Raw genomic sequence first — 53717 nt, forward strand, 5'->3', positions numbered from 1 at the left:
TCGCTGGACATCTTCCTGGGCCCTTCCTACAACGGTGGCAGCATCGAAGTGAAGAGCACCAGCAACGGCAACGGCACGTTCGATGCCGGCCCGCTCACCGGCTTCGGCGTCCGCACCGGCATCACCTTCGGTCTGGCTTTCTAGACCCGGCCCCCGCTGCTTACCCCAGCAAAAAGCCCCGGCGCAGCATTGCGTCGGGGCTTTTTGCTCGTTACAAAAGCCTATTTGAGCAATTCCAGCACGAAATAACCGTAAGGCGCCGGGCTCCAGCCGGGCATGAGCTGAATCGGGGCGGCAGGCGTAGTGGGTTGGTCGGAGGCGGTGTAGGTGGGGCCACTATCGGTGCCGGCATCGTAGAAGCGGGCCGCGACGCGGCGGGTGCTGGCCCAGCCATCGGCAGAGAGTAATACTTCGGAGTCGAGAGCGGCAAACCAGTCGGGACTGGGCGCAATCATCGTCACGACCGACACGGCCGGCTGGTCGAGGCGCAAGCGGACAGTGTCGGTGAGCACGCCGGGGGAGCTGACGGCCGTGCGGCCATCGAGCAGTCGGAAGGCGTGACCCTGACTGATGAGGGCATTGATTTCGGCGCGTAGGGCCGCGTTGCTGCCGAGCTCCGCCATGTTTTTGATGCCCGGGCTAGCCAGGTTACCGACCTGAAAGAAGCGTCCGGGACCTGAAGCAGCGTGGCTGGCGCCAATAAGCGGGGAGAAGTGGGCACCCACCGGGTAGTCGCCGGGATGCGTGGCGGCACTCCAAGTGGCCTCAAACGTAACCCGGTACAGAGCCGTGGCGGATGGCTGGGGACGCACCCAGTCGACGTCGGTGGCAGTGCGGTGGCAGGCCAGCAGCGTCGGCAGCAGTAGCAGGGGGAGAAGTCGGTTCATGGCGGGGCCGGGCTGATTAGCAACACTAACGCCAGACCAGGGCCTGCGGATTGTGCCGGCCCCCGAAAAAAGAGCGGCTATTTTCAGGCCCGGAACCGGCCCGTGGAGCGGGGGCGGCCAGTGGTAATTTCCTCCTTGCTTTCACCCTCGGGAATTTCACGGGTTTCGATGCGCACGGCGTGGGCCTTGGGCTGCACGCGCTGCCCGAAGGCGTCGGCAAATTCCTGGGTGAACTCGGCTCCGAAGAAGATAATCAGGGACGAGTAGTTCACCCACAGCAGCAGTACGATGGCCGAGCCGGCGGCCCCGAAGGCCGAGCCGGGATTGGCATAGGTGATGTAGGCTGCAATGAGGTACTTGCCGAGCATAAACAGCAGGGCCGTAATAAAGGCGCCTACGCCCACGTCGCGCCAGCGGATGATGGCGTCGGGTAAAAACCGGTAAATCAGGGCAAACAGCAGGGTGGTGATGAAGAGCGAAAGCACAAAGTCGATGCCGTGGATGAGCAGCACCGTGACTTCGGGCAGCAGGCGCTGCAGATAATCGGTGAAGGCCGACAGCACGGCGCTGATGACAAACGAAATCAGCAGCAGCAGGGCTACGCTCAGGATCAGGCCGAACGACAAGAACCGGTCGTGCACAAACTGCCAGATGCCGTTGCGGGGCTTCACCTTCAGATTCCAGATGTCGTTGATGCTTTCCTGCAGGGTCACGAAAAACGTGGTGGCGGCAAAAATCAAGGTGCCGATGCCCAGCACCGCCGCGAAGCCGCTGCGTTCCTGCTGGTTGAATTCGTTGATATTATCCTGGATGAACTTGGCTGTGTCGGCGCCCACGAGGCCTTTCATCTGGGCGTACACTTCCCCCGTAATGGCCTCCGACCCAAACAGGGACCCGGCCACGGCAATGACGATGATAAGCAGGGGCGGCAGGGAAAAAACGGTGTAGTACGACAGCGCCGCCGCGTGGCGGAAGGAGTTGTTGTTCATAAACTCGCCCGCCGTCGTTTTCATGATGTCGACAACGTTGGAGAAAGAATAGTGCGTGGCCATGCCGGTGGGTCAGGTGAAGAGTTGCCTCCCTACTACGGGCCGGTTGCGCGGGGCGTTGGCAAAAAACCGGCGGCGGCCAGGTAATTTGCGTACACGTCCGCGGAGTCCCGGCCGCGTCGGCGGCGTCTACTGTTTAGCTTACTGCTCAGCTCGTCTGTTATGAAAAAAACTGTTTTTCGGCCTTGTTTTGCCGCTTTACTGGCAGCTGGCCTGCTGCTGTCGGCTTCCGCCGGCGCCCAGCAACCCACCGCATTCCGGGCCGCCAAAGTGAAGCCCTATCCGGCCGGCACCGGCTTCGATAAAGCTGGCTCCGACGCCAAAGCCCAGGCCCTGGCCGACCGGGTGATGGCGCAGATGGGCGGCTACGAAGCCTGGCAGAGTGCCCACTTCATCGGCTGGAACTTCTTCGGCGACCAGTACCAGGTCTGGGACAAGTACACCGGCGACTTTCACTGGCAGAAGGGCGACCTGGTGGCCAACTACAACCTGAACACCAAGGTGGGCCACGCCTACAAGGCCGGGCAGGACATCAGCACGACCGAGGAGGGCAAGAAGTTGCTCGACAAGATGTACCCGGTGTGGGTGAACAACTCCTGGTGGCTGGTAATGCCCTTCAAGCTCAAGGACTCGGGCGTGACGCTGACTTCGAAAGGCGCGGGCAAGCTGATGGACGGCACGGCCGCCGAGGTGCTCAACATGACGTTTAAGAACGTGGGCGTGACGCCCGACAACAAGTACGAGCTGCTGGTCAACCCCAAAACCAACCTCATTGAGGAGTGGGCCTACTTTCCCAAGGCCACCGACGCCCAGCCCGCCTTCCGCCGCCGTTGGAGCGAGTACAAGCCCTACGGCCCCATCCTGCTCGCCGCCGACCGCACCGACGGCAAGGACGGCCGCCGCCTCGACCATCTGGCCGTCGTCAATTCTGTCCCCGCCGGCCTCATGCAAAGCCCCACGCCGGTGGAGAAATTGTGAGGTGGTGAACTGGTGCGTTGTCGTTCGGGTGATGGGCCGGTCATGGTGAGGCGCCAGCTGAAGCAAAGCGTCTTCTGATGTGTAAGCAGCTCCTTTCCTGCAAAAAGCCCCGGCGTATGCATACGCCGGGGCTTTTCAGTTTACGGGGTTCAGCGTGTTGTCCAGAACGAATTGCTTCGCGTTGCTCGCCATGACAGAAGGCACAACCGGAACCGCGCCGGTCGGACGACAACGCGCCAGCTCACCACCTCACCCTTTCACAGTTTTGCTACTTCCCAGTTCAGCGTTTCGATGGGGGCTTCGCGCAGGGCGGCAGCTAGTTCGGTGTCGTCTTTGAACTGGAGCTGGGCGAGCAGGCTGGCTTCGACGCTCAGGGTAAACTGCTGGGCTTTGAACGGCCAGGGCGTGACGGTGAGGGGGCCGTCGGGGGCGGGGCGGCGCACGTCGTAGCGCTGGCCGTCGGCGCCGGTGTAGATTTCTAGGGCCCGGCTCATTTCGGGTAGCTCCTGCCGACACAGAATCAGGCTGAGCCGGTCGCACCAGTGCATCAGGTCGTAGGCGCGCTGGGCTTCCGGCTTGCTCACTTTCAGCTGCCGCCGCCAAGCCTGCTGGCTGGCGCGCTGCTCATCCAGGAAGGCGTCGGTAGCCGGGTTCTGCCCGCGCAGGGGTTCGTAGAGCGTGCTCAGGTGCAGGCTGGTCAGCAGGCAGCGCCACCGGCCCTGAAACCGCGCGGCTTTCATGACGCCCCGGGCTTGTTCGAGCGAAAATTCCTGGAGCGAAAAGTCGGCGGGAGCCCCGGCGGGCGTCAGGCCGTAGTGTCCGTCCCAGGTGGGCTGCTCGTCGTCGTGCTGGGCAATGGCGGCCAGGATGCTCACCCACCGGTCGGCGGGCCCAAACGGCTCCCAGTGCCAGGCCAGCTGGGCCGCCAGCAGGGCGTGGGCCTGCTGGTAGATGATTTGCCAGCCGGCATTGGTCAGGTTTACAATCATATGCTAAAGGCGTTCAGACTCAAAAACGTGACCGACGACCGGAGGTTTGCTGTCAATCAAGGAAAACAAAAACGCCCCACCAAAGAAGGCGGGGCGGGTAAGTGGCCGTGATGACCAAGCATCAGGAAGTGACGGAAGTAGTGGCGGCTATATGCTGGAGCAATTGTTCGGCCCAATAGGCCGGGAGCTCAATGTTGACGCCCCCAACCCGAAACCGGCCGGGCGTGTACTCCGTGTCGCTAAAGCTTGTAACCTGGAATGGGGCCGGCGTCTGTAGGATTTCGATGTCGGTATAAGGAATCTGGACTACCAGGCCCGATAAATCCATATTCTGAAGTATCCAGCACTGGGCTTCAAATCTGAACCTAAGTCCGTTGTTATACTGGACGGGGCCTACTACACCCGACAGGTATTCAGTGGGACGGATGACTTGTGCTATTCCGTACTGCTGGTGTAGCTGCTGCCAGCCCGGTTGAAACGGGTTGAAAAAGCGAACCAAGCCCCGGCGTGTCAGCGTCCTAAAGAAAAACCGGATACACAGGAAGGCCAGGCCAAGTTGGATGACAGTCCCACCAATCGATACCAAAGCAGTTCCCAGGTTCAACAACATGCGCTTCTACTTCAGCACCAAGGCTTCCTTCAAATGCAGCAGCATGTCGGCCGTCATCTTGTCGAGGTCGAAGTCGGGCTGCCAGCCCCAGTCCTGGCGGGCGCGGGAGTCGTCGATGCTGGCGGGCCAGGAGTCGGCAATCTGCTGGCGCGAATCGGGCTGGTAAGTAACCTGGAAGTCGGGGATATGGCGCTGGATGCTGGCCGTAATTTCCCGGGGGCTGAAGCTCATGGCGCCTAGGTTGTACGACGAGCGAATCTTGATCTGCTCGGCCGGCGCGTGCATCAGGTCGAGCGTCGCCTTCAGTGCGTCGGGCATGTACATCATCGGCAGGTAGGTGTCTTCGGAGAGGAAGCACTCATAATTCTGTCCGGCCACGGCCTTGTGGTAGATGTCGACGGCGTAGTCGGTGGTGCCGCCGCCGGGCAGGCTCTTGTAGCCAATCAGGCCGGGGTAGCGCAGGCTGCGCACGTCCAGGCCGTGCTTACGGAAGTACCACTCGCACCACTGTTCCCCGGCCAGCTTGCTGATGCCGTACACCGTGTTGGGGTTCATGATGGTGAGCTGGGGCGTATTGTCGCGGGGCGTATCGGGGCCAAACACGGCAATGGAGCTGGGCCAGTACACCTGCTGCACGCCCAAATCCACGGAGGCGTCGAGCACGTTGAACAGGCCGTCCATGTTGAGCTGCCAGCCAAACTTGGGGTTTTTCTCCGCCGTGGCCGACAGTAGCGCCGCCAAGTGGTACACCTGCTTGGGCTTGTACTGGCGCATCACGTCTTCCAGGCGGTTTTTATCGAGCACGTCGAGCAGCTCGAAGGGGCCGGCCTGCTGGGTTTCAACGTCTTTGGGGGCGCGCACGTCGGCGGCTACCACGTTGGAGGCGCCGTAGCGCTGCCGCAGCTCCTGGGTGAGCTCGAGGCCCAGCTGGCCGCCGGCGCCGATAACGAGGATGGTGTCGCCGGGAGTGGCGGAAGGGCTGGATGTGCTCATTCGGAAGAGTTGGGGGAAAAGGGTGGGGAAGGAATGCAAAGATACGGTGCGGCCCGGCTTTGGGTGGCATCCGGTGGGCGCGTCTGCTGCTCGCAACCCTCCGCCGGCGTTTGGTATCCTTGCCTTATCTTAATCGGCTCCTATGCGCTACTCTCTTCTTTTTGCCGGACTGCTGAGTCTGCCCCAGGCCGCCGCGGCCCAGGCGCTACTGCCCGCCGCCCGCCCCGCCTACCGCAACCTCGTGATGGAAGGCGGGGGCATCCGGGGCATTGCCTACGGTGGCGCCCTGGCGGAGCTCGAAACCAAGGGCGTGCTGGCCGGGATTCAGCGGGTCGGCGGCACCTCGGCGGGCGCCATTCAGGCGGCCCTGCTGGCGGTGGGCTACACGCCGGCCGAAATTATCCGCGTCGTCAACGAGATGCCGGTGCAGCGGCTCAACGACGGGCGCCTGATTTTCTTCGGAGGCAGCACCCGCCTGATTACGCAGTACGGCTGGTACCGCGGCGACCAGTTTACGCGCTTCATGGGCGAGCTGGTGGCCCGCAAAACCGGTTCGGCCGACCTCACCCTGGGCCAGCTCCACGACTTAGCAAAGCAGGGCAAAGGCCGCGACCTGTACGTGACGGGCACCAACCTGACCCGCCAGCAGGTGCAGGTGTTCAGCTACGAAACCCACCCCGACCTGCGCGTGGCCGACGCCGTGCGCATCAGCATGAGCATCCCGCTGTATTTCCGCGCCGTGCTCCTCGACCAGCAGGGCCACGTGGTGCGGCAGCCCGCCCGCAATCAGGCGGTGGAAGTATTGGTCGATGGAGGACTGCTGGCCAACTACCCCCTGGATTTATTTGACCAACCCCGCTACCTGCCCGCCGGCGCTACGGGCGGTGTGAATCCCGAAACCCTGGGTTTGCGCCTCGACCGGCCCGAGCAACTTGCCTACGACACCACGGCCACCGGGCGGCAGCAGCTGGCCCCGTACACTATCAACAGCTTCGGCTCCTACGTCGGGGCTCTCTACAACGTGGCCATCGAAAACCTGAACCCGCCCCACGCCACCGACTGGGCCCGCACCGTCAGCATCAGCACGGCGGGCTTCAATCCCAAGATCAAGCGCATTGCGCCGGCCCAGAAGCAGCAGCTCATGGATAGTGGCCGGGCCGGCGTGCGCGCCTTTCTGGCCCGCCGCCCGTAAGCTCCAGACCCGGGCAGCCCGCAAGGGATGGCGCCAACGGTTACCTTTGCCGTACCCCACTCACAAGTTCACCATTTCACCACTTCACCCATGTACCGCACCCTCCAGCCCGACCTTCAGCAGCAGCTCCAGGAAATCAAAGACAACGGCCTCTACAAACAGGAGCGCGTGATTACCTCGCCCCAGGGCGCCGAAATTGAAACGGCCGAAGCAGGAGAGGTGCTGAACTTCTGCGCCAACAACTACCTGGGCCTCTCGTCCCACCCCGAGGTTATCAAGGCGGCCAAGCACGCCATCGACACCCACGGCTACGGCATGTCGTCGGTGCGCTTTATCTGCGGCACCCAGGACATTCACAAGGAGCTGGAAGCCAAGCTGGCCGAGTTTCTGGGCACCGAGGATACCATCCTCTACGCCGCCGCCTTCGACGCCAACGGCGGGGTGTTCGAGCCCCTGTTCAACGAGCAGGATGCCATTATCAGTGATGCCCTGAACCACGCTTCCATCATCGACGGCGTGCGCCTGTGCAAGGCCCAGCGCTACCGCTACACCCACAACGACATGGCCGACCTGGAAGCCCAGCTCCAGGACGCGGTGGCCAAGGGCACCCGCCACCGCATCATCGTCACCGACGGCTCGTTCAGCATGGACGGCACCATTGCCCAGCTCGACAAAATCTGCGACCTGGCCGACAAGTACCAGGCCCTGGTCATGATTGACGAGTGCCACTCGATGGGCTTCCTGGGCAAAACCGGCCGCGGCACCCACGAGTACCGCAATGTGCTGGGCCGCGTCGACATTATCACCGGCACGCTGGGTAAGGCGTTGGGCGGGGCCATGGGCGGCTTCACCTCGGGCCGCAAGGAAATCATCGACATGCTGCGTCAGCGCAGCCGCCCGTACTTGTTTTCCAACACCCTGGCCCCGGCCATCGTGGGCGCCTCGCTGCGGGTGCTGGAGCTGCTCACCGAAAGCACCCAGCTCCGCGACCAGCTCGAGGAAAACACCAAGTACTTCCGCGAGAAAATGACGGCCGCCGGCTTCGACATCAAACCCGGCGAGCATCCTATCGTGCCCGTCATGCTCTACGACGCCAAGCTCAGCCAGGAATTCGCGGCTAAAATGCTGGAAAAGGGCATTTATGTAGTCGGTTTCTACTTCCCCGTGGTGCCCAAGGGCCAGGCCCGCATCCGGGTGCAGCTCTCGGCCGCCCACACCCGCGCCCACCTCGACAAGGCCATTGCCGCGTTCATCGAAGTCGGTAAGGAGCTGGGCACGCTCAAGGACCGCTCGGCCCAGCAGCCCGAAGCCGGGCAAATCGTGACCAACACGCCGTAAACAAGCTATTTGGACGTAGAAATAGGGCTGACTATCCTGTTGATAGTCAGCCCTCTTTTTTGATTGCGGAGGTAAAGGCCGCCGCTGTTTATGCCGCTACTTCGGCCGCCGTGGACGCCGAGGCGCTGGCGGCTTTGGCCTGCACGTCGAAGAGGAACTCGTTGAGGCGGGCGCGCAGGTCCGACGACGACAGGTTGCGGAACACTTCCCCGCCGCGCACGAGCGAAATCTGCCCGGTTTCCTCGCTCACCACCAGCACCACCGCGTCCGTGACTTCGGTCAAGCCGATGGCGGCGCGGTGGCGCAACCCCACAGAGGCGGGCACGTCGGGGTTTTCGCTCACCGGCAGAATGCAGCGGGCCGCCTTGATGCGGTTGTCGGCAATGATGACGGCGCCGTCGTGCAGGGGGCTGGTTTTGTTGAAGATGGACATCAGCAGGCGCTTGCTCACGGCCGCGTCAATCAGGTCGCCGGAGTCGGCGAAAAACTTCAGGTCGGAGGCCATCTGGAAGGCAATCAGGGCCCCGGTATTTTTACCGGCCAGGCTCTTGGCCGCTTCTACGAAGGGCGTCACGCTGATGCGCTCCGCGGGTTCTTCGCGCCGCCAGGGAAAGGTCAGCATCCGGTCAAAGGCCGTGGCCTTGCCGATGGTGAGCAGGAAGCGGCGGATTTCCTGCTGAAACAAGATGATGCTGGCCAGCACGCCCACGCTCATAAACTGCCCCAGGATGCTGGTCAGCAGCTCCATGCCGGCGGCTTTCACCACCAGATACAGCAGGTACACCGACATCAGGCCCAGGAAAACCTTCAGCGCAACGCTTCCCGTCAGCAGCTTGTAGAGCTGATAAAACAGCGCCGTGACCAGCACCACGTCCACGACGTCGATCCAGCCAATGCGCAGAAAGCCGATGCTGAAGGAGCCTGTCACGGAGAAGTTGAAGAGTAAGTGTTGGCCACGAGCCGGATGGTTTGCACAGCTTCCGGTACGTCGTGTACGCGCAGCAGGCTAACGCCGTTGAGCAGCGCCATGGTATTGACGGCCACCGTGCCGGGCAGCGCGGCCTCGGGCGTCAGGCCCAGGGGCCGGTAGAGCATGGCCTTGCGGGAGAGGCCCGCCAGCATGGGCAGCCCGAACAGCTCCAGCTCCCGCAGCCGCCCCAGCAGTTCGTGGTTCTGCTCAGCGTTCTTGGCGAAGCCGAAGCCCGGGTCGAGTACCACGTCGGCCACGCCGGCGGCGCGCAGGGCGGCCAGCTTGTCGCGGAAGTAGCGCACCAGCTCGGGCACGAGGCCGTCGGGGTAGTCGGTGAGCGTGGTCATGGTCTGGGGCGTGCCGCGCATGTGCATCAGCACGTAGGGCACCTGCAGGCGGCCGGCGGTGGCAAACATATCCGCGTCGAGCTCCCCGCCGCTGATATCGTTGAGAATGTCGGCGCCCGCCGCCACGGCTGCCGCCGCCACGCTGCTGCGGAAGGTGTCGACGGAAATAAAGGCCTCGGGAAAAGCACGGCGCACGGCTTCCACGGCGGGTAGCAGGCGCTGCATTTCTTCCTCCTCCGTCACGTGTTCGGCGCCGGGGCGGGAAGAATAGCCCCCCAGGTCCAGCACCGCGGCGCCGGCCTGCAGCATGGCCTCGGCCCGGCCCAGCAAGTCGGTGTGGTCGGGCGTGGCGGCACTGACGCGGCTGGCGGCGAAGAACGAGTCGGGGGTCAGATTGAGGATGCCCATCACCTGCGGCCGCCGCAAATCCAGCACGCGCCCCCCCGGACAACGCAGGGTTTGCCTCAGGGAAAAACACGTATCTTTCGCAGCCTGGAGCATGATTTTGGGCGTTTCTGTTCGTTGGGCCGCGGTGGGGGCCACTAGCCGCGGCATCGGGCTCGGCCCGCGCGGCTGCCCCACCTGGCCGCCGTGCTGCCGGCTTGGGCAACGGACGCACAGCACAAACGGTACCTTCTCAAACGACGGCGCTTTTCACAAACGGTGTCGTTTCTCAACAAAATAGGCTGAAAATTTTGAGTAACCAAACCCAGCACGAGTACGACCGGGTAATCGGGCAGTGCCGGACGTTGTTTCTGGCCAAAGCCCACGACTACGGCACCGCCTGGCGCATCATGCGCCTGCCCAGCATCACCGACCAGATTTACATCAAGGCCCAGCGCATCCGCTCGATTCAGGAGAAGGGCATGCAGCTCGTGGCCGACGGCGTGGACGAGGAGTTCGTGGCCATCGTCAACTACTGCCTCATTGCCCTGATGCAGTTGAGTCTGCCCGAGGATGCGCCCCTGGATCTGGACCCGGCCGAGGTAGCCCGGGCCTACGACGAGCAGGTGGAGGAAAATCGTCGGCTGCTGTTTGCCAAAAACCACGACTATGGTGAGGCTTGGCGGCAGATGCGGGTAGAAAGCATCACCGACATTATCCTGATGAAGCTGCACCGTACCAAGCAGATTGAGGATCTGGCCGGGGCTACCCGGGTGTCGGAGGGCGTGGAGGCCAACTACCGGGACATGCTCAACTACGCCGCGTTTGTGTTGATCAAAAAAGGCCTGGGAGCCTAGGAATTCGGGGGTTTAGGGTGTTGGCTTTTGGTTAACTACCTTCGAATCCTCGTATGCTGGTCGGATCGGCGGCGCCGCCAAGAGCCCGGCCCGTTGGCTTTCCCAGACCTCAAGACCCTAAGTCCTTACGTCCTCATGAAACTCATTACCCGCATCTGCTGGCTGCTGCTCGGCGTTATCTTCGTTTTCTCGGGCCTGATCAAGCTCAATGACCCGGTTGGCACGGCCCTGAAGCTGGAGGAGTATTTCGAGGTGTTTGCCCAGGATTTCGGCAAGTTCTTCCTGGTTTTTAAGAGCAGCGCCCGCACCATTTCCATCATGCTGAGCTCGTTGGAAGTGATTCTGGGCGTGGCCGTGCTGCTGCGCTGGCACCTGCGCCTCACCCTGAAAGTGCTGCTGGCGCTGCTGATTTTCTTCGCCTTCCTGACGTTCTACTCGGCCGCCTTCAACAAGGTCACGGACTGCGGCTGCTTCGGCGACTTTATCAAGCTCACGCCCTGGGCCTCGTTTGCCAAGGACATGTTCCTGCTCGGGCTCTGGCTGGTGGTGTTCTTCAACTTCCGCTACCTGCGCCGGGTGTTTGCCCACGGGCAGCTGGGCGTGATGTACATGACCATTGCCTCGGCCGTGGCCATCGGCATCGGGGTGCGCGCCCTGGGCCACTTGCCCTACTTCGATTTTCTGCCCTACAAGGTCGGCAACGACATCGGCAAGCTCATGAAGCCCTCCGAGCCCATGCGCTACAAATACATCATGGAGCGCAACGGCGAAACCAAGGAGTTCACCGAGTACCCCACCGACTCGACCTGGAAGTACAAGCAGATGGTGAGTATGAATCCTGAGGCGGCGCCCAAAATCACCGACTTCCGGGTCTGGAACGACGCCGGCGACTACACCCAGGAGCTGCTCAAGGGCAACAAGCTGGTGCTCATCGTGCAGGGCACCGACAAGGCCGACCGGGACCGGTTTCTGCAGATCAATCAGCTGATTTTGTCGGCCGACTCGTCGAAGAAGAAAATCACGCCCCTGATTCTGACCAGCAGCAGCCCTTCGGACTTCGACGCCTTCCGCCACGACGTGAACCTGTCGGCCCCGTTCTACTACGCCGACGCCACGGTGCTTAAGTCCATGATTCGCTCCAACCCCGGCTTTATCCTGCTCCAAGACGGCGTGGTGAAAGGCAAGTTCCACTACCACGACATTCCCACCCGCGCCAAGCTGGAGGAGCTGCTTTAAGTCTTTGGTTGTCAGTTGCTAGTTGTCAGTTGTTAGGTCGTTCAAGAACTGAAAACTGACAACTAACAACTAGCAACTGACAACTAACAGTTGACAACGGATATGATTTCCTTTCTGCTGCGTCGTTTGGGCCAAGGGGTGCTGGTGCTGCTGGGCGTGGCCCTGACGGTGTTCTTCCTGTTTGCGGTGCTGCCCGGCGACCCGGTGGCGCTGCTGGCCGGCCAACGCTCGGACCCCGCCACCCGCGCCGCCATTGCCGCCGACCTGGGCCTCGACCAGCCCTTGCCCGTGCAGCTGGGCAGCTACCTCAACGACGTGTCGCCGCTGGGCCTGCACCCGCGCGACTCGGCCGGGGTGGCCAAGTACGGCGGCGTGGCCCTGCTGCCGCTGGGCCAGAAAAGCCTGGTGCTCAAAACGCCCTACCTGCGCCGCTCTTTCCAGAGCAACAAGGACGTGCTGGCCATCCTGCTCGACCACTTCACCGGTACGCTCTGGCTGGCGCTGGCGGCCATGCTGCTGGCGGCGGTGCTGGGCATCGGCTTCGGCGTGGTAGCGGCCCTGAAGCCCCATTCCTGGCTCGACCGGGCCCTGATTACGACGTCGGTGCTGGGCATCTCGGTGCCTTCGTTCGTAGCCGGCATCCTCATTGCCATGACCTTCGGCTTCTACTGGAGCCACTGGACCGGCCTTAACCTGACCGGGCAACTCTACGAAACCGACCCGTTCAGCGGCCGCCACTTGGTGCTGCGCAACCTCGTGCTGCCAGCCTTTGCCCTGGGCATCCGGCCCCTGGCCGTCATCACCCAGCTCACCCGCAGCTCCATGCTCGACGTGATGAGCCAGGACTACATCCGTACGGCCCGGGCCAAGGGGCTTTCCGGCTACCAAACCGTGGTGGGCCACGCCCTGAAAAATGCGCGGAACCCGGTTATCACGGCCGTGTCGGGCTGGCTGGCTTCGCTGATGGCGGGGGCGTTTTTCATCGAGTACATCTTCAACTGGAAAGGCCTGGGCACCGTCACGCTCCAGGCCGTGCAGAACCTGGACTTTCCCATTGTGATGGGCGCCACCATCTTTATTGCCTTCCTGTTCGTGGTGGTCAATATCGTTGTGGACGTGCTCTACGCCGTGCTGGACCCGCGGGTGAAGCTGGGGTAGAGCAGGGGCCGCCGCCAAACGTTACCTTGCTGCTGATGAACAACCGTATTCGCGCTGCTCTTACCGGCCTGGAGGCCACTCACGGCATTCGGGTGCTGTACGCCTGCGAGTCGGGCAGCCGGGCCTGGGGCTTTCCCTCCCCCGATTCCGACTTCGATGTGCGCTTTATCTACTGCCACCCCGCGGCCTGGTACCTCACCCTCGACGACGGCCCGGATACGCTCAATTTTCCCGTGGATGAGCTGCTGGACCTGGGTGGCTGGGAGCTGCGCAAGGCCCTGAGGCTGCTGCGCGCTTCCAACGCCGCCCCGTTTGAGTGGCTGCAGTCCCCCGTCGTTTACCACCAGGCCCTGGATTTTGCGCCGCGCCTGCGGCCTCTGCTGCCGCGCGCGTTCAACCTGCGGGCCGGGCTGCACCACTACCTGGGCCTCGTGCGCCGGGGCCTGGAAACCGATCTGACGGCTGAGTCGGTGCGGCTGAAGCGGCTATTTTACGCCCTGCGTTCAGCACTGGCGGCCCACTGGATTCGGCTCAGGCAGAGCGTACCGCCCATGGACTTTGGGTCTCTGGCGGCGGTGCTGCCCGCGGAACTGCGCGCTGAGGTGCAGTTGCTGCTGGCGCAGAAAGCCCAGGCCGTGGACAAGGCAACCGTTGCCCTGACGCCCGGGCTGCGCGCCTTTCTGGAGCAGGAATACGCCGCCGGCCAGGCCGTGCGTACCGCGCTGCCCGTGCCCACCGACTTCGCAGTGGCCGCCGAGCTGAATGCGTTGTTTCCGGCGCTGCTGGCCGCGGCCTTTCCGCAGTAGCCCGGCCGAAAGCAGCCCTCCGGGTCCGTATCTTTCGCCTTATGCTGGATATCGACTACCTGCGGCAACACAACCTGATTCTGTTCGAAGCCATCAGCGGCAGCCGGGCTTACGGCACCGACCTGCCCCACTCCGATACCGACCTAAAGGGCGTGTTTGTGCTGCCTGAGGCGGACTTCTTCGGGCTGGACTATGTGCCCCAGGTCGCCAATGCCACCAACGACGAGGTGTTCTACGAGCTGCGCCGCTTCGTGGAGCTGCTGCTCAAAAACAACCCCACCGCCCTGGAAATCCTGGGTACGCCGCCCGACTGCGTGGTGTATCAGCACCCGCTGTTCTCGGCGTTCCGGCCCGAGAATTTTCTGTCCCGGCTCTGCCGCCAAACCTTCGCCGAGTACGCCGTGGCGCAGATTCGCAAGGCCCGGGGGCTCAACAAGAAAATCAACAACCCCGAACCCCCGGCCCGCAAGTCGGTGCTAGACTTCTGCTACGTGACGGTGGGGGCAGGAGCCATGCCGGCCGAGAAGTGGCTACTGCGCCGGGGCGTGGCGGCCGCGCAGTGCGGGCTGGCCAACGTGCCCCACCTCGTGGACCTGTACGCCCTGTTTGTAGCGCCCGACCCGGCCAGCTCGCTGGGCTACCGGGGCCTCGTGCGCGACCCGGAAACCTCCAACGACGTGCTGCTGTCGGCCGTGCCCAAGGGCGAGGTGCCGGAGGCCTACCTGTCGTTCAACCGCAACGGCTACTCCACCTACTGCCGCGTGTACAAGGAATACTGGGACTGGGTGGGCCGGCGCAACGCGGAGCGGTACGAAAACACGGTGCAGCACGGCAAGAACTACGACGCCAAAAACATGCTGCACGTGTTCCGGCTGCTGCGCACGGCCCTGGAAATTGCCGCGACCGGCGAGCTGCGCGTGCGCCGGCCCGACCGGGACTTTCTGCTCCGGGTGCGCCGGGGCGAGTTTGAGTACGAAGCCCTGGTGGCCGAAGCCGAAGAGTTGGTAGAGCAGGTGGAGGCGGCCTACGCGCAGTCGGCGCTGCCGGAGGCGCCCGACCGGGCGGCGGCGGAGGAGCTGCTGCGGCGCGTGCGGCGGCAGTTTTACGCCGATTACAACGCTTCAACTTAGGTCCGGATAGGGCTTGCTACCTTTGCCCGACACGTCCGCTATGACCCTTTCCCGCCTTTACCTCATCGGCATGCCCGGCGCCGGCAAAACCACGCTGGGGCGCGCCCTGGCCACGGCCTTCGAGTTGCCCTTCCGCGACCTGGACGAGGAAATCGTGCGGGCCGAAGGGCGCAGCGTGGCCGACATGTTTCGCGCGGAAGGAGAGGCGTACTTCCGCCAGCGCGAGGCCGCCGTGCTGCGGGAGCTGGTGACGCAGCACCCGCGGCTGGTGCTGGCCACCGGCGGGGGCACCCCCTGCTTTCACGACAACCTGCGGGTGCTGCTCGAAACCGGCCTGACGCTGTATCTGGCCGTGGCGGTGCCCGAACTGGTGCAGCGCCTGCAGCACGCGGCCCAGGCCCGGCCCCTGCTGGCCCAGCTGCCCGACCCGGCCGCGCTGGAGGCTCGCCTGAGCGAAACCTTAGCCGCCCGGGAGGGGTTTTACGACCAAGCACCGCTGCGGTGCGCGGCGCCCACCTGCACCGTGGAGGCCGTTCAGCACCTGTTGGCTACGTATCAGGCCAGCGCCTAAGCTGAGCGGGCAGGGGTTGGCGCAGCATTTGCGCGGTGCTGCGTACTTTTGCACCTTCAATCAGCCTGCTCATTCCTATGAATTCCGCTCCTGCTGCTCCCGACACCGATCTGCAACCAACTCCGGTCAAAGCTCCGGCCGCGGTGAAGCCCAAGCATAAGGGCTCGGCCGTGTTGTTTAAGAATCCGGTGCTGGAGCGCCTCTCGCACACGCACATTGCGCTGCCCGTTTCCATCTTCCTCATTACGGCTCTGGTGAGCCTGTACTACGGCTTCTCCAACGGCTTTATCAGCGGGGCATCCGCCTTTGGGCTGTTTCTGGCCGGCTGGTTTTTGTTCTCCTTTGTGGAGTACGCCATGCACCGCTACCTCTACCACATTCCGGCCACCACGCCCGGCCGCATCAAGTTTCAGTACACCATGCACGGCGTGCACCACGAGTTTCCCAAAGACAAGACGCGCTTGGCCATGCCGCCCATCATCACGGTATTCGTCGCCTCGCTGCTGTTCTTTATTTTCCGCTTTATGTTCGGCAGCAACGTCTTTGGCGTGCTGGCCGGCTTCACGTTCGGCTACGCCCTGTACCTGTTTGTGCACTACGCCATCCACATGTACGCCCCGCCCAAGAACTTTCTGAAAGTGTGGTGGACCCACCACGCCCAGCACCACTACCGCCAGGACGAAATTGCCTTCGGTGTATCGTCCACGCTCTGGGACCACATCATCGGGACCATGCCCAGCAAGCAGCGCGCGGGGGAGTAGGCTACCGTATCAGGCAGAAAAAAGGGCGTTTCCGCGAGGAAACGCCCTTTTTTCTTTGGCAAAACGCTAAGGCTTAGCCCCGCATCTTGCGAATGATAAAGCCCACGAGCAGCACGACTAGGAAGATGCCGATAACGGCCGACCAGGCGCCGGCTTTGAAAATGTCACCGGCCAGCTCGCAGCTGCTGAGCGAAAAGGTGAGTAGGATCAGGCAAAGGGCGAAAAAGGAAGAGAAGCGGGTCATAGGTGGAGGGCTCGAAAGTGTGGAAGGGAGAAAATTCCGCAAGTGGAATATAGGATTGATACTTGCCCGGCCCCGAAAAGGTTGACCTCCGCCGGCTGTACCCCCGTTCCTGGCCCCGTTGCCGCGCCCACCGGCGGGCCGGCTACGGGGTGGGCAGCGCGTCGACGGAGTGGCCCAGGTCGCCCAGGGCGGGGTGCTGGCCGAAAAACTCGTCGCACCAGCGGCACACGTTCAGCAGCTCGGCCGTGCGGGCGTGGGCTGCCGCTTCCGGTACGCCCACCGACTCGCCCATCTTCCACGGCTCCCCTTGGTTGAGGCGCTGCATGATTTCGGACTTCGAAGCCCGCAGCAGCACGTCGGCCACCTTTTCCCGGCGGGCGTCGCCGAGCGGAAAGCGGGTGCCGGGGCAGCAGGGGTTGATTTTCCAGAGCTGAATGCTGATTTCCTGGGGCAGCTCGGTGCCGCCCAGAAAGCCCCGGGCCCCGGACAGAATGCTGCAGAAGTTGTGGGTGGGGTCTTTGAGCCAGATGTTTTTTTCCAGGGCCCGCCCCCGGGCCCAGTTGCCGCCCAGCCACATGTCCTCGGTCGCGCCCCAGTACCCCCAGCTCAGCCGGTGGCCTTCGGTCACGTAGCTTTCCTTGTCGATGAGCGGGTCGTGGTCGTCGCCGTTGACGCCCCGGCTTTCGAAGAGGTCGGCCAAAGTCATCAGCCGGGAGCCGGCCAGCTTGTGGTACCGGTCGATGCTGGCAATGTCGAAGCGGGTGACGCCCTTGGCGAGGAGAAAGTCCAGGATTTCGGGCGTGAGCAGGTCGCCGTTGGTTTGGAGCATTACCTGGGTGCGCCCCTGGTATTTTTCCCGCACGGCATCCAGAATAAGGTAGAGCTTGGCCCGGTCGGCCAGGGGCTCCCCGCCGGAAAGAATGAGCCGGTCGACCTGGTCGGGCAGATTCCGCACGATGCGCAGGCAGTCCTGGGCGCTGATGCGGGTGCCCTGGGGCCCGGAGCTGTTGTAGCAATGGTCGCACTTGTCGTTGCAGAGCTGGGTAAACACCCAGTACACGGACTCGCAGTGGTTGAAATCGGTTTTCATGAGGTCAGGGCCTGGAAACCCAGGTAGTAAAAGCCAATGCCGGGTGGTGCTACCGCTGCGCTTCCACGCTGCGCCAGAAGGCCAGCTCCGAGGTGATGCCGGTGCGCGGGTCCTGCACGAAGTCGGCCCGCGCGGCAAAGCTGGTGAGCTGCCCGGCCTCGAGGTAGGCGAAGCGCGAGCCCACGGTGAGGGCCTCGCGGCTGTCGTGGGTAACAAAGATGGAGCTGATCTGGTGCTGACGGCTGACGTGCAGAAATAACTGCTGCATGTCGGCCCGGGTTTGGGCGTCGAGGTTGCCGAAGGGCTCGTCGAGCAGCAGCAGGCGGGGCCGGATGATGAGGGCCCGCCCAAACGCGACGCGCTGGCGCTGTCCGCCCGAAAGCTGGTGCGGGGCTTTGCGGGCATGGTCGAGCAGGTCCAGCTCGGCGAGCATGGCTGTCACCTGGGCCTGCACTTCCGGCTCCGGCACGCGGCGGATGCGCAGCCCGAAGGCCACGTTTTCAAACACCGATAAGTGAGGAAACAGCAGCGGCTCCTGGTAGAGGTACACCACCTGCCGCTCGTTGGGCGGCAGTGGCCGCAGGTCTTGGCCGAGCAGGTAAAGCTGACCATCATCGGGCGCTTCCAGGCCGGCCAGAATCTTAAGCAGAGTCGTTTTGCCCCCGCCCGAGCGGCCCAGCACGGCCAACACCTGCCCGCTCCCTAGCTCCAACGACACGTTCAGCAGCACCGGCTGGGAACCGAAGCGCTTGGTAAGGCTTGTAACGGTCAGCAGCGCACTCACGGGCGCACCCCGGCGCCGGCGGCGGGGAGTACGGCAGCAGGTGGCAGACCGGCGGGTCCGGGAAAAGGAAGCGGGATGGGCGGCAGGAGAGGTGGAGTTGGGGCCGAAAATACGCTACTCGGGCCGGCGCAGCAACGCCGGGCGGTTGAGCCAGAGCAGCAGGGCCGGGGGCAATAGCAGCAGCAGGGAAGCCACGGCCGCTAGTTGGCTGTTGGCTTCGCCCACGTAGGCAAACACCTGCACGGTGAGTGTGCGGACCTTGCCCACGCTGAGCACGTTGGTCAGGCCAAAATCAAACCAGGCCAGCAGGAAGGTCTGAAACAGGGCGGTGCGCAGCCGGGGCCAGGCCAGGGGCAGCAGTACCCGCCGGAATGCCTGCGCGGACGTGCAGCCCAGGGTGCGGGCCAGGCTTTCGTACTCGGCCACCTGGGGCGTCCAGAAGCTGCGCAGCAGCAGCGTGGCATAGGGCAGCGCCACGAGCAGCAGCCCTAGCAGCACCCCGACCCCCGAGCCCGAGAGGTGCAGGCGAATGATAAACGGCTGAATGAGCGTGGCCAGCAACACCGGAGGCAGGGCGTAGGGCAGGTAGCTGGCCGCTTCCCAGCGGGCCGACCGGGTGGAGCGCGCCAGGGCCCGGGCCACCGCCAAGCCCCCGCCCGTGGCCAGCACCGCCACCGTGCCCGCCAGCAGCAGACTGCGGCCCAGGCCCGCGAGCAGGTCGTTGTCGGTGGCCCCGAGCAGGCTGCGCACCGCCGTCAGGGAGTACGCCGGGGGCAGGGCCGCGGGCCAGCGCCACTGCTCGGCCAGGGCCAGCAGCCCCAGCAGCACGAAGGGCAGGGCTAGTAGCAGGCCCAGCAGCGCGGGAAGCAGCCTAGAGCGCATGACGACGGTGTAAGCGCACCAGCAGCCCGATCAGAGCCAGCAAACCCAGGGCCACCAGGAAGCCGGCCAGGTAGCCCGCGGGCAACTCCCGCAGGTCGAAGCGCTGCAGGCGGGTAGCAATGTAAACCGAGAGCATCTGCGGGTAGGGGCGGCCCAGCAGCAGGGGAATGTCGTAGGCACCGAGCGTGGCAATAAAGCTGAGCAGCAGGGTAGGTGCCGCCCGGCCCAGCAGCACTGGCGCGGCCACCCGCCGCCGAAACTGCCCGCCGCTGGCCCCCAGCGTCAGGGTCAGCTGCCGAAACTCGTCGAGGCGGCTTTCCTCGTAGATGGCCTGGAGCAGCAGGGTCAGCAGCGGAAACGTGAGCAGCACGTGGGCCAGAATAATGCCCACCCCGGCCGCATCCTGCACCAGCTCCGGAAAGCCTTCGATGCTGGTGGTAAGCCCGCTTTGGTAGCTCAGGCGGGAAAGCCAGCCCGACCGACTCAGCAGCTGAAACAGGTAGAAGGCCACCACCAGCGCGGGCATCAGCAGGGGCAGGTGCAGCAAGAGCCGCAGGGGCCCGCGGCGCAGGGCTTCCTGGGCGCCCAGCACCAGCCAGAGCGCCAGCGCAGCCGCAACACCTACGGCGGCCAGGGCAATCCAGGCGCTGTAGAGCACCGCCCCCAACAGGCCGGTTTGCGCGCCCAGACCCCGCCAGTAGTGCAGGGTAAAGCCCCCGGCCAGGGGCCCGGCCACCCCCAGACTGCCCGCCAGCGCGTAGCCCAGCCCGGCCAGCGGCAGGCCCACCACCAGCAGGCCGTAGGCTGGCAGCAGGGTGCGGGAAAAGAAGGAGGATGAAGCAGCCATGCGAAAGTTGGAAGCGGGAAAGGTGTTTACATCGGGAAAGTACCATTTCTGGCCGGGTTACGACCAGGGTGGCGCCGGCCTCTTGAGCGAAGGCAGAGCGAACCTACCCCGAACGCAGCCCGAAACGAGCTTCGCGGGGAAGTACAACTTCGCCGCCGCTCCGGCAGCATTATTTCTCGATCACCTGGGTGCGGAAATCCTGGAACAGGCGGGTCATGTACTCCGGGTCGGGCTCGGGCAGGGCCAGGTTCTGGATGGCTTCGCGCCGGGGCGCGTACCGGCGCGAAGGCAGCTGCTCGAACTGCCGGCGCTGGGCCGCGGGCAGGGTCGAGAGCTTGAGCACGGTATGGTCGCCCCAGACGTTGGGGTCCATCTTCTGGAGCTGGGCCTCGGGTGAAATCAGGAAGTTGACGACCAGCAGGGCGGCCTCGGGGTGGCGGGCGTGCTGCACGATGCCCAGGTAGTGGGAGTTCTGGATGGTGCCCGGGGCCGGCACGTAGGCCCGGGCCGAGGCCGGGAACACCCGCTGATTGACTTTATTATCGACCTCGGCGTCGTTGTTGGAGAAGGTGAAAGCCACCTCGCCGTTGGCAAAGAGCTGGTGCAGGGGAGCCAGCTGCTCAGGGAAGGTTTGGCCCTGCTTCCAGAAGTAGCGCTTGTTCTCGTTAATCACCCGCCACAGCTCGCCCGACCATTTCCGGTACAGGGCCTCGTTGAACTTGCCCCGGAACAGCGCCGGGTTGCCCGACAAGGCCATCATCCAGGACTTGAGCAGGGTCATGCCCGTAAACTCGTTGGGGATGGTGAACTGCCCGGGGTGGGCTTTCAGGAAGGCGGGCAGCTCGGCAAAGGAGCGGGGCGGGGCCGCCACCCGGCTCGAATCGTAGATGAAGGTGAACTGCACGTTGCCCCAGGGGCACTCCATCCCATTCACCGGCTGCTGAAAGTCGGTGTTGATAAACGGATTTTGCAGGTCGAGCAGGTGGGCGTTGGGCAGCTTGTCCACGAAGGGCCCCAGCAGGGCATCCACCTGCCGCAGCTGGTAGAAGGTTTCGCCGTTGATCCAGAGCAGGTCGGCCTCGCTGGGCTGGTCGGCGGCCTGCTCGGCGGCCAAGGTTTGCACGAGGCCCGCACCCTGCCCGGCCGAAATCTGCAGGTCCACGTTGTAGCGGCGCTTCACCTCGGGCTTCACGTAGGTGGTCATGTAGCGGTTGATGAGCGGGTCGCCCTGCCACATCACCATGCTCACCATTTGCCCCCGGCCCGCGGCTTCAATTTGCGGCCAGCTTTGGGCTAGCACCTGCGCCGCCTCCCGGGGCTTATCGGCGGAGTTGCAACCGCCTAGCAAAGCCAGGGTGGCGAGGTAGAGAAGAAGTCGTTGTTTCATGTAAAAGAGAAATGCGCTTAACCAGAACGTCATGCAGAGGCGGAGCCGAAGCATCTCGCGTGCAATGCTAAGCAGATTACCGTGGCAACGTCAGCACGCGAGATGCCTCGCGTGGCTCAACATGACGTTCGGTTATTATTGCGGCAATTACAGCGCGTAGCGCAGGCCAAACTGGAACTGGCGGGGGGCGCTGGCGTTGCGCTTCACGATGCCGGCGCTGGGCGGCCCCACCTGAATCTGGTTGCTCTGGGTGGCATTGTTGGCGTAGCCGCTCAGATTCTGGGTGTTGAGCACATTAAACACGTCGGCGGTCAGCTCCAGACGGCTGGTTTTCTCCCCGAAGTGCAGCGAGTACTGGGCGCCCACGTCGAAGGTGCGGGCCCAGGGCAGCCGGTCGGAGTTGCGGCCCTGGCCGGGAAACCGGTCGGCGTTGCCCAAGTAGGCGGTGCTGAAGGAGCTGCCGTCGCCGTTGAGGTCATTGGTGAAAACGGTGGTGCCGGGCACGAGGTAAACGCCCGTCACGCGGTTGACGGGCTGCCCGCTTTGCAGCAGCGCGGCCACGGTCAGGCGCAGGCTGCGGACCGGGTAGTAACTGCCAATGGCGTTGATGACGTGGGTCCGGTCGTTGATGGAGTTGGCAAACTCGGGGGCGTAGTTGTTGGCGTCAGCGGCCCGGAAATTCACGTCCTCGGTGTCGTTTTTCAGGTTCGACAGCGTGTACGACACCCGGTAGCCGACCTTATCCTCGGCCGCATCCTTTTGCAGGTTGAAGGAGGCGGCCACGTAGCGGGAGCGGCCCGCCGACTCAGTCATCACCACGTTGCGGGCCACGCCGGTTACGGTCTGCCCGTTGATAATTGCGCTGCCGTCGGGGCGGATGGGCACCGGGCGGGTGGCGTCGGCCTGGGCCGGGGTGCGCACCACCACGTTGTTGGGGTCGTTCTGGGCGTACTCCGACACGGCATTCACGTTGCGCAGCCGGAACAGGTCGTAGCTGCGGTTGTACATGGCGTCCACGTAAAACAGCGTCTTGCTGCTGACCTGGTACTGGTAGCCCAGCGTGCTCTGGTGCGAATACGGGTTGGCGTAGCCGTTGGGGTTCAGGATGCGCCGCTCGTAGCTGCCCACAGTGGCCCGCTGGCCCTGCAGGCTGGCCGCCGACGGGCCCTGCAAATACGCCACATTGCTCACGCTGCCGCTCAGATTGCCGTCGAAAGTGATGCGGTCCACGTTGGTGTTGGCGGGCAGCGCGCCCACGCGCACCAGCTCCCGGAGCTGGGTTTTGTAGTCGGCGGAGGTGGTGTTCTGCTGGAGCGCGTCGCTGTAGACGGTGTAGAGAATCTTGTCGTAAAACAGGCCATAGCCCCCGCGCAGGCTGCTGCGCTCGGTCAGGCGCAGGTTGAAGTTAGCCCGCGGGGCCACGTTGTTCCGGTCGCCGTGGGCGGCGCCGCCCCTGGAGAGGTTGTCGTAGTCGTAGCGCAGGCCCAGGGTCAGGTTCAGGCGGTCCGTCACGGCGTACTGGTCTTCGAGGTAGATATTATACAGGTTCTGGGTGGTGCCGAAGGAGGCCGGGCGCAGCTCCACGTTGTAGTTGAGCACCTGGGCGTCGGCCGGAATGTCGGTGATGCTCAGCCCGGCGCCCAGATTGCGGGCCCGTAGCGCAGCCAGCTGGGCCGGGGAAAGCTGCACGCTGTAGCTGCCGTTGGGGTTGCCCCCGCCAAACAGCCGGTGCTCGGTGCTGATGACGCCGAAGCCGCCCTTGAAGGTGCTGCGGCCGCGGAGCAGGGAGAACTTCTGCTGGGCCTGCCAGGTGCTCTGGTGGGAGTCGAACAAATAGCCGGGGTGGCCCAGCACGGCCACGGTCTGCCCGCCGCTGTTCACCGTCACGTCCGGGCTGTTGGGGTTGTCGGCGCGGGCGTAGTTCCAGCGGAAGCGGGCGTACTGCAGGTCGGTTTCCGCGGTGAAGCGGCCCCCCACGTACACGTTCTGAGAAGCAACGTTAATCGAGTTGCGGTCCTGGCGGTTGCCGGTCGAGGGGAAGGCCACGCCGCCGTCGAGGCCGCCGCCCTGTCGCTCAATGTTCACGATGCCCACGTTGGCCCGCAGCGAGGAGCGCAGCCGCTCGGTCCAGCGCTGGTCGAGTTTGCCGGAGAGGTAGGTGAAGCGGTTTTGCCCGCGCACGGTGGCGTTGATACCCAGCGCGGGCGAGGTCAGCACGTTGTCCTTGAAGTCGAAGGTCTGCTCGGCGTTCAGGTAGAAGAAGGTCTTGTCCTTCACCAGGGCGCCGCCCACGCCGAAGCCGAACTGCTGGCGCTGGAAGCCGCCCTTCACCTGGTTACCCGACAGGTCGCGCTGGGCGAAGTCGGTTTTGCCGTCGATGCCGGGGCCGGGGCGGGTGAGGTAGAAGGCCTCGGCGCTCAGGTCGTTGGCGCCCGACTTGGTAGTCACGTTCACGATGCCGTTGGCCGAGTTGCCGAACTCGGTGCTGAAGTTGTTGGTCAGCACGTTCACGTTTTGGGCAAAGCCCACCGGAATGGCGAAGCGCTGTCCGCCCAGGAAGTTCTCGTTGTTGTCGAGCCCGTCGATGAGGTAGTTGGTGTAGAGGCCGTTGGCGCCGTTGATGCTCACGTTGGGCGCTTCCGAGAAAAAGCCGGTGGCCAGCGTCACGTTGGGCAGCCGGTACAGGGCCCGGGTCACGTCGCGGGCCTCAATGGGCAACTCCCGCAGCTCCCGCGCCGACAGTTCGGCGGCCACCTCGGCGTTTTGGGTGTTGATACTCGTGCCGTTGTTGGGTGCCCGTACCGTCACGCCGGCCAGGGTCTGGCTGCTCACGGTGGGCAATACCAGCGTCACGCTCGGGGCGGAGTTGGCGCGCAGGGTGAGGCCGGCTTCCCGCACGGCTGGGTAGACGGCGGTGGCGGTGGTGCTCACGGCGTATTGCCCGGCCGTGCTCAGGCCCCGAAACCGCGCCTGGCCCTGGGCGTTGGTGGGCTGCTCGGCGGTGAAGCCGATTGCGGCGTTGTCGAGGTGTACGGGCAGGCCCGCTACGGGCTTGCGGGCATTGTCGAGCACTGAAACTACTAAATCAACCTGGGCCCAGACGCGGGACAGGGGCAAAAAGAACAGGCACAGAAAAGCACTAAAAGCGAAAAGCTTTTGCATAAAAAAAGAAGAGAGCAGGCAAACTGAAACAACAACCCAGCGCCGAGCAGGCCGCCCACAGCGCGCCTACCCCGGCAGGGGACCGACAAAGCAGATGTTTCAGCTGGCCGGCGGTCCGCGCCGCGGAAGGGCCCGCCGGGCTGAGTCGAGCGGGACGGACAGGCGGCGCGGGCGCAGCTGCGGGGCCACGGGGCGCAGGCGCCGCAGCCGCCGTTGCAAAAGCCGCGGCAGCGGTTGGCGCAGGGCCCGGGCCAGGTCCTGCTCGTTGTCGACGTCGGCCAGCGGGGGCAGCAGCTCCACCGCCGCCCCCGCATGGCGCAGCTGCTGGCGCAGGGCGGCGCCCAGCTGGGCGGTCCGCCAGGGCAGGGCCTGCCAGGCGGCGGCCTCAAACTGTTGCCGGGTTACGCCCAGCAGGTACACGCCCCCGTCGGTGGCCGGGCCCAGCACAGCCTGACCCTGCTGCAGGGTGGCCACGGCCCGCCGGAGCAGGCTTTCGTCGAGTTGAGGGCAGTCGTTGCCGATGACCAGCAGCTGCTCGTAGCCCTGCTCGAACACCTGCTGCATAGCCCCGGTCAGCCGTTCGCCAAACGTGGCCCCGCGCTGCCGGTTCGAATCGAGGCACACCACCGTGGTGCCGGTCCGGGCCGCCGTAGCCTGGGCGTGCCGGATCAGCTGAGCCGCCACGGCCGCGTTGCGGTCCGGTGTGCCGCCCACAAACTGCTTGTGCTGCGCCTCGTCCCCGGCCGAGCGGGTAAAGAGCAGGATAGCAACGGTAGGGGAGGGGTGCGTCAAGGCCGGGGGCGTGGGGCCGCCGGGCAAAACCGAGGGGCCGGAATCAGAAAGGCGCTAATGTACGAGTTGCCCCCCAAACCGGATTGAGCAGGACGGAGCTGCGCGGTGCCGGTCCAGCTTTCGCGCGCCGGGGAGTTCTAACCCTGAATCCTACTATTCTCCCGCATGTCGCAAATATACGTCATAGTATGTCGTATATTTGCGACATAGATTTTCCTCTTCCCATGACCCACGCCAAAACAGCCCCTTTCACCGACGAGCAACGGCAACTGGCCCGGGTAGCCAAAGCCCTGGCCCATCCGGCCCGGGTGGCCATTATCCAGCTCCTGGCCAGTAAGACTACCTGCATTTCCGGCGACATTGCTGCCGAGCTGCCGTTGTCGCGCACCACCGTCACCCAGCATTTGCAGGAGCTGAAAGCGCTGGACTTGATTCGGGGCGAGGTTGAGGGCCTGACCGTGTGCTATTGCCTCAACACGACCTTGCTCCGGCAGGTGCAGCAGCAATTCACCGCTTTCTTTGACCAGGCTACGGCTCCGTCGCCCTGCGCTCCGGATGCCGCCTGCGCCTGCTGATTTCGTTATTTCCACCCTTACCCGTTACGCCCATGGAAACCTCCGTATTTCCCCGAATGCACGTTTCGCTGTACGTGGCTGACCTAGCCGCTACGGTCAGCTTCTACAACACCATTTTCGGGCAGCCCGCCGCCAAAATCCGGCCGGGCTACGCCAAGTACGTGCTCGACCAGCCGTCCCTGATTATTTCCTTCGTCGAGAATCCCCAGCGGGTAGCCAGCAACTTCGGGCACCTGGGCTTTCAGGTCGAGACGGTGCAGGAGCTGGACGAGCGGTTGGCCCGGGCCCGGGCCGCGGGTTTAGTACAGCGGGAGGAAGTGGGCACCAGTTGCTGCTACGCCAAGCAGGATAAGTTTTGGGTGAATGACCCGGACGGGGTGGAATGGGAGGTGTACTACTTCCACGAGGATGCCGAGTTCAACGACCCGCGCTACCAAGCCGAATACGACCAGGCAGCAAGCTCCCAGTGCTGCATTGCGCCCGCCGCGCAGGCCCCGGAAGAGGCTGTCCTAGTCACGGAGCCAATGGCGTTTCCCCTCACGCTTGCTGGGCCCGCCGCGCAGACGAGCTGTGAGAGTACCGCTTCGGCGGCTTCCCCGGCGGCGTCGGCCTGCTGCTAGCTGCCGGCGCCGCCTCGGCGTTGCGTAATGCTTAGGCTGCTACTGTTCACCTTTTCGCTTTTTTCAGCATGAATTTGCTTCCTCTTAGCGTCGCGCACTGGGACCAGGTGCGGGCTATTTATGAGCAGGGCCTGGCTACGGGCAATGCTACGTTTCAAACCGCTGCTCCGACTTGGCAAGACTGGGACGAGGGGCATCTGACGCATAGCCGCTTGGTGGCCGTCGATGACGCTGGTCGGGTACTAGGTTGGGCCGCCCTGTCGCCGGTATCGGGCCGCTGCGTGTACGGGGGCGTGGGTGAAGTGAGCGTGTACGTCGCCGCCGAGGCGCGGGGGCAGGGAGTCGGCCAGCGCCTGTTGGGGGCCCTGGTGGCGGAGTCGGAAAGACAGGGCATGTGGACGCTCCAAGCCGGGATTTTCCCGGAAAATAAGGCCAGCGTCCGACTGCATGAGACCCAGGGCTTTCGGCTGGTGGGCCGGCGGGAGCGTATCGGCCAGCTGCACGGCGTATGGCGCGACACGGTGCTGTTGGAGCGCCGGAGTGAGGTTGTAGGAGCCGTCTAGCCCCTGCCTTCATTCACTGACCATACAGAACAAAAATCTCCCGATGCCACTATTTAACCAGTCCATTCCTGGGAGCCCGCCGTCTGTAGCGGTGGTGGCTCAAAAGAAGCTTTCTCGGCTAGACCGGGGCCTTACCCTCTGGATTTTCCTAGCTATGGCCTTGGGGGTGGCCCTGGGGTATTTCATGCCCGGTATCAATGACGCGGTGAACTACTTCTCAGTAGGCACCGTGAACGTGCCGCTGGCGGTGGGCCTGATCCTGATGATGTACCCGCCGCTGGCCAAGGTTAAGTACGAGCAGCTCCCAACGGTCTTCAAAAATACGCGCATCATTGGGCTCTCTCTGTTCCTGAACTGGGTACTGGGGCCGCTGCTCATGTTCTTGCTGGCTATCTGGCTGCTGCCTGACAAGCCCGAGTACATGATAGGCCTTATCCTTATTGGCATCGCGCGCTGCATTGCGATGGTGCTGGTGTGGAACGACCTAGCCAACGGTAGCCGTGAGTATGCCGCCGGGCTGGTGGCGCTCAATTCCATCTTTCAAATGCTCTTTTACTCGGTACTGGCGTGGCTGTTCATCACCGTGCTGCCGCCCCACTTTGGGCTAAAGGGCTACACCGTGAACGTCGGCATCGGTGCCATTGCGCAGAGCGTACTCGTGTACCTGGGCATTCCATTCGCGGCGGGTTTTGTCTCCCGTACGGTCTTGCGGCGGTTAAAAGGTGATGCGTGGTACGAGCAGTTCTTCCTCCCCGCCATCAGCCCGATTACGCTCATTGCCCTCCTGCTCACCATCGTGGTGATGTTCAGCTTAAAGGGGGAAGCCATTGTGCAGGTGCCGCTGGACGTGCTACGTATTGCGCTGCCGCTGGCCCTGTACTTCGGCATCATGTTCGTGCTCAGCTTCGCGGCGGGCAAGTACCTGGGCGCTAACTACGCCGAGAATGCCAGTATTGCCTTCACGGCCACGGGCAACAACTTCGAACTGGCTATTGCCGTGGCCATCGGGGTATTCGGACTGAACTCGGGGCAGGCGTTTGCGGGCGTCGTTGGGCCGCTGATTGAGGTTCCGGCGCTCATTGCCCTGGTGAACGTGGCCTTCTGGTTTCGGCGACGCTGGTACGCGGACCAAAAGGCAGACCCTCAAGTCTAGACTCACTTCCTTTTCGAATCCCTGCTTATGACCCAGAAAAATGTGCTGGTGCTCTGCACCGGCAACTCCTGCCGCAGTCAGCTCATGCATGGCTACCTAACCCAACTGCTGGGGGAGAAGGCGACGGTGTATAGTGCGGGCATCGAAACCCACGGCGTCAATCCTAAAACCGTGCAGGTGATGCAGGAAGATGGAATAGACATTGCCCACCACACCAGCAACCATGTGGACGAGTATGGCGCTGTGCCTTTCGACTATGTGATTACTGTGTGCGACAATGCCCGCGAGGCATGCCCGGTGTTTCCGTCCTCAGCCATCTTATTCCATCACAATTTCCCCGACCCAGCCAAGGCAACGGGCACCACCGAGGGCGTTATGGAGCAGTTTCGTGCGGTTCGAGACGAAATCAAGGCCTATGCCCGCGACTTTGCGCGCCAGTATTTCAACTTGTAAACTGATTCAGCGGCTCAGCAGAGGGGTTTTCAGGAGCAGTCAGCCAGGGATGCCCTGTGAGCTGTACCGCCAACAAAGAGAAAGCCCGCCAACAAACCGAATTTCAGTCTATTGGCGGGCTTCTTAGCGCTCCCTCCTGGGCTCGAACCAGGGACCCTCTGATTAACAGTCAGATGCTCTAACCGGCTGAGCTAAGGAAGCGGTTATGGCGGCGTTTTTTGCCGTTGCTGGTGCAATATTAGTCGAAAAGGAAACTTTGTGCAAACAATGACTTGAAAAAAACTTTGCCAAAAAGCCTAATTCGTGATTGTCAGGATGGTACCGGAGAGCGAAGTGCTGTACTGACGCAAGGGCCGACCCGCCGGGCCCGACTGCACCCGTCCCTGCAGGTCGAACTGCGACTGGCAGCAGGCATCTTTCAGAAACAGCCGCGACGGGTCGATGCTGACGCGGGCGCAGGTGTCGGCGGCGCGGTAGGGGCAGTTGCGCTCGAAGGCGTAATAGGTGCTGGCGTTCTGGCGCACCACAATCAGCCCGCGCACCCCGCCCTTCACGTAGGCCGCCCCATTGTCGGCTCGCAATGCCACGTATTCCTGGTTCGTCAGGTTGATGGGCGTATTAAAGGATGCCAGCGGAATCTGCGGGTCGTTGTCGGTCGAGTTGGAGCCGCAGGCGGCCAGGACCAGCTGGGAAGCAAAGAGGGCTACCACTGCTACGGCACGCAGGTTGGGAAGAAAAGTCATGAGCAAGGCGTAGGGCGTTGGAAAGAGAAAAACAAGACGGCAGACCGATAACCAACGCCCGCCGAATTAAGCTCCCTCGAACTGCCGCAGGAAGCGCTGGTCGTTTTCGGTGAACAAACGCAAATCCTTGATCTGATATTTCAGCATCGTGATGCGCTCAATGCCCATGCCCCAAGCGTAGCCCGAATAGGTCTCCGAGTCGATGCCCGACTGCTCCAGCACGTTGGGGTCAACCATGCCGCAGCCCCCGATTTCCACCCAGCCGGAGTATTTGCAGATGTTGCAGCCCGCGCCCTTGCAGATCAGGCAGGTGATGTCGATTTCGGCGCTGGGCTCGGTGAAGGGAAAGAAAGAGGGGCGGAACCGAATCTGGATGTCGGCCCCGAACATTTCCTGCACGAAGTAATAGACCGTCTGCTTCAAATCGGCAAAGCTCACGCCCTCGTCGATGAAGATGCCCTCAATCTGGTGGAACATCATGTGGGCCCGGGCCGAAATGGCCTCGTTGCGGTACACCCGGCCAGGCATGATGCTGCGAATCGGGGGCTTCTGCGACTCCATCACCCGCACCTGCACCGTGCTGGTGTGGGTGCGCAACAGAAAGTCACTACTTGGGTTGGCCGGGTCGCGCCGCACGAAGAACGTATCCTGCATGTCGCGGGCCGGGTGGTTTTCGGGGAAGTTGAGGGCCGTGAAGTTGTGCCAGTCGTCCTCGATTTCGGGCCCTTCCGACACGTTGAAGCCAATGCGCGAGAAGATGCGCACCATTTCCTCCCGCACCAGGCTCAGCGGGTGGCGGGTGCCCAGGGCGTTGGGCACGGTGGGCAGGGTGTAATCGAAGGTCGGGTCGGCGGGGGCGTTGTGGCTGGCTTCCTCAAGCTCCTGCTTGCGCTGGTCGAACCGCTCCTGGGCGGCCTGCTTAAGCTGGTTGAGTTCCTGGCCCACGGCCCGGCGCTGGTCGGGCGCCACAGTTTTGAGCAGGTCAAACAAATCGGCCAGTTGGCCTTTCCGGCCGGTGAAGGCCAGGCGGAATTGCTCCAGCTGCTCGGGAGCGGTGAGGTCGTAAGCGGCTATTTCGGCGCGGAGGCGGTTGATTTGGTCCTGCATCCTGCAAAGGTACGCTTCCGCCGGAAACCCGCCACCACCAAAAAAAGCCCGATTGCAGCCCGCAAGGCACGTTTTTGAATATTGGTACGATTGCTGCAAAAGCCGCTCCGACACTGGCTGCAGGAAGTGAGTACGGGGCGCCACCGACTCAGACCGCAGCTCCCGGGGCGTGCCGCCCGCCGCATTTCTTCCCATCCTTCCGCCTTCCTGACTTCGCCGTTATGAACCGTTTGCTGCTTCCCGTTGTCCTGTTTGCCGCCCTGCTCAGCGCCCCGGCTTCCTCCTTCGCCGCCGATGGCCCCAAAAAGCCCCGGACTACCAAAGCCCAAAAGAAAAAGCTGGCCACCATGCCCAAGCCGACCTCGGCCGCCAACTGGGGCTCCACCGCCGATGACGACGCCCTGTGGGCCACGCCTGCCGCGGCAGTGCCGGCCGTTGCGGCTGCCCCCGCCGTTGCGGCTGCCCCCGCCGTTGCCGAACCCGAACTGAACGATGATCCGGCCATGCACTCCTCGGGCGTGATGATTGCCCCGGGCATGAACACGGCGCCTTATCGCGGCGTGAGTACCGACTACAACGGCCGCCCGATCAGCAAGCCCACCAAGAAAGCTAAAGCGCTGGCCACGGCTCCGGCCGAACTGCCGGTGGAAGACGAGGATCCGATGATGCATTCCTCAGGCGTAATGATTGCTCCCGGCATGAATACGGCCCCCTACCGCGGCGTGAGCACTGATTACAACGGTCGGCCACTGAAAAAGAAAGCCAGCAAAGCCTCGACGGTAGCGGCCAAGGTGGCCGCGCAGGAGCCAGTGGCTACGGTTGAGGTACCGCAGTGGTAGACATCCAGTTAGCGAGCTAGTGCGTATGCTGGGAAGCGTTGGCTTCTCACCTTATTCCTTGTTTCGCATGTGGTACCGCTACTCGTTTTTGCTGCTGATAGTGGGGTTGAGCCTGCTCCCCGAACTTTCTGCCCGGGCCCAGACCCGCACGTCGAAAGTGAAGCCCAACCGGGCCCGCTCCGGTGCCTACGCCCGCTACGACCGCTCGGGCCGGCGCAACGAGGAAAACATGCGGCTGGCGCCGGGAATGCGCATCAACATGCCCAGCCCACCCACCACTGACTACATGGGCCGGCCGTTGAAGAAGAAAGCTCCCAAACCCGCTTCGGCCAACTCGACGCTGAACTCGGGCAAGGCCGCACCCGCGGCAGCCCCCAAACCGGCGGTGCGCGCTGCCAGGCGCAAAAATTAAATCAACACACGCTCAGTTAGAACCGTAATTGGCTCAGCGGGCACAGATATTTTTTGTCGTTCGGGCACAAACCGCCCTAGATTTGTGTATCCAAGTTCTCAGAGTCGAAAATTCCATTCACCCTTCGCGCATTTTATCTATGCTACGTTCTGCCTTTTCAAGCCTGCTGTTGGTTTCTGTGTTGAGCGCTCCGGCTGCTTTTGCCCAGCAGACTAGCAAGAAATCAACCAAGCCTGCCGCTAAGGCTCAGCCGGCCCCGATGGAGGAGCCCGCCGCGGCTCCCGCGCCCGCCCCTGCCAACGACGGCTTCGGTGTGCCAGCCGCCGGCCGCGCCGTGGATGCCCCAGCTCCGCAGTCGGAAGGCTTTTCTATTGCCCCGGGCTTCACGGCCGCGCCTTCGCGCCGGGTAAATACTGACTACCGCGGCCGCACTCTGGCTCCCTATGTGCGCCGCAACGTGCGTGAGGCCACGCCGGTAGCTGCCCCGATGCCTGCTCCGGCCCCCGAGCCAGTAGCCGTAGCCCCAGCACCTACGCCGGTTGAGGAGACCGTAACGGCCTCGGCTACCAAGAAATCATCGGGCGCCACGGCCACCAAGAAAGCGGCGGCCCCCGCAGCCAAGAAGGCTCCCGCCAAGAAGGCTCCCGCCAACGACGGCTGGGGTTCGGGCGGCAGCGGCTGGTAAGTCGCGGCTCTTCACAAGTACCAACAAAAAGGCCCGAACGATTGTCGTTCGGGCCTTTTTGCGCATCGGGGGCTGCCGTTATTCCTCCTCTTCGCCAGCGGCAACCAATGCCCCGGCGCCGGCGGGGGCAGCGTGGTAATACAGCGTGCTGCAATTGTCGGGACGCAGAATTTCCTGGGCGGCGGCCAGCACGGCGGCCGGCGTGACGGCCTGCACCTTGGCGCTTTCCTGATTTACTAAGTTGGCGTCGCCGAGCAGCTTGTTGAAAGCCAGGTTCATGGCGCGGTTCAGCAGCTCAATCTCGCTGAAGACAATGCTGGCTTCGGCCTGGTTCTTCACTTTTTCCAGCTCGATGGGCGTCACCTCGGCCTGACTTAACTCCCGCAACACTTCCTCCACGGCCGCGTCGGCTTCTTCCATGGTCACGCCCGCGTTCAGGCGCCCACTGACGACCAGCAGGCCCGGCTCGAAGGAGCCGGTGCAGGACGCAGAAATCGAGTTGAACAGGGGCCGGTCCTTCACCAGGCGTTGGTAGAGCCGCGACGACTTACCTCGGCCCAGTACGTCGCTGAGCAAGTCGGCGGCGTAGTAGCTGGGGTCGGGGCGGCCGGGCATGTGGAAAACCTTGTAGAGGGCGTTGACGGGCACTTCGGCCGTCACGTCGAGGTGGCGGGGCGCGGTTTGCCGGGGCTCGGCGGGCAGATTCCGCTCGTATTTTTCCCCGCCCGGAATGGGGCCAAACCACTTTTCCGCCAGGCGCCGGGCTTCGGCCACCGTCACGGCCCCGGCCACGACCAGGATGGCATTGGCGGGGGAGTAGTGCTTCCGGAAAAATGCCCGCACGTCGTCCATGACAGCATTCTCGATGTGGCTTACCTCTTTACCGATGGTGGGCCACTGATAAGGGTGCTGCTGGTAGGCCAGGGGGCGCAGCTTCAGCCAGACGTCGCCGTAGGGCTGGTTGAGGTAGTTCTGCTTGAATTCCTCGACCACCACCTTGCGCTGCACCTCGAGCCCGTTTTCAGAGAAGGCCAGCCCCAGCATCCGGTCCGACTCCAGCCAGAACCCGGTTTCGATGTTGTTGGCGGGCAGCGTGAGGTAGTAGTTGGTGATGTCGGGGGAGGTAAAGGCGTTGTTTTCGCCGCCCACGTACTGCAGGGGCTCGTCGTAGCTGGGAATGTTGACCGAGCCCGAAAACATGAGGTGCTCAAACAGGTGGGCAAAGCCCGTATGGGCCGGATCCTCGTCGCGGGAGCCCACGTTGTAGAGCACGTTGACCACGGCAATGGGCGTGGTGTGGTCTTCGTGCACGATGCAGCGCAGGCCGTTGGCGAGGGTAAATTCTTCGAAATGAATCATGGAAAGGTCGGGAGGGAAGGCGGCCGGAGTGGTCAAAGGTAGAATACCCGGCGCAGTTACGGTACGGCTTAAACAACGCAGGGCAGAGGAAAAGTTTTGCCTGAAGTCCTAGCGCAGCAGCCGGGCCTACTGCTCCGCTAGGGCAGCTGACGGCTTTGAAAAGTATGCCGGCTCAGTACCAGTACGGCGTGAGCGCCACGCCCAGCAGCAGGTGGTGGCGAGTGCTGGACTCATAGAGCATGCCGCCCGGCGAGCCTGCCCGTTGGCGCACGGCGGGGGTAAGGCCCACCCGCACCAAGGCTGAAAGAGCCACGGCGCGGGAGTCGAGTTGCAGAAAGTCGCTTTCGAGCGCCGCCTGGATAAAAGCTTCCCGCTTGGCATAGCGCTGGTAGGCATCAGCAACCGGCAAGCGGGACAACGGCAGGGCCAGCCCGCCGCCCAGCCCGGCGTGCACCCGGCCGCGGCCCCCGCCCAGCCGCACCGACACGGGCAGCACCAGGTAGGACACGGCCGGTGACCCTGCCGGGTGGCGCCGCTCATAAACGGCCTCGGCCAGCAGGGCCAGCCGCAACTGCTGGGAATAGTAGCCGCCCAGGATGCCGGCCGTGGGCGTGACGTAAAAAGTGCCGCTGTTGCCCTCCAGATGAATAGAGGAGCCCACGCCCACCCGCCCGCCGTACAGCCAGCCGGGCGGGGGAGAGGTCGTTGCGGGGGAGGTCTGGGCCACGGCCCGGCCGTACGTCGGCAGCAGCGCGGCCAACAAGAGTAGTCGATACATAACGGGTAAGAATAGGCTTCCTGGAAGGAAGATAACGAGCAGAACAGCAATCCGCGGCCGACGGTACGGCCCTTCCGCCCAAACCCGTACTTTTGGCCCCGCTACACCCACCCACTCCCTTATGAACTTCGACCGGAAAGACTACCCCAACGACGTTTTGCTCCACCTCTACCAGGGCCTGCTCAAGCCGCGTCTGATTGAGGAGAAAATGCTGATTCTGCTCCGGCAGGGCAAAGTAAGCAAGTGGTTTTCGGGCATCGGGCAGGAAGCCATTTCGGTGGGCAGCACCCTGGCCCTGAATCCAGACGAGTACATTCTGCCCCTGCACCGCAACCTGGGCGTCTTCACGGGCCGCAATATCCCCCTGGACCGCCTCTTCGCGCAGTGGCAGGGCAAAACTACCGGCTTCACCAAGGGCCGGGACCGGAGCTTCCACTTCGGCACCAACGAGCACCACATTGTGGGCATGATCAGTCACCTCGGGCCCCAGCTGGCCGTGGCCGACGGCATTGCCCTGGCCGACGTGCTGGATAAAAAGCCGGCCATTACCGTGACCTACAGCGGCGACGGCGGCGCTTCCGAGGGCGACTTCCACGAGGCCCTGAACGTGGCCGCCGTGTGGCAGCTGCCGGTTATCTTCATCATCGAAAACAATGGCTACGGCCTGAGTACGCCTTCCAACGAGCAGTTTCGCTTCAAGTGCTTCATCGACAAGGGCCCCGCCTACGGCATGGAAGCCGTGCAGGTCGACGGCAACAACGTGCTGGAAGTTTACGACACGGTGAAGCGCCTGGCCGAGGATATGCGCCAGAACCCGCGCCCGGTGCTACTCGAAGCCCTCACCTTCCGGATGCGGGGCCACGAGGAAGCCAGCGGCACCAAGTACGTGCCTCAGGAGCTGTTTGAAGAATGGGCCCAGAAAGACCCGGTGGAGAACTACGAGAAGTGGCTCCTCCAGGAAGGAATCCTCGACGAGGAAGCCCGCATGCGCTTCCGCGAAACCATCAAGCGCGAAATCGAGGAGGGCCTGAAGGTCGCTGACGCCGTGCCGATGCCCACGGCCAGCCTGGAGGAGGAAGTAGCCGACATGTACCGCCCTTTCGAGCCCGATGCTTCCCTGCAACTGGCAATGGGCAACGGGCAACCGGCAACTGACAAGCGCTACGTCGACGCCATCAGCGACGCGCTGCGCCAGAGCATGGAAAAGTATCCCGAGCTGGTGCTCATGGGCCAGGACATTGCCGACTACGGCGGGGTGTTCAAGGTGACCGAGGGCTTTGTGGCCCAGTTTGGCAAGGGACGGGTGCGCAACACGCCCCTGTGCGAGTCGGCCATCGTGGGCGCGGCGCTCGGGCTGAGCATCAAGGGCAAGAAGGCCATGATGGAAATGCAGTTTGCCGACTTCGTGACCTGCGGCTTCAACCAGATTGTGAATAACCTCGCCAAGAGCCACTACCGCTGGGGCCAGAACGCCGACGTGGTGGTGCGCATGCCCACCGGGGCCGGCTCGGCCGCGGGCCCGTTCCACTCCCAGTCTAACGAAGCCTGGTTTACCCACACCCCGGGCCTGAAAGTGGTGTTCCCTTCGAACCCCCACGACGCCAAGGGCCTGCTCAACGCCGCCATTGAAGATCCGAACCCGGTGATTTTCTTCGAGCACAAGATGCTCTACCGCAGCATCAGCGCCCCGGTGCCCGACGCCTACTACACCACGCCCATCGGCAAAGCGGCCCTGGCCCGGGAAGGCTCGGATATGAGCATTATCACCTACGGCATGGGCGTGCACTGGGCCACCCAGCTGGCCGAGGAGCTCAGCCTCGACTGCGACATCCTGGATTTGCGCACCCTGCTGCCCTGGGACGAGGAAGCGGTGCGGGCCACGGTGAAGAAGACCGGCCGGGTTATCCTGTTCCACGAAGACACGCTCACGGGCGGCATCGGCGGCGAACTAGCGGCCTGGATTGCCGAGCACTGCTTCGAGCACCTCGACGGCCCGGTGCAGCGCGTGGCTTCCCTGGATACGGCTATTCCCTTCGCGCCCCCGCTCGAAAAGCAGTTTTTGCCCGTGCAGCGCCTGCGCGAGCGGGTCGAAAAGCTGATGGCTTACTAGCCCGGCGCGGCGGAATCCGGCCGCGGAAAAGGCTGGAGTCCGCCGCGCTATTTATCTTGCGGACTTACCGCCGGACTGGGGCCGGCTTATTGCTGACTTATGAGGTTTTTTGTTTTTCGGAGTTGGGGCCGGATGCTGGTGCTGGTCGTGTTCAGCGGCCTGCTGCTGGGCAGTTGCCGGCCTTACCGCATGCCCAGCCCCACGGGTCCGCCCCGGCCTAAGGTCAGCAAGGCCAAGAAGGCCGACACCGAAAACGCGGCCGGCAACAGTGAGCCCGCCCTCACGGAAGCCAAGCCCATTAAAAACAGCTACGACAAAAACGGCCTCATCAAAAAGCCCAAGTACGAGCGTCGCCGCCTCAAGCACAAGGTGGGGCAGCGCACGTTCCTGGGAATTAACTTGCCCTTCTAAGCCCGTCAGCACCAATTGCTTCCGCGCTGCGTATAGGTGGTCAGCTTCCCTCGTTGCCGCCCGCTCTATCCTGCTTCTCCCACCGCTATTTCCTCCCTAGTTATGCGCGTATTTCTGCTAGCTGTCCTTCTCGTGGGGCTTACTGCCGCCTCGGCCGCCGCCCAAACGGAGTATTCCACCCCGGCCATCCAGCGGGCCGAAAACCGCCGGGCCCTGCGCGACGCCCGCAAGTACAAGGCCGACTACAAGGACTCCCACCTGGCCGTGTCGAAAGACAAGCTCAAGCAAGGCAGCAGCCCGGCCGGGCCGCAACCCAACGACGGGCGCGACAGTTATAAGTTCGACCACACCGGGGCCGCCTACATGCGAGAACCAATCCACATTGGTTTGCGTCCTGGGGGTAAGAAAAAGAAACCTACGAACGAATAACGTCTTCCCATGAGTACTCCCTGGCAACCCCTCACCCAAGCCGAGCAGCTGACCGACATTGTGCAAGAGTCGCACGAGCAGCCGGTGCTGATTTTCAAGCACAGCACTTCCTGCTCCATCAGCGCGGCGGCCAAGAGCAAGCTGGAGCGCCAGTGGCCCGAAGCCAACCTGGACGACGTGAAAATCTACTACCTCGACCTGCTGCGCTTCCGCCCCATCTCGGCCGAAATAGCCGATAAGTTCGGCGTCCGCCACGAGTCGCCCCAGCTGCTGCTCATCCAGGACGGCGAGTGCCGCTACGACGCTTCCCACATGGGCATCCGCCTCAGCGACGTGAAGCAGGTGGTGAAATAGTGAACTGGTGACATGGTGAGTTGATGTTCGACCCGCGCCGGTGGCGCAAACAGAAAATCTAACTCACCATGTCACCAGTTCACCACCTCACTACTCATAAAGAAACTGAACCTGCTGGCGGATTTCCGGGTTCAAGCTAAGCGCCACCGGGCAGGTCCGGGCCGCGTTTTCCAGAATGGTCCGGTCCTTGGCCGAAAGGCTGGCGGGCATGCGGAACTGCAGATCAATCTGGGCAATGCGCCGGGGCTCCGCGGCCATGTGCTTCGTTACCTCAAAGCTTACCCCCGTCAGGTCCAGCTCGTGGCGGCCGGCCACGATGCCCATGATGGTCATCATGCAGGCGCCCAGAGCGGCACTGACCAGGTCCGTGGGCGAAAATGCTTCCCCGCGGCCGTGGTTGTCCACGGGAGCATCGGTGAAGATGGTGTTGCCGGAGGCCGTGTGCGTGGCTTCGGTACGCAGGTTGCCGGTGTAGCGGGCAGTGGCAGTGCTCATAATCAGGAATGTGGCGGGGAAATGCCTGCTAATTTACGTACTTTAGGTGGGTATGCGGCCGGGCGGCCTGTGTTCACCCGATTTTCACTCTTCTTCAGCTAGCTTGTCCTCCGTGCGTAACATCTTTACTTTCGGTTGCTTCCTGCTCGGTACGCTGGGAGCTGTTTCCGGCGCTCAGGCTCAGAGCGTCAGCTCTTCCGACGAGCCTTCGTACCAGAAAGAGTTTATCTACGGCGTCAACTTCAACACCCGCGGCGGCCTGATCGGGGGCGTATCGGTGCGCTCCACCCGCGTGCTCAACGAGCAGTGGGCGCGTTTCTGGAGCATCGAGGGCGTGGAAGTGAAGCACCCCAAGGAGCAGCGCCACCCCAATCCGAACACGGGGGGCATCTACACCAACGCCAAGACCAACTACCTGTTTGTGCTGCGGCCTTCGGTCGGGTTGGAGCGCATCATTTTCCGCAAGGCGCCCGATGCCGGCGTGCAGGTCAGTGCTCTGCTCGGGGCTGGTCCGTCCATCGGGCTGCTGATGCCCTACTACATCTACTACGACTACACCGCCCGCGACGGCAACGGCCGGCCCGTGCCGCCCCAGGATATTCGGGCCGAGCAGTACGACCCCGCCAAGCACCCCAACTCCGACCTTATCGTGGACCGGGCTCCGCTGTTTTCGGGCATCAACGAAACCAAGCCCCGGCTGGGCGCCCACCTGCGCGGGGCGCTCAACTTCGAGTACGGCCGCTACAAGGATGCCGTGGCCGGGGTCGAAACGGGCTTTCTGCTCGAGGCCTATCCCAAGGAGCTGCCCATTCTGAAAACCGTGCTGATCAGCGACAAAAAGCTCAACAACAAATTTTTCCCCTCGGTGTACCTGACCATTTACCTCGGGCACCGGAGCTAAGGCAATACCGGGCTGGTTTACCAGTCTAAAAACCGGGCGGTGGGCTTTTCCTGCGGGAGGCCGGCCGCCCGGTTTTGCGCTTAGGAACAAATTAGCCGCCTCGCTGGTCTTAGTACTCACTACTGACCATTCAGTACCGACTCCTACTCACTACCTTTGCAGCATGGACGATCTGTTGCTGACCCTTCCCATAATCCAACCCCAGGCGGCTGCTCCGGCAGCGCCGGCCAAGCCCCGCAAGCCCGACTGGCTGCGCGTGAAGCTGCCCGTGGGCCCCGAGTACGCTAAAGTCCGCCGCCTGGTGGATGAGCATAAGCTGCACACGATCTGCGAAAGCGGCAACTGCCCCAACATGGGCGAGTGCTGGGGCGCCGGTACGGCCACGTTTATGATCCTGGGCAACATCTGCACCCGCTCTTGCTCGTTCTGCGCCGTGGCCACGGGCCGCCCTACCGAGTACGACACCGACGAGCCCCGCCGGGTGGCCGAGGCCATTCAGCTCATGAGCGTCAAGCACGCCGTGATTACCTCCGTCAACCGCGACGAGCTCAAGGACCGCGGGGCCAGCATCTGGCACGAAACGGTGGTGCTCATCAAGCAACTCAGCCCCAGCACGACCATCGAAACCCTGATTCCGGACGTGAAAGCCAACTGGGCCGCCCTGGACGTGATGATTTCCGGGGGGCAAGAGGTGGTGTCGCACAACATCGAAACCGTGGGCAGCCTCTACCGCCTCGTGCGGCCCCAGGCCAAGTACGACCGGAGTCTGGAGCAGATTCGGCGCACCAAGGAGGCTGGTAAGCGCACCAAGTCGGGCATTATGCTGGGCCTGGGCGAAACCAAGGACGAGATGTACCAGGCCATGGACGACCTGGTGGCCAATGGCCTCGATATCCTGACGCTGGGCCAGTACCTGCAGCCGACCAAGCGCCACATTGAAGTCGCCGAGTTCATTCATCCCGACCTATTTGCCCACTACCGCGAGGAAGGGCTGGCCCGGGGCCTCAAATACGTGGAAAGCGGGCCGCTGGTGCGCAGCTCTTACCACGCCGAACGCCACGTCAACGTGCCGATTTAAGCTTCGCCCCCCGAAGCGCAAAGTCACAAAAAAAGCCCCTGACTACGAAAGTCAGGGGCTTTTTTAGGTTTCAACAAAGCTTAGCGGTTAGCGCTGAGCCTGTTTGTCGGTGGGGGGGTAGTTACCCAGCACGCTGCCGACAATGCGGTACACTTCCTGTTCCGAAATCGACTGGTTCTCGACTTGAGCTTCGCCCATACCGCGCCACGCCAGCTCTTTGCGCTTGGCGTCCACGAAGTCGATGATAACGGTGCCTTCCTTGTACTCGGAAACCGGGTTCAGACCGCGGCCGTAGCCATAGCCGTACCCATAGCCATAATAGGGGTAGCCGAAGGGCGAATAGCCAGCGTTGTTGACGCGCTGCTTGTCTTCTACCTTGGCGCTGTAGGCCACGAATACGTCGGGGTTCTTATCGACCCGGGTCAGGCCCTTACGGGTCATTTCGGCTTCCACGGCGGTGCGCATGCGCTTATCGAGAAAGGAGCGGTAGTCCTGGGCCGGGCCGCCTTCCACGTCGGGCTGCTGCTGCGGGTACCAGGCCCAGGTTTTGTAGTTGCGGAAATTAACCGAGTGGTCAAAGTCGGAGGTTACGCCCACGCGGGACGTAGTGGCGCAGCTGGACACGCCCAGCAGAAGCGAAAGAGCCACGGCAGCCAAAGCAGTCGGCCGGGCCAGTAAGCGGGTGAAGCGTTTCATATGAGCTGGAAAAACGTGAGGAGAATGGACCTCAGGCAGGATGGGTAAAATCTTGCCGGAACGGGATATAATGCCGTTTTTCGGTCTGTTAGAGTAACGTCGGCACCCGCGGCAATGTTCCCGGAAAGTAGGCTTGCCGACTTGTTGGAGAGAAAAAAATCTTCTTAAATTCCTTTAACCCTCGAAATAAATCTATCTTCCCCGACCAAACCCTCCCTATGAGCAAACACCTACTTTACGCAACTATCTGCTGTCTGCTGGCCGCCTGCAGCACGGCCAAGGATGAATCGTCCGGCAAGCGCAGCAACCAGGGCCCGGTGGCCTTCAATACCGTGGTCGACTGCACCCTCTACGACGGCATGACCAAGACCTCGGCCCAGCTCACGACGGTGACCTCCGGCACGGAAGTGCAGGTCATGGACACGGTGGACGCGCACTTCGTGAAGGCCCGCGTGACCAAGGACGGCAAGACCCTCAACGGCTACATGTACCGCACCTGCTTCCCGCAGAAATAAGCAGTTGCCAGTTGCCAGTTCGGGCAATTGCAGCTGCTCCAAACGAAAAGCCCCGGCTATAACTAGCCGGGGCTTTTTCTTGGTATCACTCAGCTACCACAAACTGGCAACTCAATACGAAGGGCCTTTGTCGGTGGGCACCAGCTGTTCCTCGGCGTCGACGTACTGCTCGATGGGCGTGCAAGAGCAAATCAGGTTCCGGTCGCCGTAGGCCGAGTCGATGCGCGACACGGCGGGCCAGAACTTAAACATGCGGGCGTACTCGGTCGGGTACACGGCCTGCTCGCGGGAGTACGGGCGGGTCCAGTCGTGCACCAGCACCGTGGCGGCCGTGTGCGGGGCGTGTTTGAGCACATTTTCCTTGGCGTCGGCGCGGCCGGCTTCTACCTCGGCAATTTCTTTCCGAATAGAAATCATGGCCTCGATGAAGCGGTCCAGCTCCTCCTTGCTTTCCGACTCGGTGGGCTCAATCATCAGCGTGCCGGCTACCGGGAAGCTCACGGTGGGGGCGTGGAAGCCGTAGTCCATCAGGCGCTTGGCAATGTCCTCGACCTCGATGCCGGCCTTTTTGAAATGGCGGCACTCCAGAATCATTTCGTGGGCGCAGCGGCCATTCGAGCCAGTGTACAGCACCGGGTAGTGCTCTTCGAGGCGAGCCTTGAGGTAGTTGGCGTTCAGAATGGCCGTCTTGGTGGCGGCTTCCAGCCCTTCGCCGCCCATCATGTTGATGTAGGCGTAGGAAATAGGCAGAATGCTGGCCGAGCCCCAGGGCGCCGAGGTTACGGCGCCGAACGTGCGGCCGTCGGCATCCACGAGCACGTGGCCGGGCAGGTAAGGCGCCAGGTCGGCTACTACGCCGATGGGGCCCACGCCGGGTCCGCCGCCGCCGTGCGGAATGCAGAAGGTTTTGTGCAGGTTCAGGTGGCACACGTCGGCGCCGATGGTGGCCGGCGAGGTCAAACCCACCTGGGCGTTCATGTTGGCGCCGTCCATGTACACGCGGCCACCGGGGTTATGGATGGTCTGGCAGATGTCGATGATGGTTTCCTCGTACACGCCGTGGGTGCTCGGGTAGGTCACCATCAGGCAGCTGAGCTGGTCAGCGTACTGGGCGGCCTTGGCCTTGAGGTCCTCGACGTCGATGTTGCCGTCCTCGGTGCTTTTCACCACCACTACCGTCATGCCGGCCATCACGGCCGAGGCGGGGTTGGTGCCGTGGGCCGAGGCCGGAATCAGGGCCACGTTGCGGTGCTGGTCGCCGCGGGCATCGTGGTAGCCCTTGATGGCCAGCAGGCCGGCGTACTCACCCTGGGCGCCGGAATTAGGCTGCAAACTCACGGCGGCAAAGCCGGTTACCTCGCAGAGCCACGCTTCCAGGTCGCGGAAGATTTCGGCGTAGCCCTGGGCCTGCTCGCGGGGTGCAAACGGGTGCAGGCCCCCGATTTCGGGCCAGGTCACCGGAATCATCTCGGCCGTGGCGTTGAGCTTCATGGTGCACGAGCCGAGCGAAATCATGGAGTGCGCTAGGCTCAGGTCCTTGTTTTCGAGCTGCTTCATGTAGCGCAGCATCTCGTGCTCGGAGTGGTGGGAGTTGAAGATGGGGTGGGTCAGGTACTCGCTGGTGCGAATCAGCTTCTTGGTCCAAGTCACTTCCACTTCTTCGGCCTGGGTTAGCGGGGCTTTCACCTCTTTGCCCAGCACCTTGGCAAACACGGCCACAATGGCGGCCACGTCTTCAATTTCGGTGTTCTGGTGCAGGGAAATGCCCACGCGCACCTTGTCGAAGTAGCGGAAGTTGATGCCGGCGGCTTCGGCTTCCTGCTTCAGGGCCTGGGCTAGCTCAGCGCTTTCCAGGCGTAGGTTCAGCGTGTCGAAGTAGAACTCGTTGGTTTGCTCCACGCCCAGGCCGCGCAGGGCCGTTTCCAGCGTGCGGGTCAGGGTGTGAATGTTGGCGGCAAACTGTTTGATGCGCTGGGGGCCGTGGTACACGGCGTACATGCCGGCCAGCACGCTCAGCAGCACCTGCGCCGTGCAGATGTTGGAAGTGGCCTTTTCGCGGCGGATGTGCTGCTCCCGGGTGTGCAGGGCCATGCGGTAGGCCTTGTTGCCGGCCGCGTCGATGCTCTGACCGATGATGCGGCCGGGAATCACGCGCTTAAACTGGTCTTTGGTGGCCAAAAAGCCGGCATGGGGGCCGCCGTAGCCCATGGGCACGCCAAAGCGCTGGGAGTTGCCCACGCAGGCGTCGGCGCCCATTTCGCCGGGCGGGGTGAGCAGGGTCAGGGCCAGCAGGTCGGTAGCCACGGTCACGAACTGGCCGTGGTCGTGGGCTTTGCTGATGAAGTCGGTGTAGTCGAACACCTGGCCGTCGGCGGCGGGATACTGCAGGATGGCGCCGAAGATGCTTTCGTCGGCGAGGTCGGCAGTGCGGTGGTCACCGACCACCAGCTCGATGCCCAGGGGCGTGGCGCGGGTGCGCAGCACGTCGATGGTCTGGGGCAGCACGAGCTCGGAAACGAAGTACTTGGTGGCGTTTTTCTTCTTGCTCAGGCTGTGAAACATGTGCAAGGTCTCGGCGGCGGCAGTGCCTTCGTCGAGCAGGGAGGCGTTGGCAATTTCGAGGCCCGTGAGGTCAATTACCATCGTCTGGTAGTTGATCAGCGCTTCGAGGCGGCCCTGGGCAATTTCGGCCTGGTAGGGCGTGTAAGCGGTGTACCAGCCCGGATTTTCGAGGATGTTGCGCTGGATAACGGCCGGCAGCAGGGTGTCGTGGTAGCCCAGGCCGATATAGTTTTTGAAGAGCTTATTCTGGCCGGCAATCTTCTTGAACTTCGCCAAAAATGCCCGCTCCGTGAGGGCAGCGGGCAGATTCAGCGGCTTCTTCAGGCGGATGGCCGCGGGCACGGTCTGGTCGATGAGCTGGTCAATCGACTCTACGCCGATGGTGCGCAGCATCTCGGCCACGGCCGCGTCGTCGGGGCCGTTGTGGCGGTCCACGAACACGTCGGCGGGCTTGTTTTTCAGCAACATAAGGAAAGGGTAGAGGTGGCGGGAATATGCGGCCGCCGGGGCAGCCGAACCTGTAACAAAGGTAAGCTGAAAAGGCTTTCCCCCTGACCCCCAATTCGGGCAAATCTTCGAGCGTCATCGGCCTGGGTTCAGGGCCCGGTACGGGGCTGCTTCAACTATTTTTCCCAGCTTTGGGGCCTCATCCTCCCATCCGCATTCCCACCCCTCTGCTCATGCATCCCGTTACCCTCGGCCTGATCCGCGAAGGCAAGACTCCCCCCGACAAGCGCGTGCCGCTCACGCCCAAGAAGTGCGTGGAGGCCCAGACCACTTTTCCCAACCTGACCGTCGTGGTGCAGGAAAGCCCGATTCGGAGCTACGCCGACCAGGAATACCGCGACCTGGGCATCGATGTGCGGGCCGATATGAGCGGCTGCGACATCCTGCTGGGCGTGAAGGAAGTGCCCGTGGACCAGCTGATTCCGAACAAAACGTACATGTTCTTTTCGCACACCGTCAAGAAGCAGCCCGCCAACCGCAAGCTGCTGCGGGCCGTGCTGGAAAAGAACATCACCCTGATTGATTACGAGATGCTCACCAACGCCGACGGGGAGCGAATCGTGGCCTTCGGGCGCTACGCCGGCATCGTGGGGGCCTACAACGGGCTGCTGGCCTACGGCCGCAAGCACGACTTGTACCGCCTCAAGCCCGCCTACCAGTGCGTGGACATGGACGACATGCAGGAGGAGTTTTTCAAGGTGCGGGCCCTGCCGCCCATCAAGATTGCCGTAACCGGCTCGGGCCGGGTGGCCCAGGGCGCTTTGGAAGTGCTCGACCGGATGGGCATCCGCAAGGTTAGCGTCTACGACTTCCTCTACCTCGACTTCAAGGAGCCCGTGTACGCCCAGCTGCGCAGCTCCGACTACAACGCCCGCCAGGACGGCCGGGTGTGGGACACGCCCGACTTTCACCGCCACCCCGAGCTCTACAAGTCCACGTTCGACAAGTTTCTGCCCGTCACGGACCTGCTTATTGCCTGCGCCTACTGGCACCCGGCGGCGCCCAAGCTGTTTACGGAAGAAGATACGCGCCGCGCTGACTTCCGCATCAACACCATTGCCGACGTGACCTGCGACGTGAACGGCTCGGTGCCCACCACCAAGCGCAGCAGCACCATCCAGGACCCGCTGTTTGACTACAATCCCCAGAATAGGGAACTAGAAGGCGCCTGCTCCCGGCCTGCGAATATCACCGTAATGGCCGTCGACAACCTGCCCTGCGAGCTGCCCCGCAACGCCAGCCGCGACTTTGGCCGCCAGCTCCTCGACAACGTGTTTCCCCACCTGCTGCGCGACGACGCCGACGAAGTAATTCAGCGGGCTACCATCACGCGCAACGGCCAGCTCACGGAGCGCTACCAATACCTGAGCGACTACGTGGCCGACTAATCCCGCCGCAAAGACCAGCAATGACAAAGGCCCCGCTTTGCCGCGGGGCCTTTGTCGTGAAAAGTCATGTTCAGCCAGTCTACACGCCCCGCAAAACCGGGTAGCGGGCCTGCACCAGCATGTAAAGGCCGTAGGCAACCAGCCCGGCCGCTACCACCCCCAGCACGGCCGGGCCCATGGCGTTGAGCAGGTCGAAGGCACCTTCCGTATCGTCCACCTTCTGGGCGTTGCTGGTGCGGGCGGCCTGCACGAAAAAGTAGCCGATAATGCTCATCACAACGCCCAGGGCGGTGTGGCCCACCTGCCCGGTGCGAAATACCAGGTGCTGCTGCGGGGCCGAGAGGCTGCTGGCATTGACGTGCTCGGCGAATTTGCCCGAGTAGGCGTGCCAGATCTGGTAGAGTCCCGCCCCGATGATGGCCAGCCCGATGGCACCGACCAGCCACTGCCCAAACGGCTGCGCCAGCAGCATGGCCACTGCCGACTGCTTGGCGTCGCCGCCCGAGCCGCTGCTCACGGCCGTGTTCTGCCAGGCCGCCTTACCAGCGTAGAAAGCCAGCGCCACGTAGAGCAGCCCACTGCCGGCGTAGCCCAGGCGCCTGGCTAGGCCTTTGGCTCCGGACCCTTGCCCTTCCGTGTCGCGCAGGGCCTGGGTGAAGCGCCAGACCACGTAGCCGACCAGCCCAAAGGCCACGAGCCCGAGCAGAAAGCGGCCCATGGGCAGGTCCTGAATGGTTTGCATGGCCTGCTGCTTGTCGGCGGTGCGGCCACCCTGCTGCCCCAGGGCCGCTAGCAAGGCCAGCACGCCCATGGTCAGGTACACAATGCCCTTGGCTGCAAAGCCGAAGCGGGCCAGCAGCCGGATGCCCTGAGAGGGAGCCGCGGCGGGAAGAACGGAGGAAAGAGAGGCCATGAGCACTGCGCGAAGAAAGGTGGAAGGCGAGTACCCCAGTACGGCCGGCCGCCACGAATGGGTGCCTAGCCGCCGTGCCGACCCAGCATGCTGTTGGGTTGATACAGCTGAGCCCCGGGCAGTTGTCGCGCCTGGTTGTCGGGCAGGTCGAGGGTGAAAATGGGCTTGTGCTGGGTGGCCGGGGCACGAAACAGCTGCTCGAGCTGGCCGCCGGCGCGCAGGAAGGGCACAAAAAACTGCTGGGCTAGCTCGGCAATGAGCAGGTTGCGGATGTCCGTCGTTTCTTCGGAGGAGGTGGTCACATCGGGCTCGAAGGGCGTCACGAACAGCAGGCGGCCCGCCCGGATTTCCGGGCCGTACTCGGAGCGAATGTTGGGCTGAATGCCCCGGGCCAGTACGTACACAATGGGCTGGGTGGGGCCCTGGAGCAGGTAGCGAAAAATCTGCTGCTCCAGCTGGGAATGAAACCCACTGACAATGCACTGCCCCCGGGCCCGCTGCTCCAGGGCCCACAGGTTGGCTTCGCGCTCCATGTCGTTGGGGTAGTGGCGGGAGCAGAAAAACGCGGTTTTGGAAAGTTGCAGCAGGTCGGCATTGCCCAGCAGCCGCAGTTCTTGGGGGTCAATGGTCATAGGGCGCGCTCCGCAGTCGAAGGGGCTGAATATAAACAGCTTATCGGTGAAAAAGGCAAAAGCCCCGCACCAACTCCCTTGCGGGAAGGTGCGGGGCCAGGCCTACGAGAGGCGGAAAGCTTAGAAATTGCGGTGGAACCAGTCCTTGATTTCGTCTACCGTCTGGCCGGTTTTCTGCTGAAGCTTACCGAACCACTCATCCTGCTTGCCTTCGGCATAGTCTAGGTCGTCGTCGGTGAGGTTGCCCCACTGCTGCTTGGCTTTGCCTTTCACTTCGTTCCAGTTGCCACGGGCCCGCAGCTCCGATTGGTCATTGATGTTATTCTGATTAACGTCCATGGTAAGGTGGGTTTTGGTGTGGTGTGATAGTGAGCAGTGATACGCAAGCAGCACAGTAGAGTTCCTGTACCCCATAATTATGTTGCTGGCTTTCAGACCAGCAAGTAGGTGCTACTTGTCTTTAGTGGGCATAAAAAACCATAGAAAATACCACGGCCAGCGCCGCCACTGACAGGGCGGTGCCTACCCCCAGCCCGGCTGCTGCCGAGCCCAGCTTTTTGCGCTGCGCCTGCTTCTGGTATCCTTTCACGTAATCGGGGTTCTGTAGCAGAGCTTGGTCCGATGCAATGATATTGTGTCGCTTAGGAGGCGTCAAGGCAAACGCGGCGCCGGTGGCAAGGCCCCCGGCAAACCCAATGGGCATGGAAACAATGGTAGTGCCGAGCGTGCCCCAGAAAGCGGCGGGGGCCTTGAAGTTTTTACGCGCATCTTGCTGCCCCAACAGGCGCGCCTGCGCCGGCGTCAGGGACGCGGGGCCCGCGGTAGCCATGGGGTTAAGCACCTCCCGGGTGCCGTTGGCGTAGCGAATCAAAAACACGTCGGCGCGGCGCATCCGCAGCGTGTCGGTTGGGGCCGCGAGCAGCACGTAGGATATCTGTTCGGGCTCGATGGTCAGCACCCGGGCGGGTAGCTCCTGACCGGTAGTTTGCAGGATAACGTCCTGGGCCTGGGTGCTGCCGGCTAGCAGCAACAGCAGTAGCAGCACAAACAGGGAGTTGGCGTGTCGCATGGGGAAAGTAGAAAGTAGAGGTGGGAACAGGCGTCCGGCTAGTTGCGCCGGGAGTTGAAGCCAAACAGCAGGCTAAAGCGGGCCCCGCCATTGCCGGGTACCACGGCCAGGTTTACCGGAAAGTTGACCCCTGCTACCCGGTAGGTGGTGCCTACCGCCAGGGCAATGCTGGCACTGAGCGGGGTCAGATTAGGCCCCAGGCCAAACTCAAAGCCTTTGGGTCCGCGAATACCAATCAGAGCGTTGAGGCTGGGAATGAATTTGTTTTGCTCCAGCCCGCCAATCAGCGGAATCACCTCCACCAGTCCCGAGGTGCCATTGGGCAGGCGAAATACCCGGGTTTCAAACTGCCAGCCAAACTGCGTGAGGAAGGGTTTGATGTCGCGCTCTTCCGCCTTGCTGGCCGCCCCGGCCGTCAGCACTGTCAGACCAATGCGCGGCCCACCCAGATGCACTTCGTCGTAGGCCGAGGCTTCATCGCCGGGAACGGTGGGGCCAGCAGGCCGCAGCGGGGCCGCCGGGAGTCCGGTGCCCGGCGCCACGCCCAAGATTTCCTTGGTACCGTTGGCGTAGCGGATCATAAAAACGTCCGCTTTGCGCAGGCTGATCAGTGGCCCATCGGGGTTGTCGGTGCGCTTGTAGCGAACTTCGGCGGGCGTAATCTCCAGGACCTTGACCTGCAGCTCTTCTCCGTTTTGCTTGGTGAGTAAGTCCTGGGCATGGGCGGTAAGCGCCAGGAGGGTGAAAATGCCGAATAGTAGAGGTCGTTGCATGGCGTTGGGGCAAAGTGAAATTCTATGCCCGAAAGATGCCACGCTACCTACCTTGCCCGGCTACGAACTTCGGCCGGCTATCGACTTGCTAATACGACAATGCCAGTGTTTAATATATTGATATTCAGGTGTATGTTTGGTTGTTCTCTGACTTCCTGCCAACCCGGTGAACAGTGTAAAAGGGCCATTTGCTTTGCTTAAGAGGCCAGCATTTTCCGTGGATCAAATCGGTTTGGCTAGCGGGGGCTAAAAACAAAAGCCCCACTCCGGGGAGTAGGGCTTTCAACTTATCCGGGCTTTGGGGCCGGTACTTACTTGGTTTCTTCCACCAGTTTGTCAGCGGGCTTGTCCACTACGACGGCCGTGTCGCCTTTTTCGGGGGCAACGTCAGCCTTCACGCCTTCAGCGGCGTTTTTGGTAGCGTCAGCAGCGTTGTCAACGGCATTCGAGGTAGCGTCAGCAGCTTGCTGGGTGTTGTTAGCGGCATCCGTAGCAGCGCTGTCAGCGGTAGCTTCGGCATTCTCCTTGGTTTTCTCCGAGCAGGAAGTGGTGGCGAAAGCACCGAAAGCGGCCAGCAGGAGCAGGGATTTGAAAGAGGTCTTCATGGCTAAAGGCTAAGTGGTTAGTGGATGTAACGGGCGTTTATACCCGCCGTCGTCGGAAAGTAACCCGCCGGACGGCAGAAAATGGCGAAGAACTTGCAGCCCGGCGGTTACGTAGCCTCGCTTACTCACTGCCAACCCGTTTATGCTAGTTTCTTTTCGCCACCTGCTGCTTCCAGCGCTGCTGGGCCTGAGCCTGGGATCCCAGGCCCAGCGGGCGGCCCTCAACGACGGCTTCCAGCGCCGCGACGGCACCATGTACCTGATCCGCAACGGGCAGAAGCGGCCCATGGCCCACGACGTGCACCTGCCTAATGGTCGCACCGTCACCCGCGACGGGTTTGTGGTCGAGCCCGGCGGGCAGCGTACCGAACTAGCTGAAGGCCGCGGCTGCACCCTGCTCGGCACCCCGGCTACCGTCACCACGCTGCCCTCGGGGCAGTTGGCCCTGGGCTCGGTCGCGCAGCCGCTGCCGGCGGCCACAGTGAGCACGGGCTACTCGGTGAGTCGTCTGGAACAGCTTTTCGGCCGGCGCGGGCATAAAGGCTGGGGGCACTACAAAAAGAAGGGGAAGCACGGCAAGAAGCACTGACGTCCGCGCGGGCTGACCTACTCTACCGGCTCGCCGTCCTTGTCGATATAAAACGTGCGCCCGTTCTGCACCACCCGGGCGCGGCCATCGGTGAAGTCGCCGGCGTCGGAATAGCGGCCGAAGGGCTTGAAGTCGGGCGTGGGGTGGTCGAGGTAATCGGGTGTAATAAACGTGTAGGCGCCGCCGAGCTTCACCCGCGCCAAGCCCTGGTGAAAGGAATACGCTTCCTGAAACAACACCGGCGGCTTGGTTTCCGGAGCGGGGCCGCTGATGTAAAACCAGCCCCGCCGGTCCAGGACGGCGGCGCGGCCCTCCGAGAAGTCCAGGGCGTTGAAGTAATACTGGGTAAATTCCTCGCCCTGCTCCTCTACAAACGTGTACAGGTCGCCGATGCGGACCCGGGCAAAGCCGTCAATGGGTGGGTTTAGCGCGTCGTAAGCGGGGGCAATGGTTTCCTCGCCCCGGTCGTTGAGCAAGCCAAACGCGCCCTGCTTTTCCACCACCGCCCGGCCCTCGTGAAACTCGCCGAGGGAAGTGTAACGGGCCGGCACCAGCGTGTCCCCGTCGGCTTCCACCAAGCCCCACTGCCCGCGCTGCTGAAAAGCCCGCGGCGGCCCTGCCGTGGCGGAACGAAACGCCCAGACGGCCAGCACCAGCACGGCCAAGCCTGCCGCTACCACCCCGAGCCGCGGCAGCCGTCGGCGCCACTGCCGCAGCTGCCGCCAGGAAGCCCGCGTGGCCTGCTGCCCGAAGGCGGCTGCCGTCCGCAGATGAGCCCGGCCCGCCGCGGCAGCATCCGGCCGGACCGGGCTGCTGGCTGCTGGAGCCGCAGCGGCCGAAGGCGTTGGGCCGGGCGCCGCTACGGTCTGCATCTGGGCCATCAATTCACTGAGCTGCTGAATCTTGGCGTCCAGCTCCCGGTTGCGCGCCTCCGACTCGGCCCGGGAGGCCTGCATGGCCGCCGCCAGCATTTCCTTTTCTCGGCTTTCGGCGGCAATGCGGGCCTGGAGGGCGGCGGCTTCGGGCGCCACGGCCGGAGCTGCCCCCAGCTTTTCGCGCAACTGGGCCAGGCTGCGCTCCCGCTCCAGTTCGCGGGCTTCCATGGCGCGTAGCTGGGCGGCTACTTCGGCTTGCAGGGTGGTGCGCAGCTGCTCCAGCTCCCGCTTTTCCTGCTGCCGGGCTTCCACCTCCTCGTAGCCGCCGTAGGGAGCCGCGTCGAGGTCGTCTACGTCGTGGGCGCCCAGCCAGCGCCAGAGCTGCCCCGCCTTCTGCTGCCAAAACCCCGGGGCGGTAGCCGCTGGCTCATCCAGGTTTTCATCCGTGGGGGAAGCAGTTGCTTCGTCGTCCACGTCCGCGCGCGGAGGCTCCGTGGGAATCAGCTGCTGGGCCAGGTGGGTGATGTCGGCCTCGGTGAGGTCAATTTCCGGCGAGGCCAGCTGTTGGAGCCGGCGGGTGAAGCGCGAAGGGTCAGCCAGCAGGTGAAACGTGGCCGCGGCGGGCACGGCGGCCATTCGTTCCTCCACTTCGCGCCCAAATACGACTGGCTCGCCGAACAGCAGCAGCCCGGTGATAAAGTTCAGGTTGGCCTGCTCTGCCGTCAGATAGGGTCGTAGAAACCGCTGCAGCTCCTCCTTCTGCTGGCTGAATTGCTGAAATGGGTTGTCGGCTTCGGCGCCGCCGGTAAGCGGGTGGCCGTCGAGCTGCCAGGCGGCGTGGGCAAAGTCGCGGATGGTCAGGCGGCCGCCCCGGGGCTCGAGCAGCAGCAGGGTGATGCTGCGGGGCCGAATCAGGACGGCGTCGGGCCCCGTGGTGCCGGCTACCGGCAAGTTGCCCAGCAGCAACGTGGCCGGGCCCTGGGACTCGGCGGCCAGGGCGGCGCGGACGGCTTCGAACTGGGTTTGGCGGGCGGCGGAAGCAAAAGGAGCAAACAGGCAAACGTGGAGCATAGACTAGAGCAGAAGGGCCGCTGGTTTTCGGCCGGGCGGTCCGGGCGGGTTGTACGGCGCGGGCCCACCGACAGGCTAACTTTTCCGGCGGTCCGTCAGTATAGCAGATACTTTCTTTCGCCTTTTTTGCCCATTCCCATGGATTCGACCACGCCCACGCCGCAAACCCCCGTTACGCCCACCGTTCCGCTGGATGTGACCGATCAGCAAAACTCCGCCCTGCTCGACGATACGCTCAAGCTGCTCAACGCCGGCCTGCCGGAAAAAGCGGACCGCCGCGGCCTGAGTGAAATTGACCGGTGGGCCGCCGTGCTCAGCGCCTCCGAGCGGCCCGGCCTGGCCAAGATTATCCAGGAACTGAACACGCTTAATGAGCAGCTCAGCAACCCCGATACTGCCGCCCACGACCTGGCCGAAACCCTGGCAACCCTCGGGGCCGAAACGGGCAAGGTCGCCGAGGAAACCCGCGACGACTACAGCGGTCCGCTCACCCAGCTCGGCAAGCTGCTCATCAAGATGGGCAACGCGTTGTCGCGCTAATACTGTTTTGCTGGCGCAGCAAAAAGCCCCGACCAGCTATGGTTGGGGCTTTTTGGCGTAATAGAAAAAAGAAGCTGGAAGCAGCAACCGGGAAAACTCTGCCGGCCGCGGGCGGTTCCAGTAGCCGGCGCGTACTTTTGCGCCTTCGCTTTTCGCCGCTTGCCATGCCCGCTTCCGCTACTCCCGACCTGACGCTCTACTACCCTTTCGAGGACAAGCACTTTGCCGACCACTGCTTTCTGTGCGGCACGCCGACCACGCCCGCCGAGGCGGTGCTGGTGTTCGACGAGTGGCTGCTGGAGCGCTACCAGCTACGGGGCCAGCAGATTCAGCTGCTCGACCAGAGCGTGCAGGCCTACGAAAACCTGCGGATACCGTGCTGCCCCAGCTGCCGCACCCGCTACGTGGAGCCTCTGGAAGCCCAGGTGCAAGAAGCGGCCCAGGCTGGTGCCGCCGGTCTGCAGGCGCTGGAG

General features: G+C 63.2%; 58 protein-coding genes and 1 tRNA gene (1 of these 59 running past the window's edge). 29 read left to right on the top strand and 30 right to left on the bottom strand.

Annotated features, from left to right (window positions below; all coding sequences use genetic code 11):
• Positions 1-221: 221 nt before the first annotated feature.
• Positions 222-887 (bottom strand): spondin domain-containing protein, encoded by a 666-nt coding sequence (locus EWM57_RS14175; RefSeq protein WP_129921816.1) that lies wholly within the window; start codon positions 885-887, stop codon positions 222-224.
• 83 nt (positions 888-970) lie between these two features.
• Positions 971-1939 (bottom strand): YihY/virulence factor BrkB family protein, encoded by a 969-nt coding sequence (locus EWM57_RS14180; protein WP_129921817.1) that lies wholly within the window; start codon positions 1937-1939, stop codon positions 971-973.
• 159 nt (positions 1940-2098) lie between these two features.
• Between EWM57_RS14180 and EWM57_RS14185 the strand changes: the two genes are divergently transcribed.
• Positions 2099-2914 carry a hypothetical protein gene (locus EWM57_RS14185; RefSeq protein WP_129921818.1) on the top strand — a complete coding sequence of 272 codons (816 nt, stop codon included), beginning with the start codon at positions 2099-2101 and terminating at the stop codon, positions 2912-2914.
• Positions 2915-3171: 257 nt separating this feature from the next.
• Here EWM57_RS14185 and EWM57_RS14190 read toward each other — a convergent pair whose 3' ends face one another.
• From EWM57_RS14190 to EWM57_RS14200, 3 genes are all read right to left on the bottom strand, one after another.
• A complete protein-coding gene (locus tag EWM57_RS14190) occupies positions 3172-3903 on the bottom strand; it encodes a DUF3891 family protein (protein WP_129921819.1) in 732 nt (243 codons plus the stop codon).
• Between the two features lie 121 nt (positions 3904-4024).
• Positions 4025-4231 carry a hypothetical protein gene (locus EWM57_RS14195; RefSeq protein ID WP_129921820.1) on the bottom strand — a complete coding sequence of 69 codons (207 nt, stop codon included), beginning with the start codon at positions 4229-4231 and terminating at the stop codon, positions 4025-4027.
• A gap of 288 nt (positions 4232-4519) precedes the next feature.
• A complete protein-coding gene (locus EWM57_RS14200) occupies positions 4520-5506 on the bottom strand; it encodes an NAD-dependent epimerase/dehydratase family protein (protein ID WP_129921821.1) in 987 nt (328 codons plus the stop codon).
• Between the two features lie 142 nt (positions 5507-5648).
• Between EWM57_RS14200 and EWM57_RS14205 the strand changes: the two genes are divergently transcribed.
• Both EWM57_RS14205 and kbl read left to right on the top strand, forming a co-directional pair.
• Entirely contained in the window at positions 5649-6698 is a 1050-nt protein-coding gene (locus tag EWM57_RS14205) for a patatin-like phospholipase family protein (protein WP_129921822.1), read from the top strand.
• Positions 6699-6788: 90 nt separating this feature from the next.
• Positions 6789-8036: a glycine C-acetyltransferase gene (gene kbl / locus EWM57_RS14210; protein WP_129921823.1), complete on the top strand. Its 1248-nt coding sequence runs from the start codon at positions 6789-6791 to the stop codon at positions 8034-8036.
• Between the two features lie 88 nt (positions 8037-8124).
• On the opposite strand, the gene cdaA is transcribed toward kbl, so the two are convergent.
• Positions 8125-8964 carry a diadenylate cyclase CdaA gene (gene cdaA / locus EWM57_RS14215; RefSeq protein ID WP_129921824.1) on the bottom strand — a complete coding sequence of 280 codons (840 nt, stop codon included), beginning with the start codon at positions 8962-8964 and terminating at the stop codon, positions 8125-8127.
• A complete protein-coding gene (gene folP / locus EWM57_RS14220; protein WP_317128190.1) occupies positions 8961-9788 on the bottom strand; it encodes a dihydropteroate synthase in 828 nt (275 codons plus the stop codon). The genes cdaA and folP overlap by 4 nt, the downstream gene beginning before the upstream one ends.
• A gap of 260 nt (positions 9789-10048) precedes the next feature.
• On the opposite strand from folP, the gene EWM57_RS14225 reads away from it, so the two are divergent.
• The 7 genes from EWM57_RS14225 (at position 10049) to EWM57_RS14255 (ending at position 16256) form a co-directional block, all read left to right on the top strand.
• Positions 10049-10594, top strand: a complete 546-nt coding sequence (locus EWM57_RS14225) for a DUF1599 domain-containing protein (protein WP_129921826.1) — start codon at positions 10049-10051, stop codon at positions 10592-10594.
• Between the two features lie 135 nt (positions 10595-10729).
• The gene (locus EWM57_RS14230; RefSeq protein WP_129921827.1) at positions 10730-11830 is read left to right on the top strand and encodes a BT_3928 family protein; all 1101 of its coding nucleotides are present in this window, start codon (positions 10730-10732) and stop codon (positions 11828-11830) included.
• Positions 11831-11932: 102 nt separating this feature from the next.
• Positions 11933-12988 (top strand): ABC transporter permease, encoded by a 1056-nt coding sequence (locus EWM57_RS14235; RefSeq protein ID WP_129921828.1) that lies wholly within the window; start codon positions 11933-11935, stop codon positions 12986-12988.
• A gap of 35 nt (positions 12989-13023) precedes the next feature.
• Positions 13024-13794 carry a nucleotidyltransferase domain-containing protein gene (locus EWM57_RS14240; protein ID WP_129921829.1) on the top strand — a complete coding sequence of 257 codons (771 nt, stop codon included), beginning with the start codon at positions 13024-13026 and terminating at the stop codon, positions 13792-13794.
• Positions 13795-13835: 41 nt separating this feature from the next.
• Positions 13836-14924: a DNA polymerase beta superfamily protein gene (locus EWM57_RS14245; RefSeq protein WP_242510076.1), complete on the top strand. Its 1089-nt coding sequence runs from the start codon at positions 13836-13838 to the stop codon at positions 14922-14924.
• A 40-nt stretch (positions 14925-14964) separates the two neighbouring features.
• Positions 14965-15495, top strand: coding sequence for a shikimate kinase (locus EWM57_RS14250; RefSeq protein WP_129921830.1), 531 nt, complete (start codon positions 14965-14967; stop codon positions 15493-15495).
• Between the two features lie 77 nt (positions 15496-15572).
• Positions 15573-16256 carry a sterol desaturase family protein gene (locus tag EWM57_RS14255; RefSeq protein WP_129921831.1) on the top strand — a complete coding sequence of 228 codons (684 nt, stop codon included), beginning with the start codon at positions 15573-15575 and terminating at the stop codon, positions 16254-16256.
• 73 nt (positions 16257-16329) lie between these two features.
• Here the strand turns inward: EWM57_RS14255 and EWM57_RS21190 are convergent, their stop codons facing one another.
• The 8 genes from EWM57_RS21190 to EWM57_RS14290 all read right to left on the bottom strand — a co-directional run bounded on the left by EWM57_RS21190 (position 16330) and on the right by EWM57_RS14290 (position 25444).
• A complete protein-coding gene (locus tag EWM57_RS21190; RefSeq protein WP_165370521.1) occupies positions 16330-16500 on the bottom strand; it encodes a hypothetical protein in 171 nt (56 codons plus the stop codon).
• A 142-nt stretch (positions 16501-16642) separates the two neighbouring features.
• Positions 16643-17590 carry a radical SAM protein gene (locus EWM57_RS14260; RefSeq protein WP_129921832.1) on the bottom strand — a complete coding sequence of 316 codons (948 nt, stop codon included), beginning with the start codon at positions 17588-17590 and terminating at the stop codon, positions 16643-16645.
• Positions 17591-17639: 49 nt separating this feature from the next.
• Positions 17640-18374, bottom strand: a complete 735-nt coding sequence (locus EWM57_RS14265; protein WP_242510077.1) for an ABC transporter ATP-binding protein — start codon at positions 18372-18374, stop codon at positions 17640-17642.
• 114 nt (positions 18375-18488) lie between these two features.
• Positions 18489-19256, bottom strand: coding sequence for an ABC transporter permease (locus EWM57_RS14270; protein ID WP_129921833.1), 768 nt, complete (start codon positions 19254-19256; stop codon positions 18489-18491).
• Positions 19246-20103: an ABC transporter permease subunit gene (locus EWM57_RS14275; protein WP_129921834.1), complete on the bottom strand. Its 858-nt coding sequence runs from the start codon at positions 20101-20103 to the stop codon at positions 19246-19248. The genes EWM57_RS14270 and EWM57_RS14275 overlap by 11 nt, the downstream gene beginning before the upstream one ends.
• Before the next feature lie 169 nt (positions 20104-20272).
• Positions 20273-21490, bottom strand: coding sequence for an ABC transporter substrate-binding protein (locus tag EWM57_RS14280; RefSeq protein ID WP_129921835.1), 1218 nt, complete (start codon positions 21488-21490; stop codon positions 20273-20275).
• A gap of 147 nt (positions 21491-21637) precedes the next feature.
• On the bottom strand, positions 21638-24652 hold the full coding sequence (locus EWM57_RS14285; RefSeq protein WP_129921836.1) for a TonB-dependent receptor: 3015 nt from the start codon (positions 24650-24652) through the stop codon (positions 21638-21640).
• Positions 24653-24751: 99 nt separating this feature from the next.
• Positions 24752-25444 (bottom strand): TIGR04282 family arsenosugar biosynthesis glycosyltransferase, encoded by a 693-nt coding sequence (locus EWM57_RS14290; protein ID WP_165370522.1) that lies wholly within the window; start codon positions 25442-25444, stop codon positions 24752-24754.
• A 224-nt stretch (positions 25445-25668) separates the two neighbouring features.
• Here EWM57_RS14290 and EWM57_RS14295 point away from each other — a divergent pair, with 224 nt between their 5' ends.
• From EWM57_RS14295 to EWM57_RS14315, 5 genes are all read left to right on the top strand, one after another.
• On the top strand, positions 25669-26019 hold the full coding sequence (locus EWM57_RS14295) for an ArsR/SmtB family transcription factor (RefSeq protein WP_129921838.1): 351 nt from the start codon (positions 25669-25671) through the stop codon (positions 26017-26019).
• Between the two features lie 32 nt (positions 26020-26051).
• A complete protein-coding gene (locus EWM57_RS14300) occupies positions 26052-26639 on the top strand; it encodes an ArsI/CadI family heavy metal resistance metalloenzyme (protein ID WP_129921839.1) in 588 nt (195 codons plus the stop codon).
• Between the two features lie 68 nt (positions 26640-26707).
• Positions 26708-27202, top strand: coding sequence for a GNAT family N-acetyltransferase (locus tag EWM57_RS14305; protein WP_129921840.1), 495 nt, complete (start codon positions 26708-26710; stop codon positions 27200-27202).
• 43 nt (positions 27203-27245) lie between these two features.
• Positions 27246-28355, top strand: a complete 1110-nt coding sequence (gene arsB, locus EWM57_RS14310) for an ACR3 family arsenite efflux transporter (protein ID WP_129921841.1) — start codon at positions 27246-27248, stop codon at positions 28353-28355.
• A gap of 27 nt (positions 28356-28382) precedes the next feature.
• Complete coding sequence (locus EWM57_RS14315) at positions 28383-28808, top strand: arsenate reductase ArsC (protein WP_129921842.1); 426 nt, start codon at positions 28383-28385, stop codon at positions 28806-28808.
• A 127-nt stretch (positions 28809-28935) separates the two neighbouring features.
• Here EWM57_RS14315 and EWM57_RS14320 read toward each other — a convergent pair.
• From EWM57_RS14320 to pheS, 3 genes are all read right to left on the bottom strand, one after another.
• A tRNA-Asn gene (locus EWM57_RS14320) sits at positions 28936-29009 on the bottom strand.
• Between the two features lie 95 nt (positions 29010-29104).
• Positions 29105-29551, bottom strand: a complete 447-nt coding sequence (locus tag EWM57_RS14325) for a Rieske (2Fe-2S) protein (protein ID WP_129921843.1) — start codon at positions 29549-29551, stop codon at positions 29105-29107.
• 66 nt (positions 29552-29617) lie between these two features.
• The gene (pheS, locus tag EWM57_RS14330; RefSeq protein WP_129921844.1) at positions 29618-30658 is read right to left on the bottom strand and encodes a phenylalanine--tRNA ligase subunit alpha; all 1041 of its coding nucleotides are present in this window, start codon (positions 30656-30658) and stop codon (positions 29618-29620) included.
• Positions 30659-30879: 221 nt separating this feature from the next.
• Between pheS and EWM57_RS14335 the strand changes: the two genes are divergently transcribed.
• The 3 genes from EWM57_RS14335 to EWM57_RS14345 all read left to right on the top strand — a co-directional run bounded on the left by EWM57_RS14335 (position 30880) and on the right by EWM57_RS14345 (position 32594).
• Positions 30880-31497, top strand: coding sequence for a hypothetical protein (locus tag EWM57_RS14335; RefSeq protein WP_129921845.1), 618 nt, complete (start codon positions 30880-30882; stop codon positions 31495-31497).
• Between the two features lie 25 nt (positions 31498-31522).
• Positions 31523-31909, top strand: coding sequence for a hypothetical protein (locus EWM57_RS14340; RefSeq protein WP_165370523.1), 387 nt, complete (start codon positions 31523-31525; stop codon positions 31907-31909).
• 139 nt (positions 31910-32048) lie between these two features.
• Positions 32049-32594 carry a hypothetical protein gene (locus tag EWM57_RS14345; RefSeq protein WP_129921847.1) on the top strand — a complete coding sequence of 182 codons (546 nt, stop codon included), beginning with the start codon at positions 32049-32051 and terminating at the stop codon, positions 32592-32594.
• Positions 32595-32672: 78 nt separating this feature from the next.
• On the opposite strand, the gene EWM57_RS14350 is transcribed toward EWM57_RS14345, so the two are convergent.
• Positions 32673-33953, bottom strand: coding sequence for a M16 family metallopeptidase (locus tag EWM57_RS14350; RefSeq protein WP_129921848.1), 1281 nt, complete (start codon positions 33951-33953; stop codon positions 32673-32675).
• Between the two features lie 172 nt (positions 33954-34125).
• Positions 34126-34731 carry a hypothetical protein gene (locus tag EWM57_RS14355; RefSeq protein WP_129921849.1) on the bottom strand — a complete coding sequence of 202 codons (606 nt, stop codon included), beginning with the start codon at positions 34729-34731 and terminating at the stop codon, positions 34126-34128.
• Positions 34732-34852: 121 nt separating this feature from the next.
• Here EWM57_RS14355 and EWM57_RS14360 point away from each other — a divergent pair, with 121 nt between their 5' ends.
• From EWM57_RS14360 to ytxJ, 4 genes are all read left to right on the top strand, one after another.
• Positions 34853-36841: an alpha-ketoacid dehydrogenase subunit alpha/beta gene (locus tag EWM57_RS14360; protein ID WP_129921850.1), complete on the top strand. Its 1989-nt coding sequence runs from the start codon at positions 34853-34855 to the stop codon at positions 36839-36841.
• Between the two features lie 99 nt (positions 36842-36940).
• Positions 36941-37252, top strand: coding sequence for a hypothetical protein (locus tag EWM57_RS14365; protein WP_129921851.1), 312 nt, complete (start codon positions 36941-36943; stop codon positions 37250-37252).
• Between the two features lie 102 nt (positions 37253-37354).
• Entirely contained in the window at positions 37355-37681 is a 327-nt protein-coding gene (locus tag EWM57_RS14370) for a hypothetical protein (RefSeq protein ID WP_129921852.1), read from the top strand.
• 9 nt (positions 37682-37690) lie between these two features.
• Positions 37691-38035, top strand: a complete 345-nt coding sequence (ytxJ, locus tag EWM57_RS14375; protein ID WP_129921853.1) for a bacillithiol system redox-active protein YtxJ — start codon at positions 37691-37693, stop codon at positions 38033-38035.
• A 90-nt stretch (positions 38036-38125) separates the two neighbouring features.
• Here the strand turns inward: ytxJ and EWM57_RS14380 are convergent, their stop codons facing one another.
• Positions 38126-38530, bottom strand: coding sequence for an OsmC family protein (locus EWM57_RS14380; RefSeq protein WP_129921854.1), 405 nt, complete (start codon positions 38528-38530; stop codon positions 38126-38128).
• Positions 38531-38642: 112 nt separating this feature from the next.
• On the opposite strand from EWM57_RS14380, the gene EWM57_RS14385 reads away from it, so the two are divergent.
• Both EWM57_RS14385 and lipA read left to right on the top strand, forming a co-directional pair.
• Positions 38643-39431, top strand: coding sequence for a hypothetical protein (locus tag EWM57_RS14385; protein ID WP_129921855.1), 789 nt, complete (start codon positions 38643-38645; stop codon positions 39429-39431).
• Positions 39432-39606: 175 nt separating this feature from the next.
• Positions 39607-40509, top strand: a complete 903-nt coding sequence (gene lipA, locus EWM57_RS14390; protein ID WP_207218321.1) for a lipoyl synthase — start codon at positions 39607-39609, stop codon at positions 40507-40509.
• Between the two features lie 87 nt (positions 40510-40596).
• Here lipA and EWM57_RS14395 read toward each other — a convergent pair whose 3' ends face one another.
• Complete coding sequence (locus tag EWM57_RS14395; protein ID WP_129921856.1) at positions 40597-41205, bottom strand: DUF4136 domain-containing protein; 609 nt, start codon at positions 41203-41205, stop codon at positions 40597-40599.
• 218 nt (positions 41206-41423) lie between these two features.
• On the opposite strand from EWM57_RS14395, the gene EWM57_RS14400 reads away from it, so the two are divergent.
• A complete protein-coding gene (locus EWM57_RS14400) occupies positions 41424-41720 on the top strand; it encodes a hypothetical protein (RefSeq protein ID WP_129921857.1) in 297 nt (98 codons plus the stop codon).
• A 111-nt stretch (positions 41721-41831) separates the two neighbouring features.
• Here EWM57_RS14400 and gcvP read toward each other — a convergent pair whose 3' ends face one another.
• A complete protein-coding gene (gcvP, locus tag EWM57_RS14405; RefSeq protein ID WP_129921858.1) occupies positions 41832-44750 on the bottom strand; it encodes an aminomethyl-transferring glycine dehydrogenase in 2919 nt (972 codons plus the stop codon).
• A 212-nt stretch (positions 44751-44962) separates the two neighbouring features.
• On the opposite strand from gcvP, the gene EWM57_RS14410 reads away from it, so the two are divergent.
• Complete coding sequence (locus EWM57_RS14410) at positions 44963-46177, top strand: NAD(P)-dependent oxidoreductase (RefSeq protein WP_129921859.1); 1215 nt, start codon at positions 44963-44965, stop codon at positions 46175-46177.
• 79 nt (positions 46178-46256) lie between these two features.
• Here EWM57_RS14410 and EWM57_RS14415 read toward each other — a convergent pair whose 3' ends face one another.
• From EWM57_RS14415 to EWM57_RS14440, 6 genes are all read right to left on the bottom strand, one after another.
• A complete protein-coding gene (locus tag EWM57_RS14415) occupies positions 46257-47090 on the bottom strand; it encodes a DUF1206 domain-containing protein (protein WP_129921860.1) in 834 nt (277 codons plus the stop codon).
• Positions 47091-47155: 65 nt separating this feature from the next.
• Positions 47156-47722 carry a DNA-binding protein gene (locus tag EWM57_RS14420; protein WP_129921861.1) on the bottom strand — a complete coding sequence of 189 codons (567 nt, stop codon included), beginning with the start codon at positions 47720-47722 and terminating at the stop codon, positions 47156-47158.
• A 120-nt stretch (positions 47723-47842) separates the two neighbouring features.
• Entirely contained in the window at positions 47843-48061 is a 219-nt protein-coding gene (locus EWM57_RS14425) for a CsbD family protein (protein WP_129921862.1), read from the bottom strand.
• 121 nt (positions 48062-48182) lie between these two features.
• Positions 48183-48791 carry a hypothetical protein gene (locus EWM57_RS14430; RefSeq protein WP_129921863.1) on the bottom strand — a complete coding sequence of 203 codons (609 nt, stop codon included), beginning with the start codon at positions 48789-48791 and terminating at the stop codon, positions 48183-48185.
• Positions 48792-48829: 38 nt separating this feature from the next.
• Positions 48830-49564, bottom strand: coding sequence for a hypothetical protein (locus EWM57_RS14435; protein WP_129921864.1), 735 nt, complete (start codon positions 49562-49564; stop codon positions 48830-48832).
• A 311-nt stretch (positions 49565-49875) separates the two neighbouring features.
• A complete protein-coding gene (locus EWM57_RS14440; protein ID WP_129921865.1) occupies positions 49876-50169 on the bottom strand; it encodes a hypothetical protein in 294 nt (97 codons plus the stop codon).
• A gap of 142 nt (positions 50170-50311) precedes the next feature.
• On the opposite strand from EWM57_RS14440, the gene EWM57_RS14445 reads away from it, so the two are divergent.
• Complete coding sequence (locus tag EWM57_RS14445; protein ID WP_129921866.1) at positions 50312-50758, top strand: DUF6799 domain-containing protein; 447 nt, start codon at positions 50312-50314, stop codon at positions 50756-50758.
• 17 nt (positions 50759-50775) lie between these two features.
• Here EWM57_RS14445 and EWM57_RS14450 read toward each other — a convergent pair whose 3' ends face one another.
• Positions 50776-52704 carry a WG repeat-containing protein gene (locus EWM57_RS14450; protein WP_129921867.1) on the bottom strand — a complete coding sequence of 643 codons (1929 nt, stop codon included), beginning with the start codon at positions 52702-52704 and terminating at the stop codon, positions 50776-50778.
• Between the two features lie 126 nt (positions 52705-52830).
• Between EWM57_RS14450 and EWM57_RS14455 the strand changes: the two genes are divergently transcribed.
• Positions 52831-53244, top strand: coding sequence for a hypothetical protein (locus EWM57_RS14455; protein ID WP_129921868.1), 414 nt, complete (start codon positions 52831-52833; stop codon positions 53242-53244).
• A 164-nt stretch (positions 53245-53408) separates the two neighbouring features.
• Positions 53409-53717, top strand: the start of a protein-coding gene (locus EWM57_RS14460) for a hypothetical protein (RefSeq protein WP_129921869.1). It continues 705 nt past the right edge of the window; the window shows 309 of its 1014 coding nt (coding positions 1-309); its start codon is at positions 53409-53411; the stop codon falls past the right edge of the window.

Origin of the sequence: Hymenobacter persicinus (genome assembly GCF_004167665.1) — a bacterium.
Classification (GTDB): Bacteria; Bacteroidota; Bacteroidia; order Cytophagales; family Hymenobacteraceae; genus Hymenobacter; species Hymenobacter persicinus.

Excerpts from the sequence above, each read along its gene's own strand:
- EWM57_RS14175 (WP_129921816.1), bottom strand. The coding sequence starts at position 887 with ATGAACCGACTTCTCCCCCTGCTACTGCTGCCGACGCTGCTGGCCTGC.
- EWM57_RS14180 (WP_129921817.1), bottom strand. The coding sequence starts at position 1,939 with ATGGCCACGCACTATTCTTTCTCCAACGTTGTCGACATCATGAAAACG.
- EWM57_RS14185 (WP_129921818.1), top strand. The coding sequence starts at position 2,099 with ATGAAAAAAACTGTTTTTCGGCCTTGTTTTGCCGCTTTACTGGCAGCT.
- EWM57_RS14190 (WP_129921819.1), bottom strand. The coding sequence starts at position 3,903 with ATGATTGTAAACCTGACCAATGCCGGCTGGCAAATCATCTACCAGCAG.
- EWM57_RS14195 (WP_129921820.1), bottom strand. The coding sequence starts at position 4,231 with ATGGATTTATCGGGCCTGGTAGTCCAGATTCCTTATACCGACATCGAA.
- EWM57_RS14200 (WP_129921821.1), bottom strand. The coding sequence starts at position 5,506 with ATGAGCACATCCAGCCCTTCCGCCACTCCCGGCGACACCATCCTCGTT.
- EWM57_RS14205 (WP_129921822.1), top strand. The coding sequence starts at position 5,649 with ATGCGCTACTCTCTTCTTTTTGCCGGACTGCTGAGTCTGCCCCAGGCC.
- kbl (WP_129921823.1), top strand. The coding sequence starts at position 6,789 with ATGTACCGCACCCTCCAGCCCGACCTTCAGCAGCAGCTCCAGGAAATC.
- EWM57_RS14230 (WP_129921827.1), top strand. The coding sequence starts at position 10,730 with ATGAAACTCATTACCCGCATCTGCTGGCTGCTGCTCGGCGTTATCTTC.
- EWM57_RS14235 (WP_129921828.1), top strand. The coding sequence starts at position 11,933 with ATGATTTCCTTTCTGCTGCGTCGTTTGGGCCAAGGGGTGCTGGTGCTG.
- EWM57_RS14240 (WP_129921829.1), top strand. The coding sequence starts at position 13,024 with ATGAACAACCGTATTCGCGCTGCTCTTACCGGCCTGGAGGCCACTCAC.
- EWM57_RS14245 (WP_242510076.1), top strand. The coding sequence starts at position 13,836 with ATGCTGGATATCGACTACCTGCGGCAACACAACCTGATTCTGTTCGAA.
- EWM57_RS14250 (WP_129921830.1), top strand. The coding sequence starts at position 14,965 with ATGACCCTTTCCCGCCTTTACCTCATCGGCATGCCCGGCGCCGGCAAA.
- EWM57_RS14255 (WP_129921831.1), top strand. The coding sequence starts at position 15,573 with ATGAATTCCGCTCCTGCTGCTCCCGACACCGATCTGCAACCAACTCCG.
- EWM57_RS21190 (WP_165370521.1), bottom strand. The coding sequence starts at position 16,500 with ATGACCCGCTTCTCTTCCTTTTTCGCCCTTTGCCTGATCCTACTCACC.
- EWM57_RS14260 (WP_129921832.1), bottom strand. The coding sequence starts at position 17,590 with ATGAAAACCGATTTCAACCACTGCGAGTCCGTGTACTGGGTGTTTACC.
- EWM57_RS14270 (WP_129921833.1), bottom strand. The coding sequence starts at position 19,256 with ATGCGCTCTAGGCTGCTTCCCGCGCTGCTGGGCCTGCTACTAGCCCTG.
- EWM57_RS14275 (WP_129921834.1), bottom strand. The coding sequence starts at position 20,103 with ATGGCTGCTTCATCCTCCTTCTTTTCCCGCACCCTGCTGCCAGCCTAC.
- EWM57_RS14280 (WP_129921835.1), bottom strand. The coding sequence starts at position 21,490 with ATGAAACAACGACTTCTTCTCTACCTCGCCACCCTGGCTTTGCTAGGC.
- EWM57_RS14285 (WP_129921836.1), bottom strand. The coding sequence starts at position 24,652 with ATGCAAAAGCTTTTCGCTTTTAGTGCTTTTCTGTGCCTGTTCTTTTTG.
- EWM57_RS14295 (WP_129921838.1), top strand. The coding sequence starts at position 25,669 with ATGACCCACGCCAAAACAGCCCCTTTCACCGACGAGCAACGGCAACTG.
- EWM57_RS14300 (WP_129921839.1), top strand. The coding sequence starts at position 26,052 with ATGGAAACCTCCGTATTTCCCCGAATGCACGTTTCGCTGTACGTGGCT.
- EWM57_RS14305 (WP_129921840.1), top strand. The coding sequence starts at position 26,708 with ATGAATTTGCTTCCTCTTAGCGTCGCGCACTGGGACCAGGTGCGGGCT.
- arsB (WP_129921841.1), top strand. The coding sequence starts at position 27,246 with ATGCCACTATTTAACCAGTCCATTCCTGGGAGCCCGCCGTCTGTAGCG.
- EWM57_RS14315 (WP_129921842.1), top strand. The coding sequence starts at position 28,383 with ATGACCCAGAAAAATGTGCTGGTGCTCTGCACCGGCAACTCCTGCCGC.
- EWM57_RS14325 (WP_129921843.1), bottom strand. The coding sequence starts at position 29,551 with ATGACTTTTCTTCCCAACCTGCGTGCCGTAGCAGTGGTAGCCCTCTTT.
- pheS (WP_129921844.1), bottom strand. The coding sequence starts at position 30,658 with ATGCAGGACCAAATCAACCGCCTCCGCGCCGAAATAGCCGCTTACGAC.
- EWM57_RS14335 (WP_129921845.1), top strand. The coding sequence starts at position 30,880 with ATGAACCGTTTGCTGCTTCCCGTTGTCCTGTTTGCCGCCCTGCTCAGC.
- EWM57_RS14340 (WP_165370523.1), top strand. The coding sequence starts at position 31,523 with ATGCTGGGAAGCGTTGGCTTCTCACCTTATTCCTTGTTTCGCATGTGG.
- EWM57_RS14345 (WP_129921847.1), top strand. The coding sequence starts at position 32,049 with ATGCTACGTTCTGCCTTTTCAAGCCTGCTGTTGGTTTCTGTGTTGAGC.
- EWM57_RS14350 (WP_129921848.1), bottom strand. The coding sequence starts at position 33,953 with ATGATTCATTTCGAAGAATTTACCCTCGCCAACGGCCTGCGCTGCATC.
- EWM57_RS14355 (WP_129921849.1), bottom strand. The coding sequence starts at position 34,731 with ATGTATCGACTACTCTTGTTGGCCGCGCTGCTGCCGACGTACGGCCGG.
- EWM57_RS14360 (WP_129921850.1), top strand. The coding sequence starts at position 34,853 with ATGAACTTCGACCGGAAAGACTACCCCAACGACGTTTTGCTCCACCTC.
- EWM57_RS14365 (WP_129921851.1), top strand. The coding sequence starts at position 36,941 with ATGAGGTTTTTTGTTTTTCGGAGTTGGGGCCGGATGCTGGTGCTGGTC.
- EWM57_RS14370 (WP_129921852.1), top strand. The coding sequence starts at position 37,355 with ATGCGCGTATTTCTGCTAGCTGTCCTTCTCGTGGGGCTTACTGCCGCC.
- ytxJ (WP_129921853.1), top strand. The coding sequence starts at position 37,691 with ATGAGTACTCCCTGGCAACCCCTCACCCAAGCCGAGCAGCTGACCGAC.
- EWM57_RS14380 (WP_129921854.1), bottom strand. The coding sequence starts at position 38,530 with ATGAGCACTGCCACTGCCCGCTACACCGGCAACCTGCGTACCGAAGCC.
- EWM57_RS14395 (WP_129921856.1), bottom strand. The coding sequence starts at position 41,205 with ATGAAACGCTTCACCCGCTTACTGGCCCGGCCGACTGCTTTGGCTGCC.
- EWM57_RS14400 (WP_129921857.1), top strand. The coding sequence starts at position 41,424 with ATGAGCAAACACCTACTTTACGCAACTATCTGCTGTCTGCTGGCCGCC.
- gcvP (WP_129921858.1), bottom strand. The coding sequence starts at position 44,750 with ATGTTGCTGAAAAACAAGCCCGCCGACGTGTTCGTGGACCGCCACAAC.
- EWM57_RS14410 (WP_129921859.1), top strand. The coding sequence starts at position 44,963 with ATGCATCCCGTTACCCTCGGCCTGATCCGCGAAGGCAAGACTCCCCCC.
- EWM57_RS14415 (WP_129921860.1), bottom strand. The coding sequence starts at position 47,090 with ATGGCCTCTCTTTCCTCCGTTCTTCCCGCCGCGGCTCCCTCTCAGGGC.
- EWM57_RS14420 (WP_129921861.1), bottom strand. The coding sequence starts at position 47,722 with ATGACCATTGACCCCCAAGAACTGCGGCTGCTGGGCAATGCCGACCTG.
- EWM57_RS14425 (WP_129921862.1), bottom strand. The coding sequence starts at position 48,061 with ATGGACGTTAATCAGAATAACATCAATGACCAATCGGAGCTGCGGGCC.
- EWM57_RS14430 (WP_129921863.1), bottom strand. The coding sequence starts at position 48,791 with ATGCGACACGCCAACTCCCTGTTTGTGCTGCTACTGCTGTTGCTGCTA.
- EWM57_RS14435 (WP_129921864.1), bottom strand. The coding sequence starts at position 49,564 with ATGCAACGACCTCTACTATTCGGCATTTTCACCCTCCTGGCGCTTACC.
- EWM57_RS14440 (WP_129921865.1), bottom strand. The coding sequence starts at position 50,169 with ATGAAGACCTCTTTCAAATCCCTGCTCCTGCTGGCCGCTTTCGGTGCT.
- EWM57_RS14445 (WP_129921866.1), top strand. The coding sequence starts at position 50,312 with ATGCTAGTTTCTTTTCGCCACCTGCTGCTTCCAGCGCTGCTGGGCCTG.
- EWM57_RS14450 (WP_129921867.1), bottom strand. The coding sequence starts at position 52,704 with ATGCTCCACGTTTGCCTGTTTGCTCCTTTTGCTTCCGCCGCCCGCCAA.